Source organism: Acinetobacter sp. P1(2023) (assembly GCF_028367635.1).
GTDB lineage: Bacteria > Pseudomonadota > Gammaproteobacteria > Pseudomonadales > Moraxellaceae > Acinetobacter > Acinetobacter pittii_E.
On the sequence record NZ_JAQNDD010000008.1, the window covers coordinates 1 to 57,671 of the forward strand.

The following is a 57,671-nucleotide window of genomic DNA, read 5'->3' on the forward strand; positions in this document are numbered from 1 at the left end:
AATCACAAGTAACTGTTTTTCAACAAGTTTCTATCCGCATCACCGCCGATGGATGTGCATTATAGACCATCTCATCCCCTTTGCAAGCGAAAATTAAAAATTAATGACTCGAGCGTTTACTTTTAAATCAACCACCCATCTAAACCTTTGTTTTATATTAAAAATTATTTTAATTTTTTATTTTTGACTTAAATATATAAGTATTATGCTCATTAATTCCAGCTTAAGCTGTTGTTCTAAATCAAGAAAATTTTATGACTCTCATAATGTATCAGGGAAAAAAGCGCCTTATTAATAATTACAAAGGATTTATGCTGCACCTTTTCGAAGTCCGATGCCCCATCCGCCCTATACAAAATTTGGTTTAAAGTTTTATTAGAATCAAAGTAAAGCAAAAATCTTAGCGAGAATGCCTCAATAATTTTTAAAACCTAAAAATAAAAAAGGAAGCCTGTTAACCACGCTTCCTTTTTCAAATTTTAAAGAGCTTATTGAGCTGATGAACTGTGCATGTGCATTTCAGCTTGATTCATTTGCTCATGTGACTCCATCATCTGCTTATTTTTTTGACTTGGCATGTAGTCAGGTTCATTGTTAATTGCTAAGTAAAAAACGATCATAAACAATAAGCTTAAGATAGAAGCTACAATCAGTAACTTCCATCCCCACCAAGACTGTTCAGGCGATAATTTATTAGTCATTTCATTTCTCTCATTAAGTTAATAATTTCAGTTCATCTAATTCGTTAAGCTTATTAAAACTTCATGCTCATACGAACCCAGTAATTTCTTCCGGTATTATTGAACTGCTCTTCACTCGCAAATCCAAAGCCCGCACTCCCCGCTTTGTTTAAGTGTTCGGTGTAGGTTTTATCTAAACGTTATCGACACCAACAGAGACATCAATATCTTTACGAAGGTTGTAACTTCCATTTAAAGAAAGAGTTGAAAAACCTTTACTTGGTTTGAGGTCATACCCCACGATGTTACCTTGATGTAGACTCACGCGGTTCTGCTCAGCAACAGCTCGCCACAACAGGCCTAAATTATATTTGTCAGCTACATAGCGAATATTTAAGCGACCTTCTAAAGGTGAAATTTGAGGTAGCGGTTTGTCATCTGTGGTGTTTTTACCCCACGCATACATGGCACTCAAATCTGCCTGAATATGATCGGTAAATTGATATCCAATACCCGCTTCCGCGCCTGCGATGGTTGCATCGACATTTTTGGCACCCGCAGTAATATCATGGCTCATGTCATGCCCATCCATTCCCATACTTGGATGATGGTGGTAACTCATTAAAATGTAGTCATCTACTAAGCCTGCATAAGCAGAAGCCCATGTATTTAAAGCACCATGTTGTTGTTGGAAACCCATATCCAATTGTAATGTTTTCTCAGGATTCACACCGTTAAAAGTATTGGTTGAACCAGCATTACCATGTTTAGGCGAGAAAAGCTCCCAATAATCCGGCATACGCTCTACATAACCTAAACCGATATAGCTTTTTAGATCATGCTCAGGATGTTGATTTTCCCAGCGAACGAATGCACTCGGTAAAGTCTTTTCAAGTTTAGTATTAAAGCCTTTTGCCTGAGAGTTAGCGCGTTCATCTTCAACTGTGACTCGATCTAAACGTGCACCTGTAACCAATTTGTTGAGATCGTTCCATTGATAACCAAGTTCACCAAAAGTACCGTATGATTGAAAACGCATATCTTGACGATATGGAACATTCATAGAAGGCATATTTGGCGATGACATGCTACCGCCATGTTTATTAAATTGAGAATCTACACCTGTAATTAAACTCCACTTATTCCATTCAGAAGTCATGGCTAAGCGCGAGTTTAGTGTACGGCGCGTTACTTGCATTGCCATCGCGTTCGGCATGAGCATAGTCATACCACCATGATTCATTTCAACTAATGGCGGAGTACGTAAGCTAAAGTTATCCATAATATGGTCGTTATAGCTGTAGTTCACCTGCCCTTCAATTTTCTTAATGACGTTAGTGATATTTTTCTTTTCGAACCGTAGACCTAAACTTTCACGCGCAAACTGAGAACCATCCATTGAACGTCCAGCATAAAGCGATTCACCATCAGATTTTCCACCAGTGAGTTCGACCCACGTGTTTTCATCTGGAGTAAAGCCAAGCGCTATATCTGCATTCCACTTTTTCCATGCTGAGGGCACGGTATTGCCATCACCATCTTGATAACTATTGGATTCTGAACGGTTGGCATTTAAACGGATATATTTTTTCTCATCACCCAATGCCGCTTCAACATTATGATCAATACGCCCATATGAACCTAGTAAGACACTCGCTTGCCCACGATAAGGTTTTTCAGAGGTGAGTTTCTCAGGTTGACGTTCAAAAAGTACCGTAGCTGCCGAACCTGTATTGGCATATTGGACCGTTTGTGGGCCTTTAATCACAGAAATGCGATCATAACTTTCTGGAGAGATATAAGAAGTTGGAGCATCCATACGATTTGGACATGCACCCAAGTTTTCAGTTCCATCAGTCAAAATTTTGATGCGTGAACCAAACATACCTCGGAATGTCACATCACCATTTGTTCCACCGCTTTGTATCGAGTTAAATCCCATAATACTTTGCAGATAGTCTGCCCCATCCGTAGCAGGGACTGGCTGAATCGGTTGCTTTGGATCTGCATGTACGATCGGACCATTTGCATCGTTGCCTTGTTGTGCGGTAACAACGATGGGAGCCAATGAATGAAGAGCATTGGTATCAACATCATTTTTTTCTGAATCAGCAAAAACTAGACCCGAATGAGAGGCAGCAAGCATCGCAACCCATAACGGTTGTAATAAGAATTTAGAATGTGGCATTTTTATACGCTCTAAAACATAAATAAAGTGATATTGAAGTCAGTTAAGACCCCAACAAAAAATTGCTTTTATTTATGCAAATAGAGGCGGTGCGCGCCCTTGCGGGAGTAGAAAAAGTCGCTGTAGCGCAAAGTAAACATGTCGAAATGCTTGTTGATAGGCGACTAAGCGGACTTGTATGCGGACTAAAACTTCTTTTACACCAAATTCAGGGGGTAAAACCAAATTGGCATAGACGGTACAATACTGACACTGGTGATTTGCATCATGATGATCATGTTGCCCAGAGGTTTGTGCTTGTTCAATATGATGTTCATGATGCGAATGCATGGTATGCGACATGATTTCTGTCTGTGCTTTGGGTTTAAGCAAAGCAAGGGTAATAGTTTCACAGACCGGAGCAATTTGATATTGCTTCGGTAATAGCGGCTGTAGAAACACCGCAATCTGTAAAAATACTGCTGCACATGCAAGCAGTAACCCACTACGAAAAACCAAAAATCACATCCACACTATATTCATGTTTCAAGAATAGAAATTTTTAACGTTTTACTGCAACTTTTTCACGCTCACGTTGACGAACAACTTTTTCAACTTTTTCTCGTGCACGTTGACGTTTAAGTGGCGACAAATAATCCACAAATAATTTGCCATTTAAGTGATCCATTTCATGTTGGATACAAACAGCGAGAAGTCCATCAGCTTCTATCTCAAATGCTTGACCTTCAAGGTTAATTGCCTCAATTTTCACACGTGACGGACGCTCAACTTTGTCGTATATTTGTGGCACCGATAGGCAGCCTTCTTCGTACTGCTGCGTATCTTCTGTCAGTGGAGTAATTTTGGGGTTAATGAAAACCATCGGGTCATCTTTAGATTCAGACAAATCTATGACGATAAGCTGAATATGACGATCGACCTGTGAAGCTGCTAAACCAATACCCGGTGCGGCATACATGGTTTCAAGCATATCTGCTGCAAGTTGACGAATTTCATCAGTAACTTCTTCAACAGGCTTAGCAATGGTACGAAGACGGGGATCAGGAAAACTTAAAATAGGTAATAAGGCCATACTGACGTCCTCACTTATGCCATTGATTAAAAAACCAAATGAAGGAAATACTTCATCGAAAAATTGTGTGTTAGCCGCCTATTATAACGCATCTGCACGCATAATTTTTAGGAATTATCATAATGAAAAAGGTTTTTGACGGCATGGTTCAATTTCATGCTTTGGGGATAAAAAAGCATTTACTTGCTTTGGCACTTTTTACAGGGGTTGCATTCGGTACGGTAGCAGAGGTTTATGCTGCTAGTCCGAACCATAATCCACCCTCTCTTAAAAGTAATGCACCACATGTCTACGTAGTAAAACGGGGAGATACGCTCTGGGATATTTCCGGTCACTTTCTGAGTAAACCTTGGCGCTGGCCTGAAATTTGGGCAAATAATCAGCATGTCAAAAATCCGCATTGGATTTATCCAGGTGATCGACTACTGCTATGTAGTTTAGATGGCCGGCCGTTGGTTGGAAAAGATGAGGGAGACGGTTGTGTCGGCATTATTCGCCGTTACACAGGCCAAATGACAAATTTACAACCTCAAGTTCGTGTAGAGTCACTTAACAATAACATCCCTGTTATTCCTCTTGAACATATCAAGCAGTGGTTAGAACACAGCACTATTCTGCCAGCTGACGCAATTGAACATACTCCTTATGTAGTAGGTACTGCCGATCAACGAGTACTTGCAGCAAAAGGTCAAACTATTTATGCACGCGGACAAGGTTTGATTGATGGTCAACGTTATGCCGTCTACCGTGAAGGTGAACCTTATTATTTCACAGATAATAAAGGCAAAAAGCATAGTCTAGGTATTGAGTTACAACAAGTTGCCTCGGGGATTGCTATCTCTTCGGAAAAAGACATTACCACGCTTGAGTTAACTGACAGCTACGATTCTGAAGTACGTCGTGGTGATCGGGTTATGCCAGAAGAAGAGGCTACATTGCCTACTTTATTTTATCCAGTGGACGCTACTCAAGTGCCAGATGCCGGCAAAATCATTCGTGTCATGGGCTCAATTGGTAGAGCTGCCAAAAATAGTGTGGTGACTTTGGACCGCGGTACAACTCAAGGTGTTCAAGTAGGCCAAGTTTTTGATATTACGCAGCAAGGCGAAACTATTCGCGATCCTAAAACTAAGGAATCAATAAAGTTACCTGGTCAACAAATTGGTAGCCTAATGGTTTTTAGAACCTTTGATCAGTTGAGTTATGCCTACGTATTAGAAAGCGATTTACCAATTAAAGTTGGTTCAAGCATTCAGCCGCCTCGCTTTAATGATTAACGCTGGATGTACCTTTTAAAATGCTTACTCAACTTTCTTCACACCATTACCACACGCTTAAAGTGTGGTATTTGGTGCAGCACTCTTTAGTTAGTTTTAAAAAAATTATTGATTATTTTGGTCACTGTGAAAAAGCAGTCCAGCCAAATGGATTAGCACAGTGGTCTAATCTTGGTTTACACGCCAATCATTTAAAACGCGTAGATGAATTTCAAACCGCTCAAGGTCAAGCTCAGTTTGAAAAACTGGTTCAACAGATTCATCAACATACTGACTTTATTTTAACGGCAGATGACTCAGGCTATCCCACTCAATTACTACCTTATACTGATCACCCACCTATCATTTTTGGAAAAGGTCAGGCACAAGCCTTATTGCAACCACAAATTGCGATTGTCGGTAGTCGAAAACCAAGCCCACACGGCCGTCAGGTTGCTTATGATTTTGCCTATTACTTAAGTGAAAAAGGATTTTATGTAAGTAGTGGCTTGGCATATGGGATTGACGAAGCTGCTCATCAAGGAGCTGCCGCACATCAACGTACCATTGCAGTGACCGGAACAGGTTTAGATAGTACCTACCCTGCTCAAAATAAAAAACTTGCCGAACAGATTTTGGCTCAAAACGGCGCCATTATTACTGAGTTTTTACCGGGGACCCCACCATTACAACAGCATTTTCCCCGTCGGAACCGAATTGTCAGTGGTTTAAGTTTAGGCGTGTTAGTGGTAGAAGCTACATTAAAGAGTGGTTCTCTCATTACTGCGACAAAGCAGCCGAACAAGGTAAAACCGTATTTGCTATTCCTGGTCATATTTACAGTGAATTTCATCAAGGTTGTCATCAACTCATTCGGGAAGGAGCAATTTTAGTTGATCATCCTGAGCAGATTATTGAAGACCTTGCGTTACCCACCCAATGGCAAAGTCAGCAACAGAACTCAACTGAGGAAGAAATAGTTTCTTGCGCCCCAGAAATTCCTGAGCATTTAATTGGCCTTTATCAGTCTTTAGACTGGGTTGGACAAGATATTGACCAGCTTGTTTTGCATCACTCTCAACCTGTAGCAGAACTCACCTCTTCACTGATGGAACTAGAACTACTTGGTTTATGTATGCAACAATCAGGGTTGTATTTACGTTGTCGTTCTTAGTACCGGAGCGCACAATAAAATTCTGTCTGATTGAAAGGAAGAGTATTACCATGATTACCACCTCAGTTACCGAAGCAGCCGAATGTTTACAACAAGGTCAAGTTTTGGCATATCCAACTGAGGCAGTTTGGGGGCTAGGTTGCGACCCTTTTAATGAGCAAGCTTTTCAAAAGATTCTTGAACTCAAGCAAAGGCCTATTGAAAAAGGCGTAATTCTATTAGCAGGCCATATTAGCCAAGTTGAGCACTTGCTCACTTCGCTCCCTCAAACAACCCAGCAAGAAATTATTGATTGTTGGACGAATCATCAACCTTCAGAAAGAGCGACAACTTGGCTATTACCTGCTGGTGAACATATTCCTTCATGGATTAAAGGTAAACATCCGCTTGTTGCTGTTCGAGTCACCACTCATCCTTTATGTGTAGCATTATGCAATGCTTTTCATGGATTTATTGTCTCGACGAGTGCTAACCCAAGTGGGCAAGAACCTGCTCACTCACTACAAGATGCCTGCCAATACTTTGGTTCACAATTAAACTATCTCAATGGTGACTTAGGCCAAAGTCAGCAACCAAGTAGAATTATTAATGCCCTTACTGGAGAGATTATTCGCGCCTAATCCAGACAAAAAAAAGCTCAGTTATATAGGGATAACTGAGCATAAAAAAGGATGGGTATATACCACATCCAGAGGGTTTGAATATCTCTGCAACGAAAGATAATTTGCAAAAAAGCACGTCTTTCGTAGTGGTCGCTATTATGTAGTAAGAGATCAAATGAGAGAAATATATTATTTCTCTAAAAAAAGCATGAAAAGTGTAGGGAATTTGCAAGTTTTCGCTTATAAATTAAAATTATATTAATATTTTTGCTCGGCTTTTTTAATATTTATATTTCAAACTATTTTTATAAACTATTTATAAATCATATAGAAAAACTTTAACTAAGAAAAAAATGGCATATTTTCATCAGTTTTTTTCAAAATATGCCATAGTTTTTTTACCCGACTTTAGTTTTGCTCTTGGATTAATTCACTCTTTTTAGGACTGACCTTCTTTTGAGCCATGATAATACCAATTAAGATAACAATCCCACCTAGCGTATGATAAATGGTCCACTGTTCAGATAACCAGACGCTTGCAATAACTGCTGTAAAAACAGGAACCAAGTTCATAAAAATACTTGTTCTATTAGGACCAAGCTGTTGAACGGCTAACATCCAAACTAACGGCGCAATGAGAGAAGCAAATACGCCCGCATAAATAGCGCTTGGCGCATTTTCTACATTTAAAGCATCAAGCCCAAACCAAAGAATTAAAGGAATATGAAATATTACAGAAAATCCAATCTGAACATATAAACTTGTCATAATTGGTAGAGGTAACTGCCATTTTTTCAGGAAAACCCCATAAAATGCATAGAAGAATACGGCAATAATCATTAACGCATCACCAAGATGCCCGCCACCACTTAATAACTTATTAATATTTCCTTGGGACATGACATATAGCAAGCCTGCAAAAGACAAAATACTGCCAAAAACTGCAAAGCGGTTAGGCACATCTTTTAAAATGGCAAGCGAAACAAAGATCGTAAAAATAGGAATAAATGCATTCACAATTCCCATATTGGTTGCACTGGTATAATGGGCAGCCGTATAAGCTAAACCTTGATAAAGTACCATCCCAAATGCACTTAGCACAGCAAGCTTAGGTAAATATGGTTTTACCAGTTGTCTTTGTCTCCAAACAGGCAAAAACATAAAGGGAGTCAAAATAATAAAAGCGATTAACCACCGATAGAAGCTAATACTTACCGGCGAGATATAATCCGAAACATAGCGGGTGACTACAATATTTAAAGACCAAATCAGTACTGCCAAAATGGGAAAAATAAATGCCCATTTGTGATATTTCATGACCTGACTCATAGCAATGCACCCTCTACAAAAGAGATTTTATTTTGGAGAATGTCTTAATAAATTGAAATATCGTATTTCCGACATTGATATTGAACTTAGGACATCGCCCTTTTTAAAATAATGTCCAAGCTTTCATGGCATGCTCTACAACTTTATGCAATTGCTCAGTACTCGCGCCGTCTCTGGCCTGTATAGTAAGGCCTTGAATGACCGTAGCATAAAAATCTGTCATTTCCTGTAGAGGAGCATTGGCAGATAAATCACCCTGCTCGACACCTTGTTGAAGACGTTTTAATAATTTTTCTTTGGTCTTTATGCGTTTATCCAATAGGTTTTGCTGCACATCTTGAGTGGCATCAGAACAATTCATGGCAGCAACCACCAACATACAACCTGCGGGCTTATTCGGTTGAATTAAGCGTTTTACATTGTCATAAAGATATAACTCAAAAGCGATTTTTGCCGTTTTTGCTTCTAAAAAAATGGTTTCTATGGGGCATGCTTCATGAGCCAAATAGTAATCAATACTTTGATAAAACAGCCCTGCCTTATCCCCAAAGGTACTATATAAACTCGGTGCTGTAATTTCTAAAGCTTGCGTTAAGTCACTAATAGATGTGGCTTCATAGCCATGCTCCCAAAAGAGCAACATTGCTTTTTGCAAAACCTCTTGCTCATTAAAGCATTTAGGACGCCCACGCTTCTTTTTTAGCGTTTCTTCAGTAACAACAAGGTCTGTTTCATGCCTATTTGTCATAAAGATCACATCTATTTTTATAACAATCGTTATTAAATTAATTGACGTTCGATTTTTTATCAACTATTTTATTTTCATAATGATCGTTAGTTAATTAATAAATTGCCTTTCTTTACTCCAAATTTAGACAAGTAAGGATCTCCTATGGACCAATCTTCTATTTCTAAAGCGCGACCCACGACCTCCACTCAAGGGAGCTGGTTTGCTATTTTGGCCGTTTCTATTGCTGCATTTGCATTAGTAACAAGTGAATTTTTACCTGTTGGTGTTTTAAATAGTGTCGCAACTGATTTAAATATTTCTGTAGGTACAGCAGGCCTGATTATTACTGTACCCGGCATTATGGCAGCAATTGCGGCACCTCTATTGCCTGTATCTGTAAAACAACTTGATCGGCGTTATGTACTTATCTTGCTGACAGCCATTATGGTGATTGCCAATACCATTACCGCCTTTGCTGAAAACTTTCATGTTTTATTGTTGAGCCGTTTAATTTTAGGTATTTCAATTGGTGGTTTCTGGGCGACAGCAATTGCTTTAAGTGGGAAATTAGCTCCTTCGCATCTTCCTATTGCTAAAGCAACTGCGGTCGTGATGGCAGGTGTAACTTTTGCTACAGTTCTAGGTGTGCCTATTGGAACATGGCTAAGTGAATTTTATGGCTGGCGTAGTGCTTTTGGAATTACAGCAGGCATTGGCTTAATTGTTTTAATCTTACAATTAATCTTTTTACCTAAACTTGTACCGGACTCGGCAATTCACTTGAAAGACTTACCAGCACTATTACGTACGCCCAAAGCAAGTAGTGGTATGTTAATTGTCTTACTGATTGGACTTGCTCATTTCTGTGCCTATAGCTATTTAGCCCCTTTCTTTAAAAATGTTGCCGGTTTTAATGGCACAACCATTAGTTCATTATTATTGCTCTATGGAATTGCAGGTATTTTCGGAAATGCGTTTGCCGGATATAGTGGCAACCTAAATGTCCGTTATACATTAGCTTTTGTCGGTACATGCTTCGCAATCGTATTTTTTGGATTCCCTCTTTTTGCTGTCCATGAGTTTGGTGCTATTGTCTTAACAGCTTTATGGGGATTCGCATTTGGCGCTTTCCCTACCTCTGCCAATATTTGGATGTTTGTACATGCACCAAATGCCGTTGAAAAAGGTATGCCTCTTTTTGTGGGTATGTTTCAGGTAATGATTGCAACAGGTTCTTTATTAGGCGGCTATGTAGTTGATCATTTCAATGAAAATACTTTAATTTATGGTGTATTAAGCTTCGTTGCCTTAGCATTACTAAGTACATTCACCTTAGCAAAAGGCTTAAATAATCCTAAAGCTACTTGTGAAAATTAAAATATGAGTTAGAGCATATAAATGAACAATGAGGACCAAGCATTTTCTTTATTGAACAGTATAGAAGTTCATGAATTTCTATACCAAAAAGAAGATATTGTTCGTCCTCATGCATCTCTCTGGGGAGATTTTAATTTTAGTTTGAATGGCATTTTGGAAATGCAAGTAGAGGAACAAATCTACTTATCTCCTCCAAGCTATGGACTTTGGATTCCTCCTCAAACAGTTCATCAATCTACTCATATCGACCATGAAATTCATTATATCTGTATTCGACTACACCCTAGCCTCTGCTCTATTTTAGGTAACGTATGTAAATGTTTTAGTATTCAGCCTTTCTTTCGAACCTTAGTCCTCCAAATTTTAGAACAGCAAAAACAAACCGAACAACCTGAATACTTAGAACATCTTTTACAAGTTTTATTCGATCAACTTAAACAAGCCCCTGCATATTCACATTATTTACCGCAAACGCGTCATCCTGTTTTATTGCCTATTCTAGAAAAACTTTCAGATCCTTTACTTTTTAATCACTCTTTACAGCAGTTGCTTCAGAACTTTTCAGTAAGTGATCGTCACTTATTACGTTTGAGTCAACAAGAGCTTCAGCTTTCGTTATCCGAATGGAGAAATCGGGCCAAAATTGTTTATGCCATTCATCAGATTCGCCAAGGAACGCCTATCAAGCGTTTAGCATACGATTTAGGTTATCAACATAGCTCAAGTTTTATTGAGTTTTTTAAACGTTACACTGGGCAAACGCCTATCCAAATCAGAAATAACTAGAATTCAGATTATCTTTAAAAACTTTTTCTTTTTTGAACACGAATATTATTGCACTACCCCTCAATAGCAGTTAAAACAAATGCGTTACTTGATATCAATTACAATCTTTAGGAAAGACTCATGACACAATCTGTATATCACATTCCAGTAAAAGCTATTTCAGGCGAAACGGTTGATCTTGAACAATATAAAGGTAAAGTTCTACTTATTGTAAATACTGCTTCTAAATGTGGTTTAACTCCACAATACGAAGGCTTAGAAAAACTTTATCAAGCAAAAAAAGATCAGGGTCTTGAAATTTTAGGTTTCCCTGCAAATAATTTTAAAGAGCAAGAACCGGGCTCTGATGAAGAAATTCAGCAATTTTGTTCATTAAATTATGATGTTCATTTCCCTTTATTTTCTAAGGTTTCTGTAGTCGGCGAAGACAAGCATCCACTTTACCAAGCTTTGACAGCCGCTCAACCAGAACGTACTGGTGAAGGCCCTTTCCGTGAGCGTTTAGAAGGCTTAGGTATTCCAACCAATCCTGCTCCAGAAGTTTTATGGAATTTCGAAAAGTTCTTGATTAATAAGAATGGTGAAGTCGTGGCTCGCTTTGCTCCAAACATAACAGCAGACGACGAACAAATTGTTAAAGCAGTTGAAGCAGAATTAGCAAAATAAAATTTTTAAACGTGAAAAAGGGCGTTTTATACGCTCTTTTTTATTATCCTCGCAAATGTTGTTAGTTTGCAAAAATACAATCTTTCTTCATATTTTATGCCTATAGTACCTATTTGCTTTATTTGATGTTGTTTGTAGTTATGAAAAAAGTTTTACAGGGCGCATTTCTTCCTTTTGTAATTTTTGCCTCAGGCATGCTTTTACTGGGGTGTGATCAAGCACAAGACCATGCTAATGATCAAGAAAAGACTGAGATAACTGAACAATCATCTGACCAACCTCTTGAGCAACAAGAGTCCGATATTGCCCCTAATAAAACTGAACTTAAAAGCGGTAATATTTTTTATATGGTCCGTGATGCTGCTAACTTACAGATTAAAGCTGGTGACTATGTTGAACAACTTAAAGATACTCAGCTGGATGTTGAGCAAGCGATCCAAGATAAAAATAAGAACGAATTAAAAACTACAGTCACAACTTTAAAACAGCAATTACAAGGATTAAATCAAGCTCTTCTGACTTTAGATATCAAAAGTCAGGAAATTGAAAATATTCGCCAAAGTTTATTACGTGCCAATCAACAAGCTCTTAGCATGCCGTTACTGAATGGGAAATTAGATCAAATTGATTTTGACCAAATTGAAAAACAGCTTAATACCATTCAAATGGACATGGTGAAACTTGCTTCCATGATTATGGCTGGGGATGAAAAATCGGATTCAAAAACTGAATATTAAAAATTAACTCATAAAAAAAGCCACCTTATGGTGGCTTTTTCAATCTCAAACCGGCAATTAGAGTGCGCGGTTTTTGATTTTACGGATAGTTTCAAGCTGTGCAGCGGTTTCTGCCAAGGCAGCCAACGCAGCAGCTGAGTCCAAATCACTCTTTTGGTTTGCAAGCAATTGTTCAGCATTTTTACGAGCTTCTAAAATTGCAGCTTCATCCAAATTGTCAGCACGGATTGCAGTATCTGCAAGAACCGTTACAACATGAGGTTGAACTTCTAAAACACCGCCAGATACATAGACGATTTCTTCTGTACCATTTTCCAACTGAACACGAATTGGGCCCGGTTGAAGCAAGGTTACTAGTGGAGCATGTCCTGGCAAAATACCAAGTTCACCACCAGCACCTTTCGCGATTAACATCGTTACTGCGCCAGAGTAAATAGACTCTTTAACACTTACGACATCACATTGCATAGTCGCCATGAGATGATCTCCTTAAATTAGAGTTTCTCAGCTTTAGCAATCACTTCGTCAATACCACCAACCATATAGAACGCTTGTTCTGGGATGTGATCGTATTCACCAGCTAATAGACCTTTAAAGCCACGAATCGTTTCTTTAAGCGGTACTAATTTACCAGGAGCACCAGTAAACACTTCAGCTACGTGGAATGGTTGAGAGAAGAAACGTTGGATTTTACGCGCACGGTAAACAACCAATTTATCTTCTTCAGCTAACTCATCCATACCCAAGATTGCGATGATGTCTTTAAGCTCTTTATAACGTTGCAATACGTTTTGTACTGCACGCGCAATTTCATAGTGCTCTTGACCAACAACTAATGGGTCTAACTGACGTGAAGTTGAGTCAAGTGGATCGATCGCTGGATAGATACCAGAAGATGCGATGTCACGGCTCAATACTACTGTTGCATCTAAGTGAGCAAATGTAGTTGCAGGAGATGGATCTGTTAAGTCATCGGCAGGTACATATACTGCTTGGATCGATGTGATCGAACCAGATTTAGTAGATGTAATACGCTCTTGAAGAACACCCATTTCTTCTGCAAGTGTAGGTTGGTAACCTACCGCAGATGGCATACGACCTAACAATGCTGATACTTCAGTACCCGCAAGTGTATAACGGTAGATGTTGTCGACGAACAATAATACGTCACGACCTTTACCATTTTCGTCTTTTTGATCACGGAAGTATTCAGCCATAGTCAAACCGTTAACGCTACGCGTAAACGGTTACCTGGTGGCTCGTTCATCTGACCGTAGACCATTGCTACTTTGTCAAGAACGTTAGAATCTTTCATTTCGTGATAGAAGTCGTTACCTTCACGAGTACGCTCACCAACACCAGCAAACACAGATAAACCTGAGTGAGCTTTAGCGATGTTGTTGATCAACTCCATCATGTTAACGGTTTTACCAACACCCGCACCACCGAATAAACCAACTTTACCACCTTTTGCGAACGGGCAAAGTAAGTCAATTACTTTAATACCAGTTTCTAAAAGATCAGTAGAAGCTGCTTGTTCAGCATAAGAAGGTGCTTGACGGTGAATCGGCAAACGTTCTTCAGTCGCTACAGGACCTGCTTCATCGATAGGACGACCCAAAACGTCCATGATACGACCAAGCGTAGCTGGACCTACTGGAACAGAAATCGGTGCATTTGTGCTAGTTACATTAAGGCCACGTTTAAGACCTTCTGTAGAACCCATTGCGATGGTACGAACAACACCATCGCCAAGCTGTTGCTGAACTTCTAATGTAGTTTCAGTACCGTCAACTTGGAGAGCGTCATAGATCTTAGGAACGCTATTGCGCTCAAACTCGACGTCGATAACCGCGCCGATGATCTGAATGATACGACCGCTACTCATTGCTGTCTCCTCAATTCAAACTTAATAATGTTAAACGGCAGCGGCACCGCCAACGATCTCGGAAATTTCCTGAGTAATCGCGGCTTGACGCAGCTTGTTGTAAATGAGTTGTAGGTCTTTAATCAATTGTCCTGCGTTGTCTGTCGCTGCTTTCATCGCGACCATACGAGCTGACTGCTCACATGCAACGTTTTCAATCACACCTTGATAAACCATAGACTCGATATAGCGAACCAACAAACCATTTAACAATTCTTCTGCTTCTGGTTCGTAGATATAGTCCCAACCATAAGTACGGTTGAGATCATCGCCTTCTTCTGCTGGTGCTAAAGGAACAAGTTGTTCTACTTTAGGCTGCTGAGTCATTGCATTAACGAAGCCATTTGATACGAGATAGATACGATCTAATTCGCCTTTATCAAATGCATCAAGCATAACTTGGACTGAGCCAGTTAACTGTTCCAAACTCGGCGCATCGCCAAGTTGGGTAGTTGCACCGAGCACTTTACCGCCGTAATTCTTAAAAAACGAAACCGCTTTTTGACCAATTAAAGCAAATTCAACTTCAATTGACTGCTGTTGTTGTGCTTTGACATGCTGCACAACTTTCTTGAACAAGTTAATGTTCAAGCCACCTGCCAAACCACGATCTGAAGACACTACGATATAGCCAACACGCTTAACTGGGCGGTCAACCATATAACGGTGTTTGTATTCAGGGTTTGCTTGTACCAAGTGAGCAATTACACGGCGCATATTATCGGCATACGGACGGCCCTGAGCCATGCGCTCTTGCGCACGACGCATTTTAGAAGCAGCTACCATTTGCATCGCGCGAGTAATCTTTTGCGTGCTCTTGATACTAGCTACTTTGGCGCGAATTTCTTTTAAATTTGCCATACGCTTAACCTAGTATTCGAAAGCTCTTTCGAGCTTCCGAAGGTTGATCCGTGAACCAAACTTAACTAAAACTAAACTTAGTAAGTTTGAGTCGCTTTAAAGCTTTCAATACCTGCTTTGATTGCTGCTTCGATGTCTTTGTTGTAATCACCAGTTTCATCGATTTGTTTCATCAACGGAGCATATTCTGAGCGGAAATAAGAAATTAACGCAGCATCAAAGTCTACGATTTTCTTCACTTCTACGTCAGCCATATAGCCTTCGTTAGATGCATAAACAGAAACAGCTTGGTCAGCAATTGAGTAAGGAGCATATTGTTTTTGCTTCATTAACTCAGTTACACGTTGACCATGTTCAAGTTGCTTACGAGTTGCTTCGTCAAGGTCAGAAGCGAACTGAGCAAACGCAGCCAATTCACGGTATTGTGCTAAAGCGGTACGGATACCACCAGACAATTTTTTGATGATCTTAGTTTGAGCAGAACCACCAACACGAGATACAGAGATACCCGCGTTCACAGCAGGACGAATACCTGCGTTGAATAATGATGTTTCTAAGAAGATCTGACCGTCAGTAATCGAAATTACGTTCGTTGGTACGAATGCAGATACGTCACCTGCTTGAGTTTCAATAATTGGCAATGCAGTTAAAGAACCAGTTTGACCAGTTACTGCGCCATTAGTGAATTTCTCAACGTAGTCAGCAGATACACGAGAAGCACGCTCAAGAAGACGTGAGTGAAGATAGAATACGTCACCTGGATACGCTTCACGACCTGGTGGACGACGTAAAAGTAATGAAATTTGACGGTAAGCAACAGCTTGCTTAGACAAATCATCATAAATAATAAGAGCGTCTTCACCGCGGTCACGGAAGTATTCACCCATTGTACAGCCAGAGTACGGAGCTAAGTACTGCATTGCAGCAGGATCAGCAGCCGCAGCAGCGACAACAGTTGTATACGCCATAGCGCCAGTTTCTTCTAGCTTACGTACAACGTTAGCAATTGTTGATTGTTTTTGACCAATCGCAACGTATACACACTTAATGCCAGAGTTTTTCTGAGCGATAATCGCATCGATCGCCATCGCTGTTTTACCAGTTTGACGGTCACCGATGATCAACTCACGTTGGCCACGGCCAACAGGAATCATTGTATCAACTGATTTATAACCAGTTTGAACAGGCTCATCTACAGATTGACGCCAAATTACGCCTGGTGCTACTTTTTCAACAGCATCAGTTAATTTCGCATCAATTGGGCCTTTACCATCAATTGGGTTACCCAAAGCGTCGACAACACGGCCAAGAAGTTCAGGACCAACTGGAACTTCTAATACACGACCTGTACAACGAGCTTTTTGACCTTCTTGAAGGCTTAGGTAGTTACCTAAAACAACGGCACCCACTGAATCCTGTTCTAGGTTCAGTGCCATACCAAATAAGCCGCCGTCGAATTCGATCATTTCACCGTACATTGCATCAGCAAGACCGTGAATGCGCACGATACCGTCGGATACCATAACAATGGTACCTTCGTTTTTAGCGGTCGCGCTGGTGTCCAGATCTCCGATACGCTGTTTAATGAGCGCACTGATCTCGGATGGATTCAGTTGTTGCATTGCGCTATTCCTCAATCTTTTATTAGTTCAGTCTTCATCATTTGCATTATGCAAGAAGACGAGTACGCATTTTTTCAAGCTTGTTAAGCGCAGAATCATCTATCACTTGATCGCCTGCACGAATTACAACACCTGCAATAAGCTCAGGTTTAACTTCAACTGAAACAGTTACTGTGCTGTTAAAACGCTTTTCTAAAGCAGATTTCAACAGTTGCTCTTGTTCAGCAGTTAACGGGAAAGCCGATTCAATCACGACATCCACATTGTTGTTATTCTGTGATTTAAGCTGTTCATATTCTGCTTCAATTTCAGGTAACAACATTAAACGATCGTTATCTGCAAGAAGTGTCAAAAAGTTAGACACTGCTTGAGATTGATCTTCACCTAAAACTTTAGCAAAAAGCTTCACTTGCTCCGCAGGAGTAAGTTCAGGGCGATTTAAATAAGCGGAAAATGCTTCGTCTTGCACCGCAGCACTGAGCACTTGTAACGCATTCGACCAATTGTCTGTTGCACCTTGCTCAGAAGCATAAGCAAATGCTGCTTTGGCATACGGACGTGCCAACGTCAAGAGTTCAGCCATAATTCGCCTCGCTTAAAGTTTAGCAGCCAGCTGAGACAGCATGGCGTTATGAGCTTCTGCATCAACTTGCTGGTTCAGGATTTTTTCTGCACCAGTTACTGCCAAAGCAGCTACTTGTTGACGTAATTCTTCGCGAGCAGAATTGATTTCTTGATCAACAGCTTCTTTAGCCTGTTGACGAATACGCTCACCTTCAGCCGCAGCTTGAGTACGAGCTTCTTCGATCAATTGCGCTGCACGACGGTTCGCTTGTTCGATCAATTGAGCCGCTTGTGCTTTAGCTGCATCAAGCTCTTGCTTAACTTGCGCTTGTGCATCGGCAAGGTCAGCTTTCGCTTTTTCTGCTGCATTTAAGCCATCAGCGATTTTACGCTGACGCTCACTAATCGCATTGATTAGTGGTGGCCAAACAAACTTCATGCAGAATGCAACAAAGAATGCAAACGCAATCGCTTGACCAATCAATGTGAGGTTGATATTCATTGCAATTCCTCAAATAGTGGATTTAGGAATTAAGATGATTAACCTACAAATGGATTAGCGAAGATGAAGAACAAGCCAATACCAACACCGATCATAGGCACAGCATCAAGAAGACCCGCGATTAAGAACATACGAGTTTGAAGTTGTGGAGCCAATTCTGGTTGACGAGCAACAGCTTCTAAAAAGCGACCACCCAAAAGACCAAAACCAATCGCAGTACCCAAAGCACCGAAAGCGATCAAGATAGCAGATGCAATTGCAACTAGACCTAAAGTGAGTTCCATGAAAAATTCCTCAGAGGTTAGGTTATTACCAAATTAAATTAAAAAAATTCAGCCCAACCATCATTTGATAGTTAGGCAATACCATTAATGTTTTTCGCTTGCCATGCTCAAGTAAACGATGGTAAGCATCATAAAGATGAATGCCTGCAACGTGATTACAAGAATGTGGAAGATCGCCCAAGGCACAGACAACGCCCATTGAATCCAGAACGGCAATAAAGCAATTAGGATAAAGATCAACTCACCGGCATACATGTTACCGAATAGTCGGAGAGCTAATGAAATCGGACGAGCAAGGAATGTTACCAATTCCAAAATCAAGTTCACTGGAATAAGCAACGCTTTTGCAACTGGGTTACTTGGGTTAAATGGGTTAAGTGCCAACTCGCCAACGAAACCACCAACACCCTTTTCGCGGATGCTGTAGAACAAGATAAGTACAAATACAGATAAAGACATACCTAAAGTAATGTTTGGATCTGTAGATGGAACGATCTTGAAGTAAACGTGGTGAGGGTCCATACCAAATACGTTTGCACCTACAAACGCTGCAACTTGAGGAATCCAGTCAACTGGGATCAAGTCCATTAAGTTCATGAGGAAAATCCACACGAAAATAGTGAGTGCAAGCGGAGCGATTAAACGTGATTTGCCATGAAAAGTATCACGGACACTTGAGTCAACAAACTCGATGATCATTTCAATTGCAGACTGGAATTTAGTTGGAACACCTGCATTAGCAGCTTTCGCAACGATCCAGAATAACAAACAGAAAATAACACCAAGGCCAATTGACCAACCCATTGAATCCAAGTGAATTGCAGTGAACCCCATCGAATGAGCTTCTTCAGCAGTCTCAGCCAATTTCCATGTACCGTCTGGCATTTTGCCATAGGTCATATTGGTCAAGTGATGCTTGATATACTCTGTCGAAGTGAGGGCATGTTCTTCAGCAGCCATAAATCACACCTGGTCAATGTCAATTACTAAAAAGAAGGGAAACGAACATCGGCGCACTGTCGATATCTCGCTACCCTCCAAAAAATCTTCAATTCTTCTTGTTTCTACACCCGTTTTTGTAGACGTGACACCCAGAACGGAGCGACCCACGACATTGCCTGAACGAGAATAAAACCAAACAGCAATGCTAACGGTGATAAAGGTTTAACATTGCTCAAAATCAAAATAAATCCAACGATCATGATTGCAAATTTGCCTAACATGCCCCTATACATGTTAGACAGCACTTGTTTTGATGCTCGTGCACCTGCTGTTCTGAAGGATTGCCACGAAAAATAACTCGTCGCAAGCCAGCAGACCAACGCACCAAGTGCCGCACTTAATGCTGCTGTCATGTCTTTTATGCTCCACGCTACAAGAGCGGAAACAGGGATCATACATGCTTGTAAGAAGACCAAAGCTTTTGCTAATCGTCGGTCAATCAAGCGACTAGTTTGGCTCATTTTTATCCACTCACAGCATAAATGCTTGACAAGTTTAGCTGATGATCGCTTTTAATCGCAGGCATTATAGAGTTACACCCCTGAACATGCAATCTTTTCCCGACTTTAGTCGGGGTTTTTCATGACAGGTGGTGCTGACGCTACAGTCAGCCTTTGTTTATTTTTTATGTTACTTTTGCGTACTTAATACACATTTATCAGTTTTTATTGCCAGTTTCTTCCATGCAGTGACGAAATCATCCTCATTATTCATGCTCTCGTCTACTGGCTGAAAAGTAATGTTACCTAATTTTTGATATTGATTCTTAGTGGTAAAACTTTCTGCCAATAAACACATCTGAGCTTTTGGTCGGCTATCATTAAGATACTTAATTTGAGCTGCTGTTGGCGCCACATGAGGATCATCTGTTAAAGCACCAGCGAATTTTAAGTTTAATGAACGCTCTAAATATTGATAGGCGTCATGATATGCCCAATATGGCTTACCATTACTTGAGCTATCATAGGCTTGGCCGCCTGTAACATTTTACGAGCAAAGATATTGGCATTATTCCAGTACTTTGCCTTATTTTCAGAGTGTTGCTGAGAGCGTAAAGCAGCAATAAAGAAACCGATTCGAACTGCATTGTTGGGCTCTAACCATACATGAGTATCTACTGTATTAGGTAAAGCTGCACCACGTGTACTGCGCTGCGGCAAAACAGAAACGATGCCACTATCTAATAGTGCAATTGCCTTTTTATTATTACCCAACAACTTATTTAAAGGCGCTTCATGCGCTTTACCCAGCCAAATCACCAAAGATGCGTCATTAATTGCTTTACGGTGTGCTGGAGTTAATTGTACGTCATGTCCAGTTTGCCCTTTTAATAAGAGTTGTGGTTCTTCAACCCCCTGAGTGACTTCTTTTGCAATCAGATAAATCGGGTGCGTAGAAACCACCAAACCCTGACTCCACCCTAACGTACTCAAAAGAGAGAACATACTGAAAACAAAAAAACGGAACATGACAGACCATCAATTTAAATTAGCTCGAAGCATGTTATAATATAACAAAGTTACAAAAATACCTAAGATTAATCGAATGAAGCATCGCTTCATGCTAATATTCCGTTAAAAATTCGAGGTTATCCTTATGAGTTCCTGCTCGCATGAACATCATGATTCTTTGCATGGTGTGCATGATCACCACAATGTCGCAAGCCGTTTAGCTGAAGCAGAAAGTTTATGTTCTGCGACTGGTGCACGTCTTACACCTTTGCGCAAAGAAGTTCTGGAACTCATTTTAAATGCGTCAGGTCCAATGGGCGCCTATGACTTATTGGCACGTATAAAAAGTCAAACTGATCGCCCTGCTGCGCCTCCAACTGTATATAGAACTTTAGATTTCTTATTAGAAAAAGGGCTCATTCACCGCCTAACTTCTATTAATGCTTATATTCCTTGCTGCCACCCGCGTGAAGGCCATCAAGCAGCATTCTTAATTTGTACTGAATGTCATATGGTTAAAGAGGCCTCTTCCCAAGGTCTTACACACCAGCTTGACCAGCTTGCAGCTTCAGATGACTTTATGGCTCAACACAGCATTATTGAAATTTCGGGGAAATGCCAACAGTGCCGCACAACTCCTTAAATCCTATGTTAATTCAGCTTGAGCAGGTTTCTGTTCATCGTGATGATCGGGATATATTAAAAAAAGTTGATTTTTCCCTGCATCAGAATGAAATCGTGTCCTTAATTGGTCCTAATGGTGCAGGTAAATCAACACTAATTAAAGTTCTACTCGGTATTCTCCAGCCGAGTAGCGGACGTGTGATCAATCATAAAAAACTTAAAATGGCTTATGTGCCACAAAAGTTTAACCCGTCACACAGCCTACCTTTGCGTGTTCAAGACCTACTAGACCTAGAAAAATGTACCCCTGCCCTGCGTCAGGAAATTATTCAAGACACGGGTATTTCAAAGTTACAACAATCAAAAGTACAACAACTTTCCGGTGGAGAGCGCCAACGAGTACTATTGGCTCGCGCTCTACTTCGCCAACCAGATATTTTAGTTCTTGATGAACCCATGCAAGGTCTAGACATTCAGTCAGAAGCGGAACTTTATGATTATGTCCGCAGTCTGCCAGAACGATATGGGTGTGCGATCTTAATTGTTTCTCATGACTTACAATGGGTTATGCAAGGAACACATCGTGTAGTATGTTTAAATAAACATATTTGCTGTAGCGGGCTACCCGAGAATATCCAACAACACCCTGAATATCAGGCAATCTTTGGAACCCAAAGGGTCTTCTATCAACATCATCATGACCATTGTGCTCACGGTGATGCTGCACACCCCTGCCCTCATAATGACCGCCCTCACATTCACCCAGAACCGGAAGCTTAAGCCATGATGGAATGGTTACAATTATTGTTGCCCGCATGGATTATGGGAACCCTGCTGGTATTTTTGACCGCGCCTCTGGGTTGTCTGATGCTTTGGAGACGTATGTCTTTTTTTGCTGATACGATGGCGCACGGTACACTACTTGGGGTTGCTATTGCTGGAGCCTTAAGTCTTCCATTATGGCTTGGCGTTGCAGGTACGGCGGTTTTACTGGTAGGCGTTTTATGGGCTTTACATGACAATCGCTTACCCAATGATGCTCTACTAGCCTTATGTTCAGCGACCTTACTGTGTAGTGGCTTACTATTTATTCAACATGTTCCAAGCTTAAGACCAGAGCTTTTAAGTTATTTATTTGGCGACTTGCTCAGCATTGATTGGCCCGACTTACCCGTTTTCACTTTAATTATTGCGATATCACTCGTGATTCTTTATCGTTTTTGGCAGCCGCAAATACAGTTTGCAATTGATCCGGATATCGCAATTAGTGAAGGGGTGAATGCAAACTGGCAACGCCTTATTTTTATGCTGTTATTAGCTTTATTTACAGTTTTAGCTTTGCGTGCTGTAGGTTCTTTGCTAATGGGTGCATTACTGGTGATCCCCGCTTTAAGCGCTCGCCTATTGGCAAATTCGCCAAAGCAAATGGTGATTTGGGCATTTGTGTTAGCACAGCTCGGCGTTAGTGTCGGTTTATGGTCAAGTGCAGCACTCAATATCTCTACAGGCCTTAGCATTGTTTTATGTATGGCTTTGAGTTTTGCTGTTATTTTTATAACTCAAAAACTAAAAAATAAGACACAGGCGGCCTAAGTTAGGACGCCTGATGAACTGTGCTTAATAATAAAGCCGCACAACTAAACATCACAGCAAAGCCCCGATTTAAATATTTTTGCTGTCTAGGGGATCGAAGTAATCTTAAAACCTTTGACGCCAATCCCGTGTATCCTGCCATTACTATCAAATCAATCGTAATCATAGTGGCTGCCATAATTAGATACTGTATCCATTGAGGCTTACTCAAATCCAAAAACTGCGGCAACACAGCCAATAGAAACACTATCGCTTTAGGATTACTAATATTGATCACAAAACCATTTAATAGCAAAGCCGAAGCAGACTTATTTCTTTTTTCTTGTTGAATTTCTATATCTTTCACAGGTGCTGTCCACTGCGAATAAGCAAGATATAACAAATACGCCACACCGAACCATTTAACAAACTGAAAAGCTAAAGGAGTCGTTGCAAATAAGACCCCAACACCTGCTGCCACCACCATAATTTGAAGCAGCAAAGCAATTTGCATCCCAATCACATTCCAGTAACCATGTCTAAAGCCATAATTTAGACCACTCGACATTGAAGCAATAGCTCCAGCACCCGGAGAGATACTAATAACCCAACAGGCCAACATATAGGCAAACCAAACTTGCAAAGACATAGTAAAAATAGACAATAAAAATGGAATTATACTGTTTTATAAAACGATATTGATGAGAATTCAAACAATAAAATCAAGAAATAGACTACTAACCGCTCTTCGCATCAGGCACAATAATTACAGCTCATACTAAATTATAATTGAGGAGATACCTTCCAATGACTGCTCAATCTGTCATTTTGCCGTTGCCATCAGATCATGCCCGTTTTATTGTTCTTCGTTTAAAAGACTTATCAATTGATGAATTAAAAGAACAAATTGAAGCGTTGTTTGAAACACGCGACCGTCTCATTACTCAGCATTCAGACGCGCAAATTAAAACAGCAGTCGCTTTTGGTCCAGAACTTTGGAAGCAACTTTACAGCCAATCTCCTGCTGGCTTTAAACAACTTGAACCAGAAAATGGCGCATTCAACATGCCAGCTGTACCAGCTGATGTGCTTATTCATATTGCTAGTATGCGTTCTGATATTTGTTTTGCATTAAGCCAAGCATTTTTTGAAGGTATTAAGGATAAAGTGGAAGTTCTTGATGAGCGTGTTTGCTTCCGTTATTTCGATGGCCGAGATATTACAGGCTTTATAGACGGTACAGAAAATCCTCAATTTCCAGATGACCGCGCAGAAACAGCTCTTCTACCCGAAGAGGCTGGTGTATTTGCTGATGGTAGTTTCATTTTCGCACAGCGCTATGCACACGACTTAGAAAAATGGAAAAAACTTAAAGTTGATGCTCAAGAAAATGTCATGGGCCGTACCAAGCTTGAATCTATTGAATTAGATGATGACGTTAAACCGGAAAATGCCCATGTCGCCCGTACTGTTGTTGAAGATGATGAAGGCGAAGAAATGGAAATCTTGCGCCATAGTCTGCCTTATGGCGACGGCAGAGGTGATCAAGGTTTATTTTTTATTGCCTACACCAAGGACCTGAACATTATTGATGCCATGTTAAAACGTATGTTCGGTACAAGTGGGGATGGTATTCACGACCGCTTATTGCATTTCGTGACACCACTAGACGGCGCATATTACTTTGCACCTAGCGAAGAATTACTCGAAGAAATTTTAGAAGGATAAAATAAAAAAAGAGGAGCTTAAGCTCCTCTTTTTACATTTTCATTCTTAGAAAGGAATACGCTTATATTTGCGATATTCAGGTTTCCAGAATGATTGATCGATTTTTTGTTGTAGCAAATCATCACTAATCGTTACGGCCACTCCATCTGCCATGGCAGCTTTCGCAACTTCAAATGCAATCACTTTAGAGACTTGCTGAATTTCACCTAAAGGTGGTAATAGATCAGCTTGTGGATCTTTCAGTAATGGTGAGCAATTCGCTAAAGCACTACTTGAAGCCATTAACATATTTTCAGTAACCCGTTTAGCACCTGATGCCACCACACCTAAACCAATGCCTGGGAAAATGTACGAGTTATTACACTGAGAAATATTATAAAGTTTGCCGTGATGATTAACAGGAGCAAACGGGCTACCTGTTGCAATTAATGCTCTACCTTCAGTCCACTCCACAATATCAGCCGGTACTGCTTCAACACGAGAAGTTGGATTAGACAATGGCATGACAATTGGGCGCTCACAATTCGCCGCCATGGTCTTGATAATCTCCTCTGTAAACAGACCCGGTTGACCAGAAACCCCAATTAACACTGTAGGCTTAGCGTTTTTAACAACATCAAGTAGTGAAATCACTTCTTCAATATTGCCCCACTGATCAACCACCTCAGCTTTTTGCGCTAACTTACGTTGGAAATCTAATAGGTTTGGCTGATTTTCGGTAATCAAACCAAAGCGATCCACCATGTAAACACGTGCACGTGCTTCCGCGTCCGTCAAACCTTCAGCAACCATTTGCGCAACAATTTGCTCTGCAATACCGCATCCCGCAGAGCCCGCGCCTAAGAAAGCAATTGTTTGATCTTTTAATTGCTTGCCTGCTGCACGACTTGCAGCAATCAAACTACCTACGGATACCGCTGCTGTTCCTTGAATATCATCGTTAAAACAACAAATTTTATCGCGATATTTTTCTAAAAGTGGCATCGCATTTTTTTGTGCGAAATCTTCAAACTGAATTAATGCTTTTGGCCAACGACGCTTTACAGCTTCAATCACCATATCGACAAATGCATAATATTCATCACCACTAATACGTGGCTGACGCCAACCCATATAGATTGGGTCATTTAACAATTGTGGATTGTTCGTCCCTACATCAATCGTGATTGGCAATGTATACGCTGGGCTAATTCCACCACAAGCGGTGTAGAGTGAAAGTTTCCCAATAGGAATACCCATGCCACCAATACCTTGGTCACCAAGACCTAAGATACGTTCACCATCAGTAATCACGATCACTTTTACATTATTTTTATTTACGTTTTGCAAAATATCATCAATCACATCACGATCTGGATATGAAATAAAAACACCACGATGACGACGATAGATATCGGAGAAACGCTGACATGCTTCACCCACGGTTGGGGTATAAATAATCGGCATCATTTCTTCAAGATGATTTTCGATTAAATGATAGAACAAGGTTTCATTGGTATCTTGGATATTACGCAGATAGATGTGACGGTTAATATCGTCAGTAAAAGCGCAATACTGCTGATAAGAGCGCTGGCTCTGCTCTTCAATAGTTTCAATAATATGGGGGAGTAAACCGTGTAAGTTAAAGTTACTTCTTTCTTCTTCAGTGAAAGCCGAACCTTTATTCAAAAGGGGTAACTCTAAAAGTGTAAAACCTGCATATGGAATATAAAGGGGATGTTTACTTGGGTGTCCTGATATCATTGCCTATCTCATTTTCCAGCTTAGAGTAGAGAAAAACACGTTTTGTATGGTCTCTAAAACTCTTTGTGCGTATAAGCTTAAGCCTAATTCGTTCAAAATAGATATTTTAAACCGTGATGTCAAAATTAAACACTATTTAGTTAAAACATGTTTAAAAATAACCAATAAAAATCAACATCTTATTATTTCTATATTTTTAAAAGTTTCTTTTATTTACTCATTTTTGAAAGCCATAATTATATGATTTATTAGTGAGAGGTATTTCCACAGGAAATAATCTTGAATTTAACACCTATTTTATAAATCAAAATCACCTAAAAGGTTTGTAATTCTTAATTTTCAGAATAATAAGGTTATTCACCAGCCAACATTCATTTAAAAAATAATCATCAGTAATTTGCATAAAGAATCATTGGAATATTAAATCCTCCCCCCAAGTCATCGGAAATTTGCTATATTTGACGTTTTTCTGCGACATCTATTTTCGATTGATATGAATACGGCAATACAAGCAGCTCTCGACCATGCAGTGCAAACTCTTCAACAAGAAGGGGTGCTTCCTTCCGACTGGAAAAACACAAGCAACTTAACACGCACCAAAGACCGAAGCCATGGCGACTTTGCTTCTAATATTGCCATGATCGGTTCGAAAGCTGCTGGTATGAAACCACGCGATTTAGCTGAGAAAGTTCTAGCTGCATTACCAGAAGTGGCAGATATTAGTAAAGCTGAAATCGCAGGTCCCGGATTTATTAACTTCTTTTTAAATGCAGACCAACGCTTCGCAATTCTTGATCAAATTCAAGCACAAAAAGAAATCTTTGGTCGTAGCCAAGCAAATGCAGCGAAAAAAATTCAAGTTGAATTTGTTTCTGCAAACCCGACGTCTAGCCTACATGTAGGTCATGGACGTGGTGCGGCATATGGTATGACTGTTGCGAATTTACTTGAAGCAACGGGTGCTAAAGTTGACCGTGAGTACTACGTGAATGATGCAGGTCGTCAAATGGATATTTTGGCGACTTCTACTTATTTACGTTATTTAGAATTACTTGGACAGAACCTTGTATTCCCTAAAAATGCATATCAAGGCGATTACGTTAAAGAAATCGCACAAGGTATTATTGATAAAGATGGCGATGCTTACGTTCGTGAAGTTGCGAATGTTTATAAAGATGTACCAGAAGATGTGCAATATGCTGAAGAGCTAGATAGCGAAGGCAACAAAGTTGTGTTATCTGGTGATAAAGAAAAGCATATTGATGGCCTTATTGCCAACTCACAACAATTATTAGGTGAAGGCTACCGTGTATTCCACCAAGCAGCGCTTCATGCCATTTTAGATGACATTAAAGATGACCTTGCGGACTTCGGTGTAACTTTCAATCAATGGTTTAGTGAAGCGTCTCTTAGTGCAAAAATTGATGAAGCTTTAGAAACACTAGATCAACGTGGCTTCCTTTATGAAAAAGATGGCAACATCTGGTTTAAATCGACTGAATTTGGCGATGAAAAAGACCGTGTTGTTAAGCGTCGTAATGGCCAAACCACTTACTTTGCATCTGACATTGCATACCACTTAAATAAATTACAACGTGGTTATACTGACCTTATCGATATTTGGGGTTCTGACCACCATGGCTATATTTCTCGCGTAAAAGCGGCAATTGATGCAATGGGTTATGACTCTAAAAAACTAACTGTACTTTTAGTTCAGTTCGTAAGTTTATGGCGTGGCGGCGAGATGGTTCAAATGTCATCTCGTTCAGGTCAGTTTGTGACTTTACGCGACTTACGTAAAGAAGTTGGCAATGACGCAGCTCGTTTCTATTATGTGATGCGTAAGAGTGAACAACACATTGACTTTGACCTCGACCTTGCTGTTTCACAAAGTAAAGACAATGCTGTGTACTATATTCAATATGCACATGCACGTATTTGCCGTATGTTAGAAAAAGCAGCAAGCACAGACTTACAATTTGATGTAAATACTGCTCGCCCACATGCAGCTCGCTTATCTCTTGATGCAGAAACCGAGATTCTTGCTAAACTGGCAGCTTACCCAGATGCGGTAGTACGTGCTGCAAATGCATATGAACCTCATCAGGTTGGTAACTACTTAAAAGAGTTAGCTGCACTGTTCCACGGTTGGTACAATGAACATAAAGTATTAAGCGATGATGCAGAGCTTACACAAGCCCGTTTATTACTTTCAATCAATGTACAACAAGTGTTGCGTAATGGTTTAGAATTACTTGGTGTATCTGCACCAGAATCTATGTAATAAATATATTGCATGACATCGAAACAAAGGTCATGCAATATAGTAAGCGGTGGTTTGTACAGTTAAACTATCAGTACAAACCCCTGTTTTTAGCATCGTAAGACGAGAATCAAACTCGAATTAAAAAACAATCAAAATACAGAGGAATAATCCACGTGTTTGGCAAAACGCAACGCGGTGTATCTGAAAGACCTAATAAGCCTAAAAAGCCCCTAATTCCCAAATGGTTAGGGACACTTGTCGCTATTTTGGCGGTCTTATGTATCGCTGTAATGCTTATGCTTTGGAAACCTTGGCAACCTGTTCCTGCAAAAAATCAGATTACCTCTGAACATTATCAAGAAGAAGATACCAATAAAGACTATCGTTTCTACGATCTATTACCTCAGCAACAGGTTACTCCTATTCCTGAACAAGCAATCCCTGAAAGTAAAAATCAAGGCACTGCTATGATTGTTGAGGCACCAAGTACAACTCAACCCGCTGCTTCTGAAAGTGCAGGAATTGACCCTAATCAATCAGCTACTATTCCTCAGCAACCTACTTATATTTTACAAGTTCGTAGTTATAACGATCCTGATCAGGCCGATGCCCGCCGTGCAGAAATCATTTTAAATGGCTTATCTGCTGACGTAGTTAAAAGTACTGAAAATGGCCAAACATGGTATCGCGTTATTTCCGGACCTTATGACACTCAAGATGCCGCATTGGCTGCTCAGCAGACCTTACAACACAGTGGTATTGACTCCATTGTGATCAAACGTAAATAAAATGAAAATAAAAAGGAACAAATATTTGTTCCTTTTCTTTTAAATATCAACGCAATTCCTTTCACTAGAACCAATCCCCTTTTGTTTCGCTTTTTGAAACGCGGGTCTTTGCTGAATACGATATAAAAAAGCTTGAATATGAGGATATTTACCCTGCAAGCGAGATTGTAAAGCTTCCAAAGGAAAGCTCATTTGAATATCAGCAAATGAAAAATCACCTGCGAAATATTCGTGCTCAGCCAAATAGTTTTCTAAAAAACTAATATGATCTTTCATACGAGGGCGAACAAAATTTGCCTTTACGCCTTCTGTAATTTTTTTAGCTACCGGTTGAATTAACCATGGCACATGCTTGTTTACACTATTCATGACCAAAGTCATCACCAATAACGGCATTAGTGAACCTTCTGCATAGTGCATCCAGTAAATATACTGCTGTAAATCTTGAGGTTCTGTAGGTTTAAATTGTTGTTTCTGATCATAACGCTGCTGTAAATATTCTAAGATCACAGCAGATTCTGCGATGACTTGCTCATCATCGGTCAAAATTGGAGCTTTGCCTAATGGGTGAATACATTTCAATGTTTCTGGAGCAGAGTAGTTAGGTAAGCGTTGATAATAATGAATATCATAATTCAAGCCTAACTCTTCTAAAGCCCATAAAATTCGAAACGATCGCGAACATTCCAGGTGGTGCACACTAATCATGTTAATGCCTGCTTTTATTTTTCTTTTTACATAAAAAACAGCATGTGAACATGCTGTTTTATTCCATTTGTGGGATGGATATAAAATCATCCACCTCAACAAAATAGCATTTTTACGCTGTAACAAGCACAGTATGAATGTCTAAACTACGTAACAAAGTTTTAGTGACTGGGGTTTTACCACACACCAACAAGATTTTTTGTTGAAGTTCTTCATCGGGTAAATCTTTAAAAAAAATACGACGTTCAATATGTTCTTCATGCTCTCTATTGGTATGAAAATCGATTTCAACCCAAAACTCACCAAAATCATAACCCTTATGCTTTGCATACATTCTTAAAGTAATGAGCGTACAAGCGGCCAAACTTCCAGTGAGTAAATCATACGGCGCTGGACCTTGATCTTGTCCTTCCAACTTCTCTGGCTCATCACAAAAATATTGATGGCGACCACTCGTGATTTCACCCTTCCATTGTCCAGCAAGGGGCTTTGCTTTACTGCTTGCGATTACTGCTGTCATTTTGATGCTCTCATTTGATCTGGAAGAACAGGTGCTTCTAAACGCGCACCTACATAATCTGGAATTTCACCAAAACGTGCATCATGGTTAATCCATTGCTCACGGGCTTCTTTTAAATCATCCATTGTACGTGCAACAAAGTTCCACCATAGCAAAATTGGTGTTTCAAACGGTTCACCGCCAATCAAAAGAATACGATTGCCTTTTTTTACTTCGATCTCGATTTCACTAAGACCAGTATCTAAGACCACCATGTTGTCAGCAGTTAACTCGTGGCCATTCACATGGGCAACACCGTCAAGCGCCATAAAACCGTATTCATAATTAGGGTTTAGTGGAATACGAGTTTTTGTATCTTGAGTAGCAATTAAATCAACACCAACTAACGGCGTATGTACCACAACTGGAGAAGTCGTTGCTAAATACTCACCTACAAGCACAGTAAATTCTAGACTATCTTTTTCAACTACAGGGAGTTCAGGGTAATGTTCAAATTTCGGATCCATATTGCGCTTATCATCCGGTAAGGCAATCCAGAGCTGCGCAGCGTGCATTTGAGTTTCTGTATCAGGCGCAACTTCTGTATGTGAAATCCCGTGTCCCGCTGTCATTAAGTTAACTTGCTTAGGACGAATGAGTTGTTTTGAGCCTAAGCTATCGGTATGCATCATGGTGCCTTCAATCATCCACGTGAAGGTTTGCAAACCAATATGAGGATGAGGGCCAACATCTAAACCATCGCCTGCTGGAAAAGTTACTGGGCCCGCATGATCTAAGAAACACCACGCACCAATCATTCGTTTTTGACGGCTAGGTAAAGCTCGCTTAATAACTGTCCCCTGCCCAATTTCAGCAGAGCGAATTGGAAATTCTTGAATAAACTGATTGGCAAATTTCTCACAATCCTTTGAATCAGAAATATCGTAATCATTATTATTGCTCATGATATTACTCTCTTTTACCTATGCTTTTGCAATGAGTTGTTCTAATGATCTTAACAATACACTCATTATTCAATATAGTCTTTTAGTAATACACAGGGTGTTATGAATGAAACAATCAAAGTTTTTAATTACAGAAAATTAATTTTCATCTTTAAAAGTTAAGTAATAAAAAAGGACGCTAATGCGTCCTTTTCTTTACCAACAAACAGAGGAAAATTATTCCCACTCAATTGTTGCTGGTGGTTTAGATGACACGTCGTATACAACACGTGATACATCTTTAATTTCATTCATAATACGCGTTGAGATTTTATCAACTAGTTCGTATGGTAAATGTGCAAAACGAGCTGTCATAAAGTCAACTGTTTCAACTGCACGAAGTGCAATCACCCATGCGTAACGACGGCCATCACCTACCACACCAACTGACTTAACCGGTTGGAATACGGCAAATGCTTGAGCAGTTTTATCATACCAACCACTGTCGCGAAGCTCTTGCATGAAGATGTCATCAGCAAGACGAAGAATATCTGCATATTCTTTTTTCACTTCACCCAGAATACGAACGCCTAAACCAGGGCCCGGGAATGGATGACGGTAAATCATGCTGTGTGGCAAGCCAAGTGTAGTACCTAATTTACGTACTTCATCTTTGAACAAGTCACGTAATGGCTCTACCAATTCAAATTCTAAATCGTCTGGTAAACCGCCCACGTTGTGGTGAGATTTAATAACGTGTGCTTTACCTTGTTTGCTTGCAGCAGATTCGATTACGTCTGGGTAAATCGTACCTTGTGCCAAGAATTTCACGCCATCAAGTTTACGTGCTTCTTCAGCAAAAACTTCAATGAACTCACGACCAATAATTTTACGTTTTTTCTCGGGATCAACTTCGCCAGCCAATGCAGTTAAGAAACGTTGTTCAGCATCTGCACGAATAACACGGATACCCATGTTTTCAGCAAACATTTGCATCACTTGGTCACCTTCGTTTAAACGAAGTAAACCGTTGTCAACGAATACACATGTTAACTGGTCGCCAATTGCTTTATGTAAAAGCGCAGCAACGACAGATGAGTCAACACCGCCAGAAAGACCTAAAAGAACTTTTTCATCGCCTATTTGTTCACGTAATTGCTCTACGCGTAAATCAATGATGTGTTCAGGTGTCCAAAGACCACCACATCCACAAATTTTGTGAACGAAGTTTGCAAGTAACTCTTCACCTTTTGCCGTGTGCGTTACTTCTGGGTGGAATTGCACGCCATAGAAACGACGCGCTTCATCACTTACAGCAGCAACTGGACAACTTGGTGTGCTTGCAGTAATGCTAAAGCCTTCTGGAATCTGGCTAACTTTATCACCATGACTCATCCAAACATGAAGTTGGTTTTCACGGTCTTGTAAGTTACCAATCAGTTGGTCGCGTTTAACGATATCAACTTCAGCATAACCAAACTCATGCACAGTACCCGGCTCAACTTTACCGCCTAACTGTTCAGACATGGTTTGCAAGCCATAGCAAATACCCAATACTGGAACGCCTAGCTCAAACACCACTTGTGGTGCACGAGGGCTGCCTTCTTCATGCACACTCTCAGGTCCACCTGACAAAATAATGCCATTTGGCTTAAAAGCGCGAATGTCTTCTTCAGACATATCAAAAGCATACATTTCAGAGTAAACACCAGCTTCACGCACACGACGTGCAATGAGCTGACTATATTGAGAGCCGAAATCCAGAATCAGGATACGATCTTCAGTAATTTGAGTATTGGTAGTCATGACAAACCACTAAATGGCAAAAGAATTAAGCGCGCCATTTTAACATTTTTCACGCTTCGGCGCACCGCAAATCATCATATATCTTATTTTTTTCATATCAGAATCATTTCTACAATTAGATTGTTTGATATAAATTAAAATTTACTTATATTTATCAAATATCTGGAGTAGACTTAAAAACTCCCCGTGTATTGATAAATTCATCACATTCTATGCAACATCACCATGAATTTGATGATAAGATTACCCGATAAAACAGGCATTACCATGGAAAGGTAAATACCATAAGCGATATTTGTCTGTGCTTAAACAATTATCCATTTTTATGGCTTGTTGCCCCCTATCAAAATCAATAGAAATCTAAGGAACAACAATGCTTCAAACTATGATTGCAGATTTCCAGCAACATTTTTGGTTGTATATCTCTATTCCTTTTATGAGTGGTTTAATTGGCTATATCACCAAAGTGATTGCTATCCAGATGATGTTTTCGCCACTTGAGTTTAAAGGCATTAAACCATTTTTAGGTTGGCAAGGTATTGTGCCGCGCAAAGCAGAGAAGATGGCAACCATTGCTGTTGAACTCATGACAGCCAAGCTCATTAAACCTGAAGAAATTTTTGCACGCCTAGATCCTAAACGTATTGCCAAAGAAATAGAAAAACCACTACTTGCAGCAGCTGAAGATATTACCCGCGACGTCGCTCAAGAATATCAGCCCGGTTTATGGGAAGGCATGCCAGAATTTGCTCGCCAAAGACTTATCCGTCGAGTGCAATCCAAAGCACCGGAGATTGTTGAACACATCATGAGTGAAGTACAGCGTGATGTGAACCGATATTTTGATATTAAAAACCTAGTTATCAGCAACTTGCTTAAAGATAAACGCCTACTCAACAATATTTTTAAACGTGTAGGCAAACAAGAATTTAAATTTTTCAGTAATGTTGGTTTTGTATTTGGTTTCGGTATTGGTGTGATTCAGATGCTGTGCTGGATTGTCACTCAAGGAAAGTATCCTTGGATGCTGCCAATGTTTGGTGGTTTTGTTGGTTTTTTCAGTGACTGGATCGCACTGCAAATGATGTTTAGACCGCTCTATCCTAAAAAGATCTTGGGTTACACATGGCAAGGGCTGTTTATTAAACGTCAAAATGAAGTTGCAGCTGACTATGCAGCTTTAATTTCCAAACAGCTTTTAACTTCACGTCATATGATGGAAGAGCTATTTTCCGGTACACATTCTGCACGTGTTATTGATCTGGTTAACCGCCATGTCAAACAAGAAATTGATATGCAAGCTGGGGTGATTCGTCCCTTAGTTGTATATGCAATTGGCGGAGAAAAATATCAGAATATGAAATCACAAGTTGCTGAACGTATTATGCAACAGCTTCCAGAGACGATGAAATATGTAGAGTCTTATGCAGAAGATGCTATGAATATTCGTAGCACACTTATTGAACGTATGCAGAAATTAACACCTTCTGAATTTGAAGGGATGTTACGTCCTGCATTTAAAGAAGATGAGTGGGCCTTGATTGCAGTTGGTGCAGTGCTTGGTTTCGTGGTTGGGGAATTGCAAATCCAATTTATGCTCTAATTTTTAAAATAAAGAAATAAAAAAACCGGATGAATTGCTCATCCGGTTTTTATTTTGTCTTACATCTTATTTTTCGATTGCATGATCTAAACTAATACGACCAGCACCATGAAGCATCAAAAAGAATAAACCGCCTGCTATAGCTAAGTTTTTCATAAAATGGATGCCATTGTTATATTGCGCCGCTGCATCAGCCCCACCTTGGTGAAACAAGAATGCTGTTAAAATACTGAAGATACCAAGTCCAAAAGCTGCAAAGCGTGCTTGGAAACCAAACAATAAGGCTAAACCACCACCAAACTCAACCAAGATAACTAATGGGAGAATTCCACCCGGAACACCCATGGCTTCCATATATCCTGCAGTTGCTGCATAACCCGTAATTTTCCCCCAACCTGCAACAAGGAAGATATAGGCGATAAGAAGACGCGCAACAAGGCTAATAAAACTGTCCGTGCCTGATTGCGTTACGATATTTTTGACCACTACATTTGGATTAAACATTTTGCCACCTTTATTTAAATGCTTATTTATTGATGAGCTCATTCTAGGTTTGGGACATTGATAATTAAATACTCAAAATCCATATATATCGTTGCACAAACAGGATGATCAATTTGTATATTTTTGATGTTTTATACTGACTTTCTATAGGCTCACTGCTAGGATTTGAGCACGGTTTACCACTTAAACATCTCATGGAACTTCTTGATTTTATTCTACACGTTGATCAGCATCTCGCCGAGTTTATTACAAATTACGGGACGTGGATTTATGGCATTTTATTTTTAATTATCTTTGTCGAAACCGGTTTAGTGGTCATGCCGTTTTTACCGGGCGATAGTTTGTTATTCGCAGCTGGTGCTTTAGCAGCCTCTACTGGTGCGATGGATCCATGGTTGTTGGGGGCTCTACTCTTCATTGCTGCGGTTTTAGGCGATACGGTGAACTACCATATTGGGCGTTTTATCGGTCCGCGTGTGTTTGAAATGAATTCCAGATTTATTAATAAGCAACATTTAATTAAAACTCAAGAATTCTTTGCTCGTCATGGTGGCAAGACCATTATTTTTGCTCGTTTCGTTCCATTTGCTCGTACCTTTGCACCTTTTGTTGCTGGTGCCGGCAGTATGAACTATAAGTTTTTCTTAACTTATAATGTGATCGGAGCATTTTGTTGGGTCGCTTCTTTTGTGACGTTAGGGTATTTATTTGGAAATATGCCAATCGTTAAAGATAACTTCACCCATCTTATTTTTGGCATCATCATTATCAGCGTTTTACCGGGTATTATCGGCTTTATTCGTGAAAAACTAAAAAACCGAAAAGCCAACGTTTGAGATTGATTTAGAAGAAACGGAATACCACCGGAAGCATACATAAAATGAGTAACATAGCCGATCCTTTATATAAATGATCGGCTTTTATTTTTTGCATTGAACCTGTCAATAGAGCACGTCCAAAAATCATCCAGAAACTCGCCGCAGGAATAAGAGTTAAAGTAAAAGCGGCAAAAACCATAAGAAAATTTTCAGGCGAATTCCATGTTTCAGCTGGGAAAATACCTGCAGCAAATAGTAAAGATTTCGGATTTCTCAAAGTTGAGAAGAATAATTGACGTGGGCGAATGTTACGGTGAGTTTGACTAAATTGTTGTAAATGGTTGGTTTTCCATAAACGAAATGCCATCCAGAACACATATATCACACTTGTAATATGCAAAATGAGCAGTAGTGCAGGCCAAACTGGGGCTGCCAAATGAATAAACACAGCCCAAAAGCTAATACCATAGGCATAGCCTAACCATTCCATTGGAATAAGCCAAAACGCTTTAGTTAAACCTTGAGAATGAGCAGCGGTTGCAAGTAAAGCATTTGTCGGCCCCGGAATGAGCAAAACAGCCAACATTGCCAATACAAAAAACCAACTCTCAATCATAAAGTTTCCATAATATCCAAGATGGGGCCACCTTAAACGAAACAGGCAAAATATAGCAAGTTTATGAAGCTTTTTGATTACAGAAAATGCAGGATTTTAGAAGCTTAAAAATGAATAACTGATTTATTTATATTGATTTTATTATGAAACATTTTGCTAAACTTTATTCATCACAATATGCTTTTATTAGCATATTGTGATGTCAAATTGACTATTAATTCGTCTTTTTTCGAACAATAATCGGGCAATTCTTGAACTGAGAAGCCTGAACAATCGCTTCTTGTTGGCCTAAAACACGTGAAAGTTCGGTATTTTTCGTTGAAGAAGATTGCCCCATATTTACAGAAATAGATGGACCGAATCCCCAACCGCCTCGTCCCCAGCCACCACCGAGCCCAAGACCAACACCCATACCAGTACTTTTAGGCGTTTGCACCCCATTGTCGATATATTGCTGAATACGGTTATATTCACTTTGTAACTGTTGGCAGCTCAAAGATTGATATTGTGTCGGAGACACATACGTCGGTTTTACCGTTGTAGCACAAGCGCCAAGGAGTAAAGTGGCTGCCACCAAAGGCGCAATATATAAGCCTTTCATCATTTTTCTCTTATCGTTTTGGCTCAATCTCACCAAATAATGTCTCATAAGCCTGAGTCAATTTATGTTCTGGTGCCAAATGGGCCAAAGGTAAATTTTTCTGATGCGATTCTTTCATTAAAATCGAAGGCGGTAACATGCTCTTGAGCACAGGCAACCCTTCATCTTTTAACTGCTGAACCACTTCCCGAGGTAATTTTGCTTGGGATTGGAATTGATTCACCACAATTCCCTCAATTTCCAAGCGATCATTATGATCATCTTGCGTTTCGAGAACATTTTCAATCAATGTTTGTAACGCACGCTTTGAAAAAACATCACAATCGAAAGGAATGAGTACCTTATCTGCCGCAATGAGCGCAGACAAAGTAAAGAAGTTAAATGCTGGTGGTGTGTCTATATAGATACGGTCATATCGTCCAACTAAGTTTTGGATCGAATCACGTAATTTATAAATTTTATGTTTACTTTCAAGTGCATGCTCAAGCGCACCAAGTGTAGGACTAGCTGGAAGCACGTCTAATTTTGCAAAAGGAGTTGAATGTACAAAACTGTCGAGATCTTTATTTCGTGGGGCTTTTAAAATTGAACCTAGCGCATTACCGATTAGACCTTTTTGTTGATTGTTCCCCAACACATCTTCAAAAAAGTTTTTGATATTCGGTTCTAAAATTGATTTTTCAGCAGAATAGGTCGCTTCATCGCCTAAGAGATACTGACTAGAGTTGGCTTGAGGATCAAGGTCAATCACCAATGTCCTTAAACCATGTTTGGCACTAATTGCAGCCAAATTTACAGTAATACTTGATTTCCCTACACCGCCTTTTTGGTTAAACACCACACGAGTTAACATTTTTCCCTCTGCATATTTTTTTACTGTATGCAGTTTAACCTAGAGCTTAATCAAAAAGGCAAAGAATGTAGAACAATTAAGCAAAAACAGGTTTCACAATCACTAAAATAATAATAGCAATAAATGCAAGCGCACTAATGATCAAACCTGCACGGCGCTGTGCCAATAAAAGAGTGTCATCTTTTTTAAAGGCTTTCATGAGAGAAGATAACAGTACTAAAAATAAAATAATTTTAGCGTAAAACCATGGCTGTACTTGAAAGTCCTTCATGACCAATAAAATCGCACCCGTAATAAAAACCACGGTAAACGACAAATGTTGTAAGGCAACTAATACTTTACGCCCTGCTGGATTGGGCTGTTGGCCTTGCACACCTATAAACAGTGTGGAAGCGCGTAAAACAAACACCATAAGTGCGGCAGCCACCGCAGTCATATGAATAATTTTAGTGAGTAAATGTGCATCCATGGAATTAACCCTTAACTTTTAGGTGCATGTGCACATTCTGGGCTAGCAGGTGCTTGACCTTGCCATTCACTTGGCAAATAGGCATGAATTGCTAAAGCATGAATTTGGCCAGGATTCATTAAGTCTGAAGCTAAGGCATAAACCTTCTGATGACGTTGAACCAAACGTAACCCATTAAATTCTTCACTCACTACAATCACTTTAAAATGTGACTCTTTACCTGGGAAATAACCACCATGTCCAGCCGACTCATTAATAACTTCCAAATGGCTAGGTGCAAGTTTTTTTAACCGTTCAATCAACTGTTGTTCAAGGCTCATAGCTTTTCCTTTTACGATTATTCGTATATTTGAACCTAGTATACCCTGTCTACACATAAACAAAAGTTGCTCTTGTATGCTTTGGCTCCAAACAAAATGTCTATTTATTCGGCAACTTAACGATAAAAATACCTCTAATTGCTCATTTCTGTTTTTATTTTATGCAATCAGCATATTTATTTGCATAAAGTTGTTGACCCATGTTTCGCTTAATGTATTATAAGCGGCACGCGGGAATAGCTCAGTTGGTAGAGCATAACCTTGCCAAGGTTGGGGTCGCGAGTTCGAGTCTCGTTTCCCGCTCCAAATTTAAAAGGCCCTAGTCGAAAGACTGGGGCTTTTTTCTTTTCATTGATTCATAATTTCTTTACGGTCTATCTATTTACAGCATAATTCATTGAGAATAACTCAGCTCAAAGCCAAATATTTCATTACTAGATTCATATTTTTAAATTGTCAGTTATAACGATTCAATCTAGTTATATTTACAAGGCGTTGGAGTTATTCGATGCGTAGATATAAAGGGTAATAATTGAAAACAGTCCAAGTTAAAGCGTTCTAGGCTATGGCTTTCCTGCAAACATATAGAAAATATGAAGTTAGAATCATATATATAGCTTTCAAAATAATACTCTTCTGTCTTTTGAGCATCATTGGTTGAGTCGAGAAACTGTATATGCTCAGGCAACACATGAAAGTTGAGCTTCTTTAAATGACGGCTCATTCCTTCGCCAGTACATTTGATATAAGCCTCTTTTAAGGTCCATATTTGAAAAAACCGCTGAAATACACTGAATGGATCAGTGAGTTCTTTCTTTTTAATCCATTCAATTTCAGTCGGTGCTAACACACTATCAACACGCATCCACTCGAACTCACGATCCACTTGTTCAATATCCACTCCTATTTCCCCTTCTTCAGTCACGGCAAGAATAATAACGTCCGCTGAGTGAGTAAGATTAAAATACACAGCCTTGCTGCCTTGTACAAAAGGCTTGCCGTTGGGATGTAATTGAATATTAACTTGATGAGGTGAGATGCCTAGCTTATCTGCCAAGACAGTCTTCACTAATACTCGAGAGATCAAGAAAAGGCGAGCCGCCTTAGAATGATATTGATCATATCTCAGTTTCTCTGCCGAACTGAGAAAGCCTAGATAATGACTCAATACCATATGGTCTTGTGGTACCCGTGAAACTGGGCAGACATAAACCTGCACTTGGGCACGATCAGACATTAGGAAGCGGTAGTGCTGTTGTATTTCATCAGAACAGGTGCGAGATAGGCAGAAACCGCATCTACATGTGTAACGTGTGGATTATGGCCTGCGCCAGCGATAATATGTATAGGGATATTTGAGCTTATTGTGGTAACAATTGGATCTTTATCTCCCACAATGATTTCAACTTTAGAACTAAGTTCATTTAACAAAGCTGTCTGAGTTGCTCGCTGCTGCGGCAAACTAATACGGTGCATATACTCACTAATATGCTTGGCTACCGACACTCGACGTAATGAATCCATTGCATAACCAACAGACGGATTTTGTTGTCCATCTGGATGTAGGTCTTTAGCAATCATATCTTTTGGCACAAAACGGAAAATCAGATTAGATATAGCTTGTATCTGAAACATTTTAGCGGCCTGCACCTGAACAAAATAAGGTGATATGAGGATGAGGCGTGCAACTTTATCTGGATATTTCTTTGCAAGATTCAATGCAAAAAGACATCCTAATGAATGTGCAATAACAACACTATTTGGTACTAAAAGCTTTGCAGCGGCATCAATAAATTGATGGTTGTTGTCTTCCATCATCTCATAACTGCCTGAACGTCCAAGTCCCGGCAGGTCCATCATAGCGACCTGATCGTATGCGATTTTATTGATGATTGGAGACCAGCATGCACTATCAAATGGGATCCCATGTAAAAATAATGCAGATGATGTGTCAGAACTAATCGGCTGTTTAGTATAGATTTCTGTCCAATATCGATTCTGATAGCTGAAATGACTAGGTGTTGGTACTTGTATACGGCCAAAGCGTGTAAGCACCAAACGATCAATCCAACGAGAAAAATAAGGAGTGACATTGATCAGGTCTGCGATGCCCATTTTCGCTGCCATCGCCTCTGCCCCAGCAACATGATAGTGCTCGGTAGAAATGAAAGAGAGTTGTTCTTTAGAACCATCAAGTAATACCTCAGGTAATTTCTCTAATAGACCTTTGGGTACTTGTAAATGTGGTGTGCTAACTCCCAAATGCTCGGCAGCTAGGTGAACGAGACGATGAAATTTCGGCGTCGAAGGATCAAGCAACATATACTCCTGAGCAATAGTCTCAGGATAAAACATCGTTCGGATCAAAAAGCTCACGATATACTGCATATTGCATAGTGGCAGGAATGTGTCACGACCACCTGGCAATGCCAGCAGACGTCCCTTATAGAGCTTATCAATCATGTCAGCAATACCAATATATTGCATATCGCCATAGTTATAAAAACCATCAATGACTGTCGCTGGATTTATTGCAGTCCATGGCACATTTAAACGCTTACACGCTTCAATGAAAGCTTGATAACCCAAAATTTTTGAAGCTTCATAGCCACCATGTTTGCAATACAACTCATCAGCTGACTCTTGTGGCGGAGTAGCCACACGATATCCACCAATCCAGATAAATCGCTCAAGCTGCTTCAATGTTGCAGCCCATTCAATCAAGGCAACTCCTGACTTAATATTGGTACGCTCAGCTTCAGCTTTGCTAATACCCCAATTAAAGGATGCAGCAAGATGATAAATCACATGGATCTTTGCCTGAGCATCCGCTAGCAGAGAGTCCAGCTTAAAATCGCGGCTTAAATCATATTCGACAAACGAAATAGACGGATCGACCAGCCCTTCTGTTGCAATGAAACCTAACAGCTTATCTTTCTTGGTTGCAGCATTACGCAGCGCAGCAATCACCTGATGACCTTCATTCAGAAGATCAACAATCAGTCTGCTACCAATAAAACCTGCTGCACCTGTTACTAATATGGTCTTCCGTGAAAAATTATCTTTTTTTGCGTTATTTAAATTATCCATAAATCACCTTATTAGGTGCTGGGCATTCCAGCATTGTTTTGAAGCGAATTATCTTAAAAGTTATATCGAACCTGGGCATACACCAGACTGTTATCTCTAAATTGTCCTAACACCGTATCATTTCTACCCCAGAAGCGATCTCCACCTACATTCAATTGCCAGTGATCATCAAGGCTATAATTAATACGTACTCTCAACAATTCATTAGGCTCTGGTGCAAAGTAGAATCCTGTTACTTCTAATTTCAGATTATCATTCAGTAAGTTAAGTGCATAGCGCAGCATAGCTCCATACTGATCCTGCTCATATTGGTCACTGATTGTTTGCTGATAACGGTAGACTGCTCTCAATACTGGATTTGTTAAGCTGTCGGCAGATCTAAAGTCCTCCGTATGTTTGTATACGCCAACTAAACTTAGTGTGGAATTCTTCAATGCTAATTCTGGACCCATGACCACGGTCAGATTATTTTTTTTGTGCGTAAGATCTTCACTACCATTCGAGTCAGTGTGGGTATATGCCGCTTCACCGCGCCATACGATATCGTTATGGTTATAACTGAAATCAAATCCATAGACAGACATAGGATTATTTTTCAGCTGCAATGTTGCCTCCCCTGTTGGAGATGCTGAAAGAACTGACAGATCGGGCATGTGATCCAAACCTGAGAAATACGATGCCCCAACATCGAGACCATCTACAGAATAATCCCAGCGCATTGCAAATGCAGGACGGCTCTTCTTATCTATTTCATACTGGACACCAGGAAACTGGCGCAATGGAATCACATCTGAACGACTACGCGGATACCACAATGCTGTCCATTTATTGGTTCCTGATTCAGGAATATATGTCAATTTGATTGCATCATTTCCAAGACGTTGATCTGTCTCATCGGGCACTAGGCGAGTATAGTCACGGGGTGATAGATTATCCGTTGGGTTAATCCCATCAGCTCTCCCCCAGACTACAATCTGGCGACCAACATCGACATAGACTGTCTGATCCCAGTTATAAGAGGCATACAACTCACGTAAGTTGCGATTTACCTTACTCACCTGATCTGGGTTTACAGTATGGTCCGTCTCATCTCCAATATTTATGTCGTAATGGATCTTAAACTCTGGATTAAACTTGAGCGTACCATTGGACCAGAAACTTGCTTGTCCAATGTTTTTTAACGAACTTAAATCACGATCTGATGACCACACATCGAGTCTGGCTGAGTTCTGGCTCACAAAACTAATTTCGCTGTCATCTGCATGAGCATGCTGCAGTAGCATAAAGCTACTGCAGCATACCAATACCCAATAGGCACCTTGCGTCATTTTTCAAGACTCTGCGGTGAGAAAAGCTTATCGGACAAGGTTTTCTCTGCGACAAAATCATTGACGATAACTTGTGTCATATGCTGAGTTTGCAGATTTTTCGCCATAGATTTCATGGCCTGCCATCTTGGTTTCACTTTGCCGTAAGGACGGATATCCGTGAACTCAATATGCTTTAACGGCTTACCTGCTGTATCCCAAATATCGATAGTTGCCGTAACAAAGTTGTCTTTCAGGATACACATGCGACGTTTGCTATAACCAAAGTCACTCTTCACAGTATTATTGATTGGCGTTGCTTCAATCGTGTAGCAATCTTTACCATTAAATTTGCCATCTGCCAGTTTCGTGTACTTCCAGTCACTTAGCTTATAGCCAAGGACATCACCATAACTAAAGTCCGTACCAATAAAAGCATCGCCCTTATTTGCTGATGCCAAACGACGTACTTTTTTCAATGCAGGCAAATAGACAAACATGCTATCACTGCCTTTTGCATTCTCAATCAATAGTGTCGTGGTTCCCTGTACATCTGCTGGTGAGATGAATTCAGTCAAACGCATATTGTTCTGAGTATTTCCAGCAAGCTTAGTCATATTTTTAGTCAAACGTACGCGTTGCTCGCCGCTTTTAGACGTCAGTACAAATTTAGCACTAGCACTTGAAGACAAGAACTTAGAGGCATCATCACTACGGTTAACAATGGCTTGAACTTCATCTGCATGAGATGTTTTAGGCATCGACATTGTGAGCGTCGTACCCAACAAGAGACTTGTCACAACAGTTTGTGCAACGGTAATGTTCTTCTTATTTGAGGGAAAGATAAAACGAGGTTTCAACATTAGAATCATTGTAGGTACCATAATTAAGGTTGCAAATACACTGAAAAGCATCGCAATCACAATAAACATCGCTAGCCATTGATGCACATGGAAGCCTTGCGATAAGGACAATACGCCATACCCACCAGCAACAGCAGTCGCAACAAAAAGCGAAGCCTTACCAGCAGTACTTAAAGTTTTACGAATAGCATCTTTGATATCACCACCTTCTTCACTCAAGATTTCACGCAAACGATAGAGGAAGTAAATGGCATAATCTGCACCAATACCAACCGCCATGGCTGAGATCAGAGAGTTCGGAATATTGAGCGGAATATCGAGCCAGCCCATCACACCAAAGATTGCAAGAATCGAGAATAGAAGTGGTGTTAGGACAATGAGTCCAGCAGAGAACGAGCGGAAAACTAGCGCAGAGATAAAGAATACGGCAAATGAAATCTGTAGAATATTCATAAGCTTGCCGTGGACCATCGTTTCAGTTAAAGCAATGGTCTGAGTCACATCACCACCAAAACTCACAACAGCTTTATCACCCAATTGACCCGCCATATATATTTTTAGCGACTCAAGGATTTCTTTGATTCGGTGATTACTACCTGTTTTTAGCAGAATCGTGATCTTGGCATAGCGTTGAGTTGTATCAATGTAAGATTCAAAATCAGTCGGCTCACCAGACATTGAATACAACAGCAAATACTGAGCGACAACATCTTTAGTTGCTGGAACCTGAAATGCCTGTGGCTGATCGGCATTCATTGCCTGATTCATTCTCTTGATATAGTCCACAATAGAGATGGTTTTACCAACCTCTGGAATTGAATTCGCGAACTTCTCTGTATTATCAATCGCTTTTAGGATTTCTGGATTTTCAATACCATCACGAACTTTGGTATCGACCATGATGTAGAGACTGTTTGTACCACCAAGAGACTGATTCAAAAATCTGTCGTCTTGCTGCATTTGTAGATCGCGCGAGAAGAAGTTGCGGCTATCGTTATCCACCACAATACGACTCGTGCCGAGAGCAAGAAAAACGCCCAGTACTGCAATCACAGTCATTAACATCATTCGCGGACGAACTGACAAAATGACATCACCAATGCGTTTTGGAATCCAGTCCCAGATCGGTAAACCTTTGCGTGCAACCTTGGTAACCGAAGGCGGTGGTAACATTGAGCGAAGTACAGGAATAAAAGTCATCTCAATGATCAGCGTACTGATGATCCCGATTCCTGTAAAAATACCGAATGAACGGATAGTCGGAATATTGAAGGTCAACAGAGAGAAGAATCCAGCCGCTGCAATTCCGCCAGCCAATATCATAACTGGACCAACACGAACCATAGACTGCACCACGGCTTCGCTATTTGCAGCTTTAGACTCCATCCCTTGGGCAATCAGACGGTCAAAATCTTCATAGTATCGCTTGAGCAACTGCACGGCGTGCCCTGCCGCGATGGCCAGAATCAGAATGGGTGTAGGAGAGTTAAAGATATCCATTGGCTGTTTGAACAGCCCCATCATGCCCATACCCCATGCCACAGACAGCAATGCTGTAACGAGTGGCAGGATCAAACCTTGTTTACTGCGGAATGCTTCGAAGTGCAATAATCCAATAACCAACACGGCAATTGGGAACAAGATGTTGATACGCTTAGAGTAGTCTTCGGCTTTATCTAAATAGACTGGATTACCACCAACACTGATGGTCATATCCTTAGACTGTTCAGCCGCTACAATTTTGTTGATCGGGCCCATCATCTTTTGGAAGCCTTCTGGACTTTCCTCAAGCTCAAGCAAAATAGCAGCAGTTTTCTGATCTTTAGATACGACTGAATTCATATAGATCGGATTCAGTGCCAACAGTTTTTTCAGGTGATCGACATCACTCTCGGTCACAGAACTATTCGGCAGTAGTTTCTTGGCATCAAATCCATCCGAATTGGCGGTGATCCCTTTGGCCTGACGTGCAGCCAGACTCATTAGAGTAGATCGAACCACGCCCGGAGCATTATCAACTTCTTCGGTAATACGTTTGACTTTTTCTAACACTTGCGACTGATAAATATCACCCTGCTTCGGTGTAATACCGATCACTACCATGTACTTGGAGCCGAATTTCTTTTCAATCAGCTTGGTGGAGGTGATATAAGGATGACCTTTGGGGGCAAGCGCATCTGGATCAATAATAATTTTTACGCCAGATGCGAGATATGCCAAGGCAATCGTTAAAAGCATCACCACAGTCAGTACAATACGGCGATGTCTGAGAATCCAACGCGCGTATTGTTCCATCATCTGATGAGTTTTACGAAGTGGTTTACTATTGGTCTCATGCGTTTGCTTACCATCGTTGCCAACCGACTCATAGGCTTCACCCTTCTGAGCCAATGCCTCAAGATTAGCAACATCTTTTTTAAACTGAGCAAGAACCATCTTTTTTAGCAGTGCTGGGGGCAATACACCAAAAAAGCTGCCTGGCTCTGCCTCAAACACCCATTCAATCCATGTACCTTCTGCATGTGGTTTGAAACGGTAAGTCCCAGTGTAGTGAAAGGGTCCTTCCACTACTTTGAACGCATATAATTCGTTCGGCACTAGATGTGTAATTTCACCCTTAAAGGACATCTCACGTCCAATAAAGCTAAAACCGATTTCATACTTGCTGCCCACACGCGGAGTATTGTCTAGCAGTTCAGAATGCTTACACGACAATTGCCAACCTGCATCATTAGCCGGGTTTGCAAGATAGTTAAACACCTTGTCAATCTCGGCCGGTATGAGGAAAGCATGTTCTATGGTCACCATAGTGGTTCTACCTTCTTGTATTTCTTATGCGGGAATTGGATACATCTGATCAATTGTCTGGGCAACAGCCACGACATTCTCAGCGTACATAATTGATGAATGATCACCAGGCAGATCCACCTGTTTAAAGGTGTCTTTGACCAATTGATCCCAACCTAGGCTTTCCCCAAAATCTTCTGGTTCATCTTTGGCCTTCACAAAAAGAATCGGAAACTCTTCAGGCTCTGGGAAATAAGTCTGGAGTGCGATGCCATTCGCCAAATAGGTATCAAAGTAAAGTCGAAAATCTGATGGGTCTGCATCTAGAGGCAAGACATTAATGGCTTTGGCTTCTTTAAGCACATGATCAAACATGTGATCTGGACTCAATTCACGCAAATATTGCGCTGGGATCGTCAACTTCTTGCCATAAGGCGCAGCCAGATCACGGGCAAACCAAGACAAAAGCATCGCATCATCGGCATCTTCAGGCACATTCTCTGGAATTGGAGCACGAGTATCGATCATGACAATACCTGTGACCTGCTGCCCCATTTGACGCAACTGATGACTGATCTCGTATGCGATCGCACCACCAAAGCACCATCCACCGAGGAAATAAGGTCCCTCAGGCTGCATCTTTTGCATTTCAGCAATATAGAGCGTTGCCATATCTTCGATTGCCACTTCTGCAGCATCTGCCTCAATCAGTCCAGGAGATTGAATAGCACGCAAGGTACGTTTTGGATTGAGATGGCGCGAAAGTTCCATATAACAGAAGGTGCTACCACCAATTGGATGGAACAACCACAGTGGTTGCTCGTAAGTTCCACGGCGTAGTTCAATTACGATGGAAGGCTTAATTTCTCTATTTTCACGAATGATCTCACCCAAACTCTCCACAGTGGAGTATTGGGCCAGCAAAGCAACTGATAGTTCGGTGCCAAATGCTTTTTTAAGGTGATTAACAAGCTTCACAGCAAGTAACGAATGTCCGCCCAAGTCAAAGAAGTCATCATGTATACCAACCCGTTTAACCGATAAAATCTGCTCAAAAGTAGTACAGAGTTCAATTTCAATCGGATCACGTGGTGCAACATAATCGTTGCTTTGTTCAAACACAGGCTCAGGAAACGCTTTACGATCCAACTTATTGTTGGCCGTCATTGGAAATTCATCCAACGTCATAAATGTATTTGGTACCATGTAAGCTGGTAGATGGATTTGCATCGTCTTTTTCAAACTAGCAATGTCAATCTCATGTCCAATTAAATAAGCCACCAGTTTCTGATCGTTGCTAGCTGCACTCTTAACCAGTACAACTGCATCAGTGATACCGTCGATCTGTTTGATAACATTCTCGATTTCGCCTAGCTCAATACGGAATCCACGAATCTTGACTTGGAAATCTAGACGTCCATGATGAGTCAAACTTCCATCCGTACGCAGACAGACTTTATCTCCTGTACGATAGAGTCGACCAGCATTTGGTAGAGATGGCAAAGTTCTAAATTGTGCATCTGTCAGTTCAGGTCGATGCCAGTAATCAACTGCTAGACCATCACCGCCAATCCAAAGCTCTCCCATGACGCCCGGTGGGACTAAACGTTGCTGTTCATCAAGGACATAAAGCTGGGTATTCGCCAGTGGTTCGCCTAAATCAATACACTTTGCATCGGTGATACGAGCTGCACTAGACCACACTGTAGTTTCAGTTGGACCATAAACATTCCAGAGACAGCCGACTTTACTCAGCAGTTTTTCTGCAAGAATAGTATCTAGCGCTTCGCCTCCACAAAGTGCAGTCAACCCTGCATTGCCGCTCCACTCACTGTCTAAGAGCATCTTCCAAGAGGCCGGTGTTGCCTGCAAAACATTGATAGACTTAGTATTTAGATAATCCACCAATTGATTGCCGTCTTGTGATACCTCACGTGGGCAAACATGTACTACACCGCCATACATCAGCGGAATGAGCAACTCAAGAATCGAGATATCAAATGCATAAGTGGTGATTGCTAACAACTGAGTCTCAGTCGTTACTTGCAATCTATCATTCATAGATAGCAAGAAATTGATGATTGAAAGATGCCCAATGCGCACGCCTTTAGGCTTACCTGTCGAGCCTGAGGTGTACATCACATAAGCGGTTTCACCAAAAGCCAGCGTCTCGCGAACTTGCTCCAGTGGCACAACGCCAGCTTGATTGATATCTAAACGCGGCACAGAAACGTTAAGAGCATCCATCAACTCGGTTTGAGTTAAGATGACTTTAGGTTCAGCATCTTCGATGATGTTATGTAGACGTTCACTTGGGAAATTAGGATCTAGCGGGACATAAGCTGCTCCTGCCGCCCAAATCCCGAAGATTGCTGCTGGCAATAAAGCTGTACGATCTAACATCAGACCTACACGATCACCACGGGTAACGCCATGCTCACGCAAATATTCAGCAATACCAGCGATATGTTGACCTAACTCACGATAGCTAACCGCATGATCCTTCGAAGTCAAAGCATGATTGTCACCACGCTCATCAATCTGCTTTAGAATCATTGCCAGTAGATCATGTTGAGGATAATCAGTCGCCTTTCCACGAAGGGTCTCAAACTGGATGCCATCCACATAATCAGGCGCAATATCTAACTCCACGATCTTACGTTCAGGATGAGCCACCATCTCTGATAGTACAGATTGCAGCAGTTGCACCATATTCTCGGCAGACTGTGCAGAAAATAACTCGTAGTTATATTTCAGTACACCAACCAGTTCGCCTTGATATTCACCACCCATTTCCAGCGTAAGATCTAATTGACCTTCTTGCTGGCGAACTGGAAAACTTCCTAAGGTCAGGTCTTGGCCGACCAAAGTCGCTGAGGTCTGGATTGGCAGGAGTAGTTCTTTAAACTCATCCATGCCACCTAGACGTTCCCAGAACATTCCCACCTGAGCTAATGGGTTAATACTGCCATCACGCTTTGGTGAAACAGCTTCAACTACTCTGGAAAAGGCAACTTTTTGATGCTTGAGGCTCTGCCTTAATTGTTCCTGCACCTGCTGTGTAAATTGGCGTAATGTCTGGTCAGCATCAATGTCCATATGAATAGCTATCGTGTTGACGAACTGCCCCAATGCATTACGCAAAGAGCGTTCAAGTCGACCAGCTACAGGTGTGGCAATGACTAGATTATTTTCATTTGATAGCTTCTGTAGCAGGATATAGAAACCCGATAGTACAAGTCCAAACAGCGTGATCTCATAATCTTTCGCTAAGTTCACAAGTCCAGACGACACTGATTCAGGCACACGGAATACCAGTGAGCTACCTTTGTGTTGCTGCACAGCCGGACGAGGATAATCAAGCGGAATACTATGTACGTGTGGTGCATGTTGTAACGCATTTTTCCAGAACAGTAGACTCTCATCAGCATCGTCAATCGCAGTACTCTGCTGCTTATCGGCATACTGTGCGAACTCGATTCCATTCACTGTATCCGACTCTGTAACTAGTCCAAAACGTTTGCCGACATCGCGCAGCAAGAGACCAATCGACCAGAAATCCATGAGGGCATGATGAATCACGACTGCAATCACATAGTGATTTTCACCACGTTCATAACAATGAATACGCCACAGCGGTGGCTGAGTTAGGTCAAACGGCTGTTTAGTATCCTGCTCGACCAATCGTGTCAAATCAGATGCATCGACATGGCGAGCATCAGAGAAGACGATATTAGGATAGATTCGATCCCAAATCAGTTGCTCAATACCCTGATCATTGGCAGGCATACTTACACGTAGCAGCGGATAATCATGCATTACCGCTTCTAGAATCTCCATGGGCTTATTGCCTAATGGTTGGTTGACCTTCACATCAAAGGCCACCACCATATTGTAGGCACTGCAAGTTGGCTCAAGGCGCTGGATATACCAGATGCCGAGCTGTTCTGCAGAAATCGCATGACGTGACAGAACTTCTGGTTCTAGTCGTACAAGGTTATTCACGAAGCAACTCCCTGTTGCAACTCAGAAACAAGATATTCAGCCAACGCATTAATTGTCGGGTAATCCCATAGTAATGTCGGTTCAAGCTCTAGTTTTGTCAGATCTTCTAAATCCCCAGACACAGACAAAGCAACGATCGAATCAAGACCGTAACTGGTAAATTTTTGATCTGGATTAATCGTCTCAGGCTCTACGCGCATTTCTTTGGCTACTAGCGTACGAATGATTGCGCTCCAGTAAGCTTTATCTTTATTCATGGGGTAATTTCCTCTTTAACCGGTTTGGCATCACCTGGTGCCAGTGCAAAATCGATGACAGATAACATATGGTTGGTTGAAATTCGGTCTAGCAGATCTGCCAATGTGCTTTCACGTAGTGATGTCATTGGAGGGGATGTCTGCCCTTCAGCAGCATTTAGGAAAATGATCAGCCACGCACCATCTTGCAAAGCAGGTCTTAAACCATGACGGTTAAAGGTCCAAAAACCCAGCACAGCAATGCGAGCAAATAACTCGGCGTAATCGCGGGCCAAGCTGAAACGTAATGTTTCAAACTCTTTAGCCGCTTCTGAATTTGAGAAATAATCCTGAATTTTTTGATCTAGCGTGCGCTGCTCGATAAGAAGTTGATCAGCACGTTCACGTAACGGGGACAGAATCTCAGCAGTCATTCCCTCTGTAAGGTCCGCATCGTTGAGCATCTCAATGATCGTTCCCAGTGACTCCATCACCAAGTCACCATCGCGGTTGAAAATCTCAAGCTCACGAAAATCAATAGCATCCGTCTTCACCTGTAAGTCATATAACTGGTGATAGCGTGCTTTAGCTTCGGCTTGGTCGAGATGGTTTACTTTTTTGCTACGGCCTTTATTGGCAGACTTGAGCTGAAAACTCAGGCTGTCTAGACAGACGGTGCTACTGCCGTCAAACACACTAACAATCAGATGATCTCTGAAAGCTTTCTGGTACATCCCATCAGCATATGCATTTCTTAAGAAAAAACGCGATCCAAGCACTGAGGAAGTGATCTTAGCGAGTGACTCTACATACTCAGGCACCAGTACCTTAATGATCGGTGACCATGTGCTGAACTGATTGATACAAACATGTAACCCACGCGCACCAACGAGTGACAACACCTCAGCCGCCAATAGATAGGCATAGGCTGTAGCCAGTTGCTCACGCACCAGCGGAATGCTTATTACTTTTTTGTTATATAACTCACGCTCAATAGCAAACTCAGTCGCGATGCGCAGCATCGTATCGCCCGCACCCAAAGAGAAACTGCTGCAATATGCACGCGTCACCTGTAGCGTCTTGAGTCCAAGCTCTAAGCCCTGACCTTCTTCACCGATCAGAGCATCTTTGTGAATTTCAGCATTGTTAAAGCCGATACCACTGATATCTAACCCACGCATACCCACTGTTGGCAGACGGTTCAGACTATAAGTTCCCTTAGAAACCATATGACGTTTATCAAGCCAGAATGCACTCAGGCTACGTGGTCCACGGTCATCCGACGTTTTAGCAATCAGACTTAAAGAGTCACCTAGAGTAGCGCGATTGATTGACCATTTTTCGCCATTCAAGACGTACTTGCTTTCAGTAGCTTGTGCAGTTACTTCACTAGATAGCAGGTCAGCTCCGTGCGCTTTCTCACTATAAGCCAGCGCTGGTGCAGCACCACTCAAAATTCGACTAGCAATGTTTTGGCATTGGTTCGCATTACCGCCGATCCATACGATCACAGACCAAGCATTCGTGCTATAGGTCGAGTTGATGGTTAGATCACGTCGTGCCAGCACACGATGCAGATATAGCAACTCTTCACCAATTTCCATGCGACCTCCAAGCTCTGAAGGTACATAAAAACGGTTCATGCCCACGGCATTCAGAAAATCAACAGCACGCTGAGGGTATTGTTCCTTCTCATCGCGCTCAATGGCAGCGGACCAAGAAAAATCGTTGTTAGTATCATGTACGGAGCCTAAAATTTGCTCCAGACGAGCAGCAGATTGAAACTGCCGCAAATTAGATGTAAGTGACATGAGTTTTTGCTCAAATGATTAAAGGGTAAGGATTAAAACAAAGCACTTTTCAATCGATTAAAAATGAGCGCGCGCACTTCTCGTTCCTTGATCATTGAGTTGAGTAGATTGGAGCTATAACGAATCAGTTGCCCCCGCTGCTCACGATCACGGATGATTTCTAAGCCATTTTTGACATAGTTTCGAGCCATCACCGTTCTACGGTTTGGATGGGTTAAACAGATCAGCTGACCGCGCTCGATCTGCTCTTTAATTTTTCTTCTTCTAATTTTTCCGCTAGTGGTCTTGTTGATCCGACCTTGATGCAGCAAATAAACACCTTCTACAGGTAAACCAATATCAGCCGCGACTTGTTCTTTAACCTGAGTTCTGATGCTTTCAAAATTAAGTGTCTTATCTATCGACTTCTTTTTGATCTCAAGCACAACCGTGACACCATCAGAATTACCGAAATTCACTGCTGCCACACAGCCTTTACGGACAGCAGGATGTGCTGTTTCAACAGAACACTCGATATCTTGTGGGTAATAGTTTTTTCCACGGATGATGATCACATCCTTAAGGCGACCAGTCACATACAGGTCTCCGTTTTTAACAAAGCCCATATCACCAGTTCTCAAGTAGTGCACTTGACTAGGCTTATCTGCCTTATCGAGGATGGTTGCAGCAAAGGTTTCCTGATTGACCTCCGGCTTCTGCCAGTAACCCGCAGTTACACTCTCACCTGCTAGCCAGATTTCACCGACTTCATTAGCTCCTACCTCTTTGCGGGTATGTGGATTAACAATACGGCAATCAATGTGTGCGGAAATCTTGCCACAGCTTACTATTTGCACGGCTGTCTGATCTTGACTGGTCTGCACCAAATTGGCATTCAACTTTTCACGATCAATTGAAATAGCATTAAGCGGACCAGTCACACCACTGACTAAGAGCGTAACTTCTGCCAAGCCATAGCACGGCAAGAAAGTATCCATTCTCAATTTCGACTGAGTATTGAACTTCTCCATGAAGCTTTGCATAACATGAGCTTTGATTGGCTCGGCACCGTTAAACATCACACGCACACGGCTCAGATCAAGCGCTGCTGCGTCCTCATCCGAAATGCGATGCAGACACAATTCATAGGCAAAGTTTGGTCCGCCACTAATCGTGACACCTTTTTCACTAATGAATTGCAGCCACTTAAGAGGTTTACGAATAAAATCCAGCGGTGACATTACATAGCAGGTCAGACCTACATACACAGTCTGCAAAACTGAGCCGATCAATCCCATGTCATGATAAACAGGTAGCCATGTAAGTCCGATATCATCGGCTTGTGTACCAAAAGCTTCAGCAATCATGACTTCATTTGCCATGATGTTTTTATGGGTGACGATTACCCCTTTAGGCCAACCAGTTGACCCTGAAGTGTATTGAAGGAAGCAGATATCGTCTTCAGCAATATGTGGAAAATCCTTTTCCACTAAATCACGCTGCAATTGGGCATCAACAGCATGCAATATTAAACTTTCGTTTTGGGCTTTTAATGTGATAAGACCCGATAGCTCAAGAATCTTTTTGGTTGTGAGTACTATCTTTGGCTCACAGTCATTCATAATATTCAAAATATTAGAAAAACCGTTGCGGTTAAAAGGCAAGCTGACAGGTACTGCGATAATTTTAGCTTTTAAACAGGCAAAGAACGATACGATAAAGTCCAATCCAGGCTCAAACAGCAACACGGCGCGATCACCGCTATCTACAAGATTCATTAAGATTTGGGCCTGACGTTGAACTTGCTCGTTCAGCTCTGCATACGTCAGAGATTGAATCCCACCAGATTGGCGCCCTAAATACTCGAAAGCAACCCTAGTTCCATTTGAATTTGCGTGGGATTCCAAAGTTGCAATGATATTATCCGTACCCATTACAGCCATAACTTACTCCGATTAATTATAATTCACCCTTTAAACTCGCTAATTCAGACATGACACTTCTAGCTGGGGCTTTTAATAAAAAATGAATATACTTTTTGTTTAAAATATAAATTCACATTATATTTTATGTGCGAGTGTTTTTTATTACACCTGTAAGGTTTTACAGGTTGTCCTGTTTTTATTAAGAATTAAGAAATTGGTTATCTTTCATAAATTATTTTTATTCAGTTCAATATTGTGAAGTCGGGCAATTAAATTAAACCTCTAACCCAATTTTTGCCCTTATTTCGTTAATGTTTAATAGAGTTTCTTAGCATGCCAACTATATAGCCTGTTCGTATTCTTATTTTGTGAGTCTCTTGATTGGAGATCTTGTATTCACAATCTAATGTACTGTTTATTTGCTTTTCTTAAGGGCAATAAATGATTCAGGTAAGGCCTCCTCACAGCCTTTATTTATAAGGATAAAGCTACTAAAGAAATCTGCTTTAATTTATACTTGAATAGCTTGAAGCTACGTATAGTACCTTGACTGATATACAACCCTATAAATTAATAAATTCTATCTTCTGAGAATCGATAAAACGCGAACACTAAATTTTAAAATTTATTTATTATTTTATCATTAAGTGAAAATATTATTAAATTACTTTATAAAATCAATTTTTAAAATAAAAACTTTTATAAATAAGATTTTCTATATAAATTTAATTTTAATTAAAATATTTTAATCAATTCTATTTTAAATAAACATCCAATAATAATTTATCTTATTAAAATCAACTATTATATTCATCTATTTTATATATCTAACTTTATAAAATCCCTAACATTACAGCTCTAATCGCTGCTGAAATTTTATTATTCACATTTAACTTCTGCATTGAATTACAGAGATGAAAATTTACTGTTCTTTCAGTTACCCCGAGAATCTGAGCAATCTCTGCTGACGTTTTTCCTTCCGCAGTCCAACGTAGAACCTCTTTTTCCCGATTCGTTAAATAAAGATTAAACTGAGCAAATTCTGTTTCATTCACAATTTTAGCAATACTGGAATGTACTGTCTGAGATAGCCAAAACATATTGGTATATTGAGCTTTCTGCTCTTTTTCTGATAATTGGTCAGTGGATCTTGCGAGTGTTAGCATACCCCTTGTACCAATAAAGTCACGGCTTGACTGTGCCCAACCGACATTTAAACCATAAGAACGCGCCTCCTCCCAAAAATCTTTTTGAGATTGTGTGTTCGCAGATTGGCTCGACCAGACAAGAGGTTGAAGTGATAGCATACAATGCTGTACGGTTGGATCTACCCTGACATATTGCTGTTTAACATAACGCTTCTGCCATGCTTCGGGATAATTATTCAACATAATCGTTTTTGGTTCAGCAATAGATAATGGCGACTGCATACCATAAGCACAATAATCAAATCCAAGCTTTGAAGCTGTAGATTTGACTACCTCAAATAGCTGATATTCATTTTTTACCATCAGAGATGCTGATAGTAGATCTTCTTGCCAATTTTCCATTTACTCTCATTAAACCTCATGCATAAATCATTTTTATTTAGTTGCATATAGTGAATTCATAATCCAATTAACAACATTTTGAGCCTGAGGGGGTGGTAAATTTTCCGGATAAACTGGTTTCAGAAAGCTTTTTAAGGTTGTTATATTGCATATGCGAATTATGCTTGAAAGCCTCAAATTTACAGGATGCATTTTATTCCAAAAATGAGTATTTTTTATTTTTAAAAGGAGCCTATTATTTCTTCTTGTTTATATATTTCTATTAATTTAACTAAATAATAACTTCTACTAGTGATACTAGCAGTATAAGTTTTTTATTTATTATTTGATGAAATTCATAATAATTATAAAAATTTTGAACATATTATTTAATAATAGGATAGATATTATCTACAATACATATAAAAAACTTAAACTGTTGATAATCTTGAAACAAGCAACTCTCATATTGGAGCTATAGAGGGGTCAATTTCTGCGTAAGTAAAACTCCCTGCCCGAAGTACTTTCTAAAGAACAGCTTAACGTTATGTACCACCGGATTACGGCTAACCTGTAAAACTTAACAGTATTTTGTTGGCAATAATTTATGTTATTTATCTATAGAACTGTAATTCAAGTCACTTGAATAGGTAGCATGGTCACAATCCCCTCTGATTTTTCAATCTCAACAGATGGTTTTATTCGGATGAATGAAATCCAACTTATGAATTACCCCCTCCAACACCTCATATCTATTGTTGAAACTACACAAATTGAAGACTCCCAAATTCTATATTGTGGATTTACTGAATGGGCAACATCACGGAGCCCAGCTTTAAGTACAGGATGGGACTGGGAATTTATTGA

At 40.5% G+C, this 57,671-nt stretch carries 49 protein-coding genes, 1 tRNA gene and 5 pseudogenes (1 of these 55 running past the window's edge); 17 read left to right on the forward strand and 38 right to left on the reverse strand.

The features are described from left to right. Nucleotides 1–177: 177 nt before the first annotated feature. The 5 genes and pseudogenes from POD11_RS17635 to def form a co-directional block, all read right to left on the reverse strand. Nucleotides 178–332: pseudogene (locus tag POD11_RS17635) on the reverse strand (TetR/AcrR family transcriptional regulator); the annotation flags it as partial. 156 nt (nt 333–488) lie between these two features. Further along, nucleotides 489–701, reverse strand: coding sequence for a hypothetical protein (locus tag POD11_RS12460; RefSeq protein WP_016142488.1), 213 nt, complete (start codon nt 699–701; stop codon nt 489–491). Between the two features lie 53 nt (nt 702–754). Next, nucleotides 755–2,868: pseudogene (locus POD11_RS12465) on the reverse strand (TonB-dependent copper receptor). Between the two features lie 72 nt (nt 2,869–2,940). Continuing rightward, entirely contained in the window at nt 2,941–3,366 is a 426-nt protein-coding gene (locus tag POD11_RS12470; RefSeq protein WP_239970356.1) for a DUF2946 family protein, read from the reverse strand. A gap of 43 nt (nt 3,367–3,409) precedes the next feature. After that, nucleotides 3,410–3,940 (reverse strand): peptide deformylase, encoded by a 531-nt coding sequence (gene def / locus POD11_RS12475; RefSeq protein ID WP_262446778.1) that lies wholly within the window; start codon nt 3,938–3,940, stop codon nt 3,410–3,412. A 122-nt stretch (nt 3,941–4,062) separates the two neighbouring features. Here def and POD11_RS12480 point away from each other — a divergent pair, with 122 nt between their 5' ends. The 3 genes and pseudogenes from POD11_RS12480 to POD11_RS12490 all read left to right on the forward strand — a co-directional run bounded on the left by POD11_RS12480 (nt 4,063) and on the right by POD11_RS12490 (nt 6,990). Next, the gene (locus POD11_RS12480) at nt 4,063–5,217 is read left to right on the forward strand and encodes a LysM peptidoglycan-binding domain-containing protein (RefSeq protein WP_262457350.1); all 1,155 of its coding nucleotides are present in this window, start codon (nt 4,063–4,065) and stop codon (nt 5,215–5,217) included. A 20-nt stretch (nt 5,218–5,237) separates the two neighbouring features. Further along, nucleotides 5,238–6,370 (forward strand): annotated as a pseudogene (dprA, locus tag POD11_RS12485) (DNA-processing protein DprA). A 50-nt stretch (nt 6,371–6,420) separates the two neighbouring features. Next, complete coding sequence (locus tag POD11_RS12490; RefSeq protein WP_016142494.1) at nt 6,421–6,990, forward strand: L-threonylcarbamoyladenylate synthase; 570 nt, start codon at nt 6,421–6,423, stop codon at nt 6,988–6,990. A gap of 390 nt (nt 6,991–7,380) precedes the next feature. On the opposite strand, the gene POD11_RS12495 is transcribed toward POD11_RS12490, so the two are convergent. Both POD11_RS12495 and POD11_RS12500 read right to left on the reverse strand, forming a co-directional pair. Beyond that, nucleotides 7,381–8,301 (reverse strand): DMT family transporter, encoded by a 921-nt coding sequence (locus POD11_RS12495; protein WP_016142495.1) that lies wholly within the window; start codon nt 8,299–8,301, stop codon nt 7,381–7,383. 103 nt (nt 8,302–8,404) lie between these two features. Continuing rightward, nucleotides 8,405–9,058 carry a TetR/AcrR family transcriptional regulator gene (locus POD11_RS12500; RefSeq protein WP_262457351.1) on the reverse strand — a complete coding sequence of 218 codons (654 nt, stop codon included), beginning with the start codon at nt 9,056–9,058 and terminating at the stop codon, nt 8,405–8,407. Nucleotides 9,059–9,193: 135 nt separating this feature from the next. Here POD11_RS12500 and POD11_RS12505 point away from each other — a divergent pair, with 135 nt between their 5' ends. The 4 genes from POD11_RS12505 to POD11_RS12520 all read left to right on the forward strand — a co-directional run bounded on the left by POD11_RS12505 (nt 9,194) and on the right by POD11_RS12520 (nt 12,597). Then, nucleotides 9,194–10,408, forward strand: coding sequence for an MFS transporter (locus POD11_RS12505; protein ID WP_262457352.1), 1,215 nt, complete (start codon nt 9,194–9,196; stop codon nt 10,406–10,408). 21 nt (nt 10,409–10,429) lie between these two features. Next, on the forward strand, nt 10,430–11,194 hold the full coding sequence (locus POD11_RS12510) for an AraC family transcriptional regulator (protein ID WP_016142498.1): 765 nt from the start codon (nt 10,430–10,432) through the stop codon (nt 11,192–11,194). Nucleotides 11,195–11,314: 120 nt separating this feature from the next. Next, nucleotides 11,315–11,860: a glutathione peroxidase gene (locus POD11_RS12515; protein ID WP_016142499.1), complete on the forward strand. Its 546-nt coding sequence runs from the start codon at nt 11,315–11,317 to the stop codon at nt 11,858–11,860. A 140-nt stretch (nt 11,861–12,000) separates the two neighbouring features. After that, nucleotides 12,001–12,597 carry a hypothetical protein gene (locus POD11_RS12520; RefSeq protein WP_262457353.1) on the forward strand — a complete coding sequence of 199 codons (597 nt, stop codon included), beginning with the start codon at nt 12,001–12,003 and terminating at the stop codon, nt 12,595–12,597. Nucleotides 12,598–12,654: 57 nt separating this feature from the next. On the opposite strand, the gene POD11_RS12525 is transcribed toward POD11_RS12520, so the two are convergent. The 10 genes and pseudogenes from POD11_RS12525 to POD11_RS12570 form a co-directional block, all read right to left on the reverse strand. Next, a complete protein-coding gene (locus POD11_RS12525; RefSeq protein ID WP_002114076.1) occupies nt 12,655–13,074 on the reverse strand; it encodes a F0F1 ATP synthase subunit epsilon in 420 nt (139 codons plus the stop codon). Nucleotides 13,075–13,091: 17 nt separating this feature from the next. Continuing rightward, nucleotides 13,092–14,485: pseudogene (gene atpD, locus POD11_RS12530) on the reverse strand (F0F1 ATP synthase subunit beta). 30 nt (nt 14,486–14,515) lie between these two features. Then, nucleotides 14,516–15,385: a F0F1 ATP synthase subunit gamma gene (gene atpG / locus POD11_RS12535; protein WP_002114131.1), complete on the reverse strand. Its 870-nt coding sequence runs from the start codon at nt 15,383–15,385 to the stop codon at nt 14,516–14,518. Between the two features lie 77 nt (nt 15,386–15,462). Continuing rightward, complete coding sequence (atpA, locus tag POD11_RS12540; RefSeq protein ID WP_002114049.1) at nt 15,463–17,007, reverse strand: F0F1 ATP synthase subunit alpha; 1,545 nt, start codon at nt 17,005–17,007, stop codon at nt 15,463–15,465. A gap of 46 nt (nt 17,008–17,053) precedes the next feature. After that, nucleotides 17,054–17,590 (reverse strand): F0F1 ATP synthase subunit delta, encoded by a 537-nt coding sequence (locus POD11_RS12545; protein ID WP_002114070.1) that lies wholly within the window; start codon nt 17,588–17,590, stop codon nt 17,054–17,056. A gap of 12 nt (nt 17,591–17,602) precedes the next feature. Beyond that, nucleotides 17,603–18,073, reverse strand: coding sequence for a F0F1 ATP synthase subunit B (locus POD11_RS12550; protein WP_001024691.1), 471 nt, complete (start codon nt 18,071–18,073; stop codon nt 17,603–17,605). A 38-nt stretch (nt 18,074–18,111) separates the two neighbouring features. Next, nucleotides 18,112–18,357: a F0F1 ATP synthase subunit C gene (gene atpE / locus POD11_RS12555; protein WP_000424060.1), complete on the reverse strand. Its 246-nt coding sequence runs from the start codon at nt 18,355–18,357 to the stop codon at nt 18,112–18,114. A gap of 84 nt (nt 18,358–18,441) precedes the next feature. Next, nucleotides 18,442–19,317, reverse strand: coding sequence for a F0F1 ATP synthase subunit A (gene atpB / locus POD11_RS12560; RefSeq protein WP_016142501.1), 876 nt, complete (start codon nt 19,315–19,317; stop codon nt 18,442–18,444). A gap of 104 nt (nt 19,318–19,421) precedes the next feature. Continuing rightward, on the reverse strand, nt 19,422–19,820 hold the full coding sequence (locus POD11_RS12565) for an ATP synthase subunit I (RefSeq protein ID WP_002114124.1): 399 nt from the start codon (nt 19,818–19,820) through the stop codon (nt 19,422–19,424). Between the two features lie 169 nt (nt 19,821–19,989). Beyond that, nucleotides 19,990–20,828, reverse strand: a pseudogene (locus POD11_RS12570) (metal ABC transporter solute-binding protein, Zn/Mn family). A 127-nt stretch (nt 20,829–20,955) separates the two neighbouring features. Here POD11_RS12570 and POD11_RS12575 point away from each other — a divergent pair. Genes POD11_RS12575 through znuB form a run of 3 tightly spaced genes read left to right on the forward strand, consistent with a single transcriptional unit; the run spans nt 20,956 to nt 23,027 of the window. Beyond that, the gene (locus POD11_RS12575; protein ID WP_016142503.1) at nt 20,956–21,453 is read left to right on the forward strand and encodes a transcriptional repressor; all 498 of its coding nucleotides are present in this window, start codon (nt 20,956–20,958) and stop codon (nt 21,451–21,453) included. Further along, nucleotides 21,426–22,214, forward strand: a complete 789-nt coding sequence (znuC, locus tag POD11_RS12580) for a zinc ABC transporter ATP-binding protein ZnuC (RefSeq protein WP_262457355.1) — start codon at nt 21,426–21,428, stop codon at nt 22,212–22,214. The genes POD11_RS12575 and znuC overlap by 28 nt, the downstream gene beginning before the upstream one ends. Nucleotides 22,215–22,217: 3 nt before the next feature. Beyond that, nucleotides 22,218–23,027 (forward strand): zinc ABC transporter permease subunit ZnuB, encoded by an 810-nt coding sequence (gene znuB / locus POD11_RS12585; RefSeq protein ID WP_262457356.1) that lies wholly within the window; start codon nt 22,218–22,220, stop codon nt 23,025–23,027. A gap of 1 nt (nt 23,028) precedes the next feature. Here the strand turns inward: znuB and POD11_RS12590 are convergent, their stop codons facing one another. Further along, nucleotides 23,029–23,655 (reverse strand): LysE family transporter, encoded by a 627-nt coding sequence (locus tag POD11_RS12590; RefSeq protein ID WP_262457358.1) that lies wholly within the window; start codon nt 23,653–23,655, stop codon nt 23,029–23,031. A 158-nt stretch (nt 23,656–23,813) separates the two neighbouring features. On the opposite strand from POD11_RS12590, the gene POD11_RS12595 reads away from it, so the two are divergent. Beyond that, on the forward strand, nt 23,814–24,734 hold the full coding sequence (locus POD11_RS12595) for a Dyp-type peroxidase (protein WP_125699634.1): 921 nt from the start codon (nt 23,814–23,816) through the stop codon (nt 24,732–24,734). 45 nt (nt 24,735–24,779) lie between these two features. Here the strand turns inward: POD11_RS12595 and POD11_RS12600 are convergent, their stop codons facing one another. Further along, a complete protein-coding gene (locus POD11_RS12600) occupies nt 24,780–26,477 on the reverse strand; it encodes an NAD-dependent malic enzyme (RefSeq protein WP_262457360.1) in 1,698 nt (565 codons plus the stop codon). A 493-nt stretch (nt 26,478–26,970) separates the two neighbouring features. Between POD11_RS12600 and argS the strand changes: the two genes are divergently transcribed. Both argS and POD11_RS12610 read left to right on the forward strand, forming a co-directional pair. Beyond that, nucleotides 26,971–28,761, forward strand: coding sequence for an arginine--tRNA ligase (gene argS, locus POD11_RS12605; RefSeq protein WP_239969549.1), 1,791 nt, complete (start codon nt 26,971–26,973; stop codon nt 28,759–28,761). 155 nt (nt 28,762–28,916) lie between these two features. Beyond that, on the forward strand, nt 28,917–29,531 hold the full coding sequence (locus tag POD11_RS12610) for an SPOR domain-containing protein (protein ID WP_262457362.1): 615 nt from the start codon (nt 28,917–28,919) through the stop codon (nt 29,529–29,531). Between the two features lie 39 nt (nt 29,532–29,570). Here the strand turns inward: POD11_RS12610 and POD11_RS12615 are convergent, their stop codons facing one another. From POD11_RS12615 to guaA, 4 genes are all read right to left on the reverse strand, one after another. After that, nucleotides 29,571–30,239, reverse strand: a complete 669-nt coding sequence (locus POD11_RS12615; RefSeq protein ID WP_016142511.1) for a glutathione S-transferase — start codon at nt 30,237–30,239, stop codon at nt 29,571–29,573. Nucleotides 30,240–30,351: 112 nt separating this feature from the next. After that, nucleotides 30,352–30,759, reverse strand: coding sequence for an OsmC family protein (locus tag POD11_RS12620; RefSeq protein WP_262457364.1), 408 nt, complete (start codon nt 30,757–30,759; stop codon nt 30,352–30,354). Next, the gene (locus POD11_RS12625; RefSeq protein ID WP_262457366.1) at nt 30,756–31,703 is read right to left on the reverse strand and encodes a pirin family protein; all 948 of its coding nucleotides are present in this window, start codon (nt 31,701–31,703) and stop codon (nt 30,756–30,758) included. The genes POD11_RS12620 and POD11_RS12625 overlap by 4 nt, the downstream gene beginning before the upstream one ends. Nucleotides 31,704–31,919: 216 nt before the next feature. Next, nucleotides 31,920–33,488, reverse strand: a complete 1,569-nt coding sequence (gene guaA / locus POD11_RS12630; protein ID WP_016142514.1) for a glutamine-hydrolyzing GMP synthase — start codon at nt 33,486–33,488, stop codon at nt 31,920–31,922. A 385-nt stretch (nt 33,489–33,873) separates the two neighbouring features. Between guaA and POD11_RS12635 the strand changes: the two genes are divergently transcribed. Further along, nucleotides 33,874–35,091, forward strand: a complete 1,218-nt coding sequence (locus POD11_RS12635) for a DUF445 domain-containing protein (protein WP_171067955.1) — start codon at nt 33,874–33,876, stop codon at nt 35,089–35,091. 66 nt (nt 35,092–35,157) lie between these two features. Here the strand turns inward: POD11_RS12635 and POD11_RS12640 are convergent, their stop codons facing one another. Further along, the gene (locus POD11_RS12640) at nt 35,158–35,595 is read right to left on the reverse strand and encodes a DoxX family protein (RefSeq protein ID WP_262457368.1); all 438 of its coding nucleotides are present in this window, start codon (nt 35,593–35,595) and stop codon (nt 35,158–35,160) included. Between the two features lie 194 nt (nt 35,596–35,789). Between POD11_RS12640 and POD11_RS12645 the strand changes: the two genes are divergently transcribed. Further along, entirely contained in the window at nt 35,790–36,431 is a 642-nt protein-coding gene (locus POD11_RS12645) for a DedA family protein (protein ID WP_009387649.1), read from the forward strand. A gap of 7 nt (nt 36,432–36,438) precedes the next feature. Here the strand turns inward: POD11_RS12645 and POD11_RS12650 are convergent, their stop codons facing one another. The 5 genes from POD11_RS12650 to POD11_RS12670 all read right to left on the reverse strand — a co-directional run bounded on the left by POD11_RS12650 (nt 36,439) and on the right by POD11_RS12670 (nt 39,272). Next, nucleotides 36,439–37,029, reverse strand: a complete 591-nt coding sequence (locus POD11_RS12650) for a LysE family translocator (RefSeq protein WP_239969565.1) — start codon at nt 37,027–37,029, stop codon at nt 36,439–36,441. Nucleotides 37,030–37,243: 214 nt separating this feature from the next. Further along, nucleotides 37,244–37,630: a hypothetical protein gene (locus POD11_RS12655; protein WP_262457370.1), complete on the reverse strand. Its 387-nt coding sequence runs from the start codon at nt 37,628–37,630 to the stop codon at nt 37,244–37,246. A gap of 10 nt (nt 37,631–37,640) precedes the next feature. Next, complete coding sequence (locus POD11_RS12660) at nt 37,641–38,483, reverse strand: ParA family protein (RefSeq protein ID WP_262457371.1); 843 nt, start codon at nt 38,481–38,483, stop codon at nt 37,641–37,643. 76 nt (nt 38,484–38,559) lie between these two features. Next, on the reverse strand, nt 38,560–38,952 hold the full coding sequence (locus tag POD11_RS12665) for a SirB2 family protein (RefSeq protein WP_262457372.1): 393 nt from the start codon (nt 38,950–38,952) through the stop codon (nt 38,560–38,562). Nucleotides 38,953–38,963: 11 nt separating this feature from the next. Next, complete coding sequence (locus tag POD11_RS12670; RefSeq protein WP_239969580.1) at nt 38,964–39,272, reverse strand: BolA family protein; 309 nt, start codon at nt 39,270–39,272, stop codon at nt 38,964–38,966. Between the two features lie 230 nt (nt 39,273–39,502). Between POD11_RS12670 and POD11_RS12675 the strand changes: the two genes are divergently transcribed. Then, nucleotides 39,503–39,578: transfer RNA gene (locus POD11_RS12675), tRNA-Gly, on the forward strand. Nucleotides 39,579–39,747: 169 nt separating this feature from the next. Here the strand turns inward: POD11_RS12675 and POD11_RS12680 are convergent. The 9 genes from POD11_RS12680 to abaR form a co-directional block, all read right to left on the reverse strand. Then, the gene (locus POD11_RS12680) at nt 39,748–40,509 is read right to left on the reverse strand and encodes a 4'-phosphopantetheinyl transferase family protein (protein ID WP_239969582.1); all 762 of its coding nucleotides are present in this window, start codon (nt 40,507–40,509) and stop codon (nt 39,748–39,750) included. Next, a complete protein-coding gene (locus POD11_RS12685) occupies nt 40,509–42,362 on the reverse strand; it encodes an alpha/beta fold hydrolase (protein WP_262457375.1) in 1,854 nt (617 codons plus the stop codon). Before POD11_RS12685 ends, POD11_RS12680 begins: the two co-directional genes overlap by 1 nt. A gap of 53 nt (nt 42,363–42,415) precedes the next feature. Then, on the reverse strand, nt 42,416–43,690 hold the full coding sequence (locus POD11_RS12690) for a DUF1302 family protein (RefSeq protein WP_262457377.1): 1,275 nt from the start codon (nt 43,688–43,690) through the stop codon (nt 42,416–42,418). Next, a complete protein-coding gene (locus tag POD11_RS12695; RefSeq protein ID WP_262457378.1) occupies nt 43,687–47,340 on the reverse strand; it encodes an outer membrane lipoprotein-sorting protein in 3,654 nt (1,217 codons plus the stop codon). Before POD11_RS12695 ends, POD11_RS12690 begins: the two co-directional genes overlap by 4 nt. Before the next feature lie 24 nt (nt 47,341–47,364). Further along, a complete protein-coding gene (locus POD11_RS12700; protein ID WP_262457380.1) occupies nt 47,365–51,324 on the reverse strand; it encodes a non-ribosomal peptide synthetase in 3,960 nt (1,319 codons plus the stop codon). After that, a complete protein-coding gene (locus tag POD11_RS12705; RefSeq protein ID WP_004795344.1) occupies nt 51,321–51,581 on the reverse strand; it encodes an acyl carrier protein in 261 nt (86 codons plus the stop codon). Before POD11_RS12705 ends, POD11_RS12700 begins: the two co-directional genes overlap by 4 nt. Beyond that, nucleotides 51,578–53,353: an acyl-CoA dehydrogenase gene (locus POD11_RS12710; protein WP_262457482.1), complete on the reverse strand. Its 1,776-nt coding sequence runs from the start codon at nt 53,351–53,353 to the stop codon at nt 51,578–51,580. Before POD11_RS12710 ends, POD11_RS12705 begins: the two co-directional genes overlap by 4 nt. 50 nt (nt 53,354–53,403) lie before the next feature. Then, nucleotides 53,404–55,293, reverse strand: coding sequence for a fatty acyl-AMP ligase (locus POD11_RS12715; RefSeq protein WP_262457381.1), 1,890 nt, complete (start codon nt 55,291–55,293; stop codon nt 53,404–53,406). A gap of 815 nt (nt 55,294–56,108) precedes the next feature. Beyond that, nucleotides 56,109–56,825, reverse strand: coding sequence for a LuxR family transcriptional regulator AbaR (gene abaR, locus POD11_RS12720; RefSeq protein WP_107882155.1), 717 nt, complete (start codon nt 56,823–56,825; stop codon nt 56,109–56,111). 634 nt (nt 56,826–57,459) lie between these two features. On the opposite strand from abaR, the gene POD11_RS12725 reads away from it, so the two are divergent. Beyond that, nucleotides 57,460–57,671 carry the 5' portion of a DUF4902 domain-containing protein gene (locus POD11_RS12725; RefSeq protein ID WP_239968993.1) on the forward strand. It continues 205 nt past the right edge of the window, so 212 of the gene's 417 nt are visible here — the first part of the coding sequence; its start codon is at nt 57,460–57,462; the stop codon falls past the right edge of the window.

What these genes read in the sequence shown, in the direction of transcription:
- POD11_RS12460 (WP_016142488.1), bottom strand. Translation starts at nt 701, where the DNA reads ATGACTAATAAATTATCGCCTGAACAGTCTTGGTGGGGATGGAAGTTA.
- def (WP_262446778.1), bottom strand. Translation starts at nt 3,940, where the DNA reads ATGGCCTTATTACCTATTTTAAGTTTTCCTGATCCCCGTCTTCGTACC.
- POD11_RS12480 (WP_262457350.1), top strand. Translation starts at nt 4,063, where the DNA reads ATGAAAAAGGTTTTTGACGGCATGGTTCAATTTCATGCTTTGGGGATA.
- POD11_RS12490 (WP_016142494.1), top strand. Translation starts at nt 6,421, where the DNA reads ATGATTACCACCTCAGTTACCGAAGCAGCCGAATGTTTACAACAAGGT.
- POD11_RS12495 (WP_016142495.1), bottom strand. Translation starts at nt 8,301, where the DNA reads ATGAGTCAGGTCATGAAATATCACAAATGGGCATTTATTTTTCCCATT.
- POD11_RS12505 (WP_262457352.1), top strand. Translation starts at nt 9,194, where the DNA reads ATGGACCAATCTTCTATTTCTAAAGCGCGACCCACGACCTCCACTCAA.
- POD11_RS12510 (WP_016142498.1), top strand. Translation starts at nt 10,430, where the DNA reads ATGAACAATGAGGACCAAGCATTTTCTTTATTGAACAGTATAGAAGTT.
- POD11_RS12515 (WP_016142499.1), top strand. Translation starts at nt 11,315, where the DNA reads ATGACACAATCTGTATATCACATTCCAGTAAAAGCTATTTCAGGCGAA.
- POD11_RS12520 (WP_262457353.1), top strand. Translation starts at nt 12,001, where the DNA reads ATGAAAAAAGTTTTACAGGGCGCATTTCTTCCTTTTGTAATTTTTGCC.
- POD11_RS12525 (WP_002114076.1), bottom strand. Translation starts at nt 13,074, where the DNA reads ATGGCGACTATGCAATGTGATGTCGTAAGTGTTAAAGAGTCTATTTAC.
- atpG (WP_002114131.1), bottom strand. Translation starts at nt 15,385, where the DNA reads ATGGCAAATTTAAAAGAAATTCGCGCCAAAGTAGCTAGTATCAAGAGC.
- atpA (WP_002114049.1), bottom strand. Translation starts at nt 17,007, where the DNA reads ATGCAACAACTGAATCCATCCGAGATCAGTGCGCTCATTAAACAGCGT.
- POD11_RS12545 (WP_002114070.1), bottom strand. Translation starts at nt 17,590, where the DNA reads ATGGCTGAACTCTTGACGTTGGCACGTCCGTATGCCAAAGCAGCATTT.
- POD11_RS12550 (WP_001024691.1), bottom strand. Translation starts at nt 18,073, where the DNA reads ATGAATATCAACCTCACATTGATTGGTCAAGCGATTGCGTTTGCATTC.
- atpE (WP_000424060.1), bottom strand. Translation starts at nt 18,357, where the DNA reads ATGGAACTCACTTTAGGTCTAGTTGCAATTGCATCTGCTATCTTGATC.
- atpB (WP_016142501.1), bottom strand. Translation starts at nt 19,317, where the DNA reads ATGGCTGCTGAAGAACATGCCCTCACTTCGACAGAGTATATCAAGCAT.
- POD11_RS12565 (WP_002114124.1), bottom strand. Translation starts at nt 19,820, where the DNA reads ATGAGCCAAACTAGTCGCTTGATTGACCGACGATTAGCAAAAGCTTTG.
- POD11_RS12575 (WP_016142503.1), top strand. Translation starts at nt 20,956, where the DNA reads ATGAGTTCCTGCTCGCATGAACATCATGATTCTTTGCATGGTGTGCAT.
- znuC (WP_262457355.1), top strand. Translation starts at nt 21,426, where the DNA reads ATGCCAACAGTGCCGCACAACTCCTTAAATCCTATGTTAATTCAGCTT.
- znuB (WP_262457356.1), top strand. Translation starts at nt 22,218, where the DNA reads ATGATGGAATGGTTACAATTATTGTTGCCCGCATGGATTATGGGAACC.
- POD11_RS12590 (WP_262457358.1), bottom strand. Translation starts at nt 23,655, where the DNA reads ATGTCTTTGCAAGTTTGGTTTGCCTATATGTTGGCCTGTTGGGTTATT.
- POD11_RS12595 (WP_125699634.1), top strand. Translation starts at nt 23,814, where the DNA reads ATGACTGCTCAATCTGTCATTTTGCCGTTGCCATCAGATCATGCCCGT.
- POD11_RS12600 (WP_262457360.1), bottom strand. Translation starts at nt 26,477, where the DNA reads ATGATATCAGGACACCCAAGTAAACATCCCCTTTATATTCCATATGCA.
- argS (WP_239969549.1), top strand. Translation starts at nt 26,971, where the DNA reads ATGAATACGGCAATACAAGCAGCTCTCGACCATGCAGTGCAAACTCTT.
- POD11_RS12615 (WP_016142511.1), bottom strand. Translation starts at nt 30,239, where the DNA reads ATGATTAGTGTGCACCACCTGGAATGTTCGCGATCGTTTCGAATTTTA.
- POD11_RS12620 (WP_262457364.1), bottom strand. Translation starts at nt 30,759, where the DNA reads ATGACAGCAGTAATCGCAAGCAGTAAAGCAAAGCCCCTTGCTGGACAA.
- POD11_RS12625 (WP_262457366.1), bottom strand. Translation starts at nt 31,703, where the DNA reads ATGAGCAATAATAATGATTACGATATTTCTGATTCAAAGGATTGTGAG.
- guaA (WP_016142514.1), bottom strand. Translation starts at nt 33,488, where the DNA reads ATGACTACCAATACTCAAATTACTGAAGATCGTATCCTGATTCTGGAT.
- POD11_RS12635 (WP_171067955.1), top strand. Translation starts at nt 33,874, where the DNA reads ATGATTGCAGATTTCCAGCAACATTTTTGGTTGTATATCTCTATTCCT.
- POD11_RS12640 (WP_262457368.1), bottom strand. Translation starts at nt 35,595, where the DNA reads ATGTTTAATCCAAATGTAGTGGTCAAAAATATCGTAACGCAATCAGGC.
- POD11_RS12645 (WP_009387649.1), top strand. Translation starts at nt 35,790, where the DNA reads ATGGAACTTCTTGATTTTATTCTACACGTTGATCAGCATCTCGCCGAG.
- POD11_RS12650 (WP_239969565.1), bottom strand. Translation starts at nt 37,029, where the DNA reads ATGATTGAGAGTTGGTTTTTTGTATTGGCAATGTTGGCTGTTTTGCTC.
- POD11_RS12655 (WP_262457370.1), bottom strand. Translation starts at nt 37,630, where the DNA reads ATGAAAGGCTTATATATTGCGCCTTTGGTGGCAGCCACTTTACTCCTT.
- POD11_RS12660 (WP_262457371.1), bottom strand. Translation starts at nt 38,483, where the DNA reads ATGTTAACTCGTGTGGTGTTTAACCAAAAAGGCGGTGTAGGGAAATCA.
- POD11_RS12665 (WP_262457372.1), bottom strand. Translation starts at nt 38,952, where the DNA reads ATGGATGCACATTTACTCACTAAAATTATTCATATGACTGCGGTGGCT.
- POD11_RS12670 (WP_239969580.1), bottom strand. Translation starts at nt 39,272, where the DNA reads ATGAGCCTTGAACAACAGTTGATTGAACGGTTAAAAAAACTTGCACCT.
- POD11_RS12680 (WP_239969582.1), bottom strand. Translation starts at nt 40,509, where the DNA reads ATGTCTGATCGTGCCCAAGTGCAGGTTTATGTCTGCCCAGTTTCACGG.
- POD11_RS12685 (WP_262457375.1), bottom strand. Translation starts at nt 42,362, where the DNA reads ATGGATAATTTAAATAACGCAAAAAAAGATAATTTTTCACGGAAGACC.
- POD11_RS12690 (WP_262457377.1), bottom strand. Translation starts at nt 43,690, where the DNA reads ATGACGCAAGGTGCCTATTGGGTATTGGTATGCTGCAGTAGCTTTATG.
- POD11_RS12695 (WP_262457378.1), bottom strand. Translation starts at nt 47,340, where the DNA reads ATGGTGACCATAGAACATGCTTTCCTCATACCGGCCGAGATTGACAAG.
- POD11_RS12705 (WP_004795344.1), bottom strand. Translation starts at nt 51,581, where the DNA reads ATGAATAAAGATAAAGCTTACTGGAGCGCAATCATTCGTACGCTAGTA.
- POD11_RS12715 (WP_262457381.1), bottom strand. Translation starts at nt 55,293, where the DNA reads ATGGCTGTAATGGGTACGGATAATATCATTGCAACTTTGGAATCCCAC.
- abaR (WP_107882155.1), bottom strand. Translation starts at nt 56,825, where the DNA reads ATGGAAAATTGGCAAGAAGATCTACTATCAGCATCTCTGATGGTAAAA.